At 73.2% G+C, this 57,671-nt stretch carries 34 protein-coding genes and 1 pseudogene (2 of these 35 running past the window's edge); 15 read left to right on the plus strand and 20 right to left on the minus strand.

All coding sequences use genetic code 11. The features are described 5' to 3' along the window. Positions 1-37: the 5' end (the start) of a hemerythrin domain-containing protein gene (locus OG867_RS30465; protein ID WP_406290253.1), read on the minus strand. 524 nt of this gene lie to the left of the window's left edge; only the first 37 of its 561 coding nucleotides appear in the window; the start codon lies at positions 35-37; the stop codon falls past the left edge of the window. Between the two features lie 137 nt (positions 38-174). Then, the gene (gene thpR, locus OG867_RS30470) at positions 175-804 is read right to left on the minus strand and encodes an RNA 2',3'-cyclic phosphodiesterase (RefSeq protein ID WP_406290255.1); all 630 of its coding nucleotides are present in this window, start codon (positions 802-804) and stop codon (positions 175-177) included. A 558-nt stretch (positions 805-1,362) separates the two neighbouring features. On the opposite strand from thpR, the gene OG867_RS30475 reads away from it, so the two are divergent. The 4 genes from OG867_RS30475 (at position 1,363) to OG867_RS30490 (ending at position 24,344) form a co-directional block, all read left to right on the plus strand. Further along, complete coding sequence (locus OG867_RS30475; protein ID WP_073969135.1) at positions 1,363-1,581, plus strand: MbtH family protein; 219 nt, start codon at positions 1,363-1,365, stop codon at positions 1,579-1,581. 400 nt (positions 1,582-1,981) lie between these two features. Continuing rightward, on the plus strand, positions 1,982-16,267 hold the full coding sequence (locus tag OG867_RS30480; protein ID WP_406290257.1) for an amino acid adenylation domain-containing protein: 14,286 nt from the start codon (positions 1,982-1,984) through the stop codon (positions 16,265-16,267). Further along, positions 16,264-23,787 carry an amino acid adenylation domain-containing protein gene (locus OG867_RS30485; RefSeq protein WP_406290260.1) on the plus strand — a complete coding sequence of 2,508 codons (7,524 nt, stop codon included), beginning with the start codon at positions 16,264-16,266 and terminating at the stop codon, positions 23,785-23,787. Before OG867_RS30480 ends, OG867_RS30485 begins: the two co-directional genes overlap by 4 nt. A gap of 107 nt (positions 23,788-23,894) precedes the next feature. Next, positions 23,895-24,344, plus strand: a complete 450-nt coding sequence (locus OG867_RS30490; protein ID WP_406290262.1) for a spore-associated protein — start codon at positions 23,895-23,897, stop codon at positions 24,342-24,344. A 52-nt stretch (positions 24,345-24,396) separates the two neighbouring features. Here the strand turns inward: OG867_RS30490 and OG867_RS30495 are convergent, their stop codons facing one another. Together OG867_RS30495 and OG867_RS30500 are read right to left on the minus strand one after the other, a co-directional pair. Then, entirely contained in the window at positions 24,397-27,594 is a 3,198-nt protein-coding gene (locus OG867_RS30495; RefSeq protein ID WP_406291227.1) for a TIM-barrel domain-containing protein, read from the minus strand. 262 nt (positions 27,595-27,856) lie between these two features. Then, positions 27,857-28,514: pseudogene (locus tag OG867_RS30500) on the minus strand (DUF1838 family protein). A 296-nt stretch (positions 28,515-28,810) separates the two neighbouring features. On the opposite strand from OG867_RS30500, the gene OG867_RS30505 reads away from it, so the two are divergent. After that, entirely contained in the window at positions 28,811-29,539 is a 729-nt protein-coding gene (locus OG867_RS30505) for an esterase/lipase family protein (protein WP_406290264.1), read from the plus strand. Between the two features lie 70 nt (positions 29,540-29,609). Here the strand turns inward: OG867_RS30505 and OG867_RS30510 are convergent, their stop codons facing one another. Beyond that, complete coding sequence (locus OG867_RS30510) at positions 29,610-30,800, minus strand: hypothetical protein (protein WP_406290266.1); 1,191 nt, start codon at positions 30,798-30,800, stop codon at positions 29,610-29,612. 155 nt (positions 30,801-30,955) lie between these two features. Beyond that, a complete protein-coding gene (locus OG867_RS30515) occupies positions 30,956-31,756 on the minus strand; it encodes a GNAT family N-acetyltransferase (protein ID WP_328898727.1) in 801 nt (266 codons plus the stop codon). Positions 31,757-31,824: 68 nt separating this feature from the next. Between OG867_RS30515 and OG867_RS30520 the strand changes: the two genes are divergently transcribed. Beyond that, positions 31,825-32,805, plus strand: coding sequence for an aldo/keto reductase (locus tag OG867_RS30520; RefSeq protein WP_406290268.1), 981 nt, complete (start codon positions 31,825-31,827; stop codon positions 32,803-32,805). On the opposite strand, the gene OG867_RS30525 is transcribed toward OG867_RS30520, so the two are convergent. Then, positions 32,802-33,662: a helix-turn-helix transcriptional regulator gene (locus OG867_RS30525; RefSeq protein ID WP_328898725.1), complete on the minus strand. Its 861-nt coding sequence runs from the start codon at positions 33,660-33,662 to the stop codon at positions 32,802-32,804. The genes OG867_RS30520 and OG867_RS30525 overlap by 4 nt on opposite strands. A gap of 143 nt (positions 33,663-33,805) precedes the next feature. Here OG867_RS30525 and OG867_RS30530 point away from each other — a divergent pair, with 143 nt between their 5' ends. From OG867_RS30530 to OG867_RS30555, 6 genes are all read left to right on the plus strand, one after another. Further along, positions 33,806-34,585, plus strand: a complete 780-nt coding sequence (locus OG867_RS30530) for an NAD(P)H-dependent oxidoreductase (RefSeq protein ID WP_406290270.1) — start codon at positions 33,806-33,808, stop codon at positions 34,583-34,585. A 145-nt stretch (positions 34,586-34,730) separates the two neighbouring features. Beyond that, a complete protein-coding gene (locus OG867_RS30535; RefSeq protein ID WP_406290272.1) occupies positions 34,731-35,555 on the plus strand; it encodes an aldo/keto reductase in 825 nt (274 codons plus the stop codon). Positions 35,556-35,600: 45 nt separating this feature from the next. Continuing rightward, positions 35,601-36,395: an SDR family oxidoreductase gene (locus OG867_RS30540; protein WP_328898722.1), complete on the plus strand. Its 795-nt coding sequence runs from the start codon at positions 35,601-35,603 to the stop codon at positions 36,393-36,395. A gap of 212 nt (positions 36,396-36,607) precedes the next feature. Then, positions 36,608-38,056, plus strand: coding sequence for a glycoside hydrolase family 76 protein (locus OG867_RS30545; protein ID WP_406290274.1), 1,449 nt, complete (start codon positions 36,608-36,610; stop codon positions 38,054-38,056). A gap of 76 nt (positions 38,057-38,132) precedes the next feature. Continuing rightward, positions 38,133-40,466, plus strand: a complete 2,334-nt coding sequence (locus OG867_RS30550) for an excinuclease ABC subunit UvrA (protein WP_406290276.1) — start codon at positions 38,133-38,135, stop codon at positions 40,464-40,466. 4 nt (positions 40,467-40,470) lie between these two features. Beyond that, positions 40,471-40,974, plus strand: coding sequence for a GNAT family N-acetyltransferase (locus tag OG867_RS30555; protein WP_406290278.1), 504 nt, complete (start codon positions 40,471-40,473; stop codon positions 40,972-40,974). A gap of 3 nt (positions 40,975-40,977) precedes the next feature. Here the strand turns inward: OG867_RS30555 and OG867_RS30560 are convergent, their stop codons facing one another. The 5 genes from OG867_RS30560 to OG867_RS30580 all read right to left on the minus strand — a co-directional run bounded on the left by OG867_RS30560 (position 40,978) and on the right by OG867_RS30580 (position 47,342). Beyond that, the gene (locus OG867_RS30560; RefSeq protein ID WP_328898718.1) at positions 40,978-41,892 is read right to left on the minus strand and encodes a class I SAM-dependent methyltransferase; all 915 of its coding nucleotides are present in this window, start codon (positions 41,890-41,892) and stop codon (positions 40,978-40,980) included. Beyond that, complete coding sequence (locus OG867_RS30565; protein ID WP_406290280.1) at positions 41,889-43,001, minus strand: NAD(P)-dependent alcohol dehydrogenase; 1,113 nt, start codon at positions 42,999-43,001, stop codon at positions 41,889-41,891. The genes OG867_RS30560 and OG867_RS30565 overlap by 4 nt, the downstream gene beginning before the upstream one ends. After that, entirely contained in the window at positions 42,998-44,383 is a 1,386-nt protein-coding gene (locus OG867_RS30570; protein ID WP_406290282.1) for an aldehyde dehydrogenase family protein, read from the minus strand. The genes OG867_RS30565 and OG867_RS30570 overlap by 4 nt, the downstream gene beginning before the upstream one ends. An 8-nt stretch (positions 44,384-44,391) precedes the next feature. Then, positions 44,392-45,147, minus strand: a complete 756-nt coding sequence (locus OG867_RS30575) for a (5-formylfuran-3-yl)methyl phosphate synthase (RefSeq protein WP_406290284.1) — start codon at positions 45,145-45,147, stop codon at positions 44,392-44,394. 293 nt (positions 45,148-45,440) lie between these two features. Next, the gene (locus OG867_RS30580) at positions 45,441-47,342 is read right to left on the minus strand and encodes an RICIN domain-containing protein (RefSeq protein ID WP_406290286.1); all 1,902 of its coding nucleotides are present in this window, start codon (positions 47,340-47,342) and stop codon (positions 45,441-45,443) included. A 228-nt stretch (positions 47,343-47,570) separates the two neighbouring features. Between OG867_RS30580 and OG867_RS30585 the strand changes: the two genes are divergently transcribed. Further along, on the plus strand, positions 47,571-48,224 hold the full coding sequence (locus tag OG867_RS30585) for a TetR/AcrR family transcriptional regulator (protein ID WP_406290288.1): 654 nt from the start codon (positions 47,571-47,573) through the stop codon (positions 48,222-48,224). Positions 48,225-48,237: 13 nt separating this feature from the next. Here OG867_RS30585 and OG867_RS30590 read toward each other — a convergent pair whose 3' ends face one another. Beyond that, positions 48,238-48,687 carry a GNAT family N-acetyltransferase gene (locus tag OG867_RS30590; RefSeq protein ID WP_328898713.1) on the minus strand — a complete coding sequence of 150 codons (450 nt, stop codon included), beginning with the start codon at positions 48,685-48,687 and terminating at the stop codon, positions 48,238-48,240. Positions 48,688-48,773: 86 nt separating this feature from the next. On the opposite strand from OG867_RS30590, the gene OG867_RS30595 reads away from it, so the two are divergent. Further along, complete coding sequence (locus tag OG867_RS30595) at positions 48,774-49,280, plus strand: hypothetical protein (RefSeq protein WP_406290290.1); 507 nt, start codon at positions 48,774-48,776, stop codon at positions 49,278-49,280. Positions 49,281-49,339: 59 nt separating this feature from the next. Here OG867_RS30595 and OG867_RS30600 read toward each other — a convergent pair whose 3' ends face one another. Genes OG867_RS30600 through OG867_RS30630 form a run of 7 tightly spaced genes read right to left on the minus strand, consistent with a single transcriptional unit; the run spans position 49,340 to position 56,825 of the window. Then, positions 49,340-50,731, minus strand: a complete 1,392-nt coding sequence (locus OG867_RS30600; RefSeq protein ID WP_406290292.1) for a phosphomannomutase/phosphoglucomutase — start codon at positions 50,729-50,731, stop codon at positions 49,340-49,342. Further along, entirely contained in the window at positions 50,712-52,319 is a 1,608-nt protein-coding gene (locus OG867_RS30605) for a glycoside hydrolase family 13 protein (protein WP_406290294.1), read from the minus strand. The genes OG867_RS30600 and OG867_RS30605 overlap by 20 nt, the downstream gene beginning before the upstream one ends. Beyond that, positions 52,316-53,536 (minus strand): Gfo/Idh/MocA family protein, encoded by a 1,221-nt coding sequence (locus OG867_RS30610; RefSeq protein ID WP_406290296.1) that lies wholly within the window; start codon positions 53,534-53,536, stop codon positions 52,316-52,318. Before OG867_RS30610 ends, OG867_RS30605 begins: the two co-directional genes overlap by 4 nt. Next, a complete protein-coding gene (locus OG867_RS30615) occupies positions 53,533-54,612 on the minus strand; it encodes a glycosidase (protein WP_328898708.1) in 1,080 nt (359 codons plus the stop codon). Before OG867_RS30615 ends, OG867_RS30610 begins: the two co-directional genes overlap by 4 nt. Positions 54,613-54,617: 5 nt before the next feature. Beyond that, entirely contained in the window at positions 54,618-55,475 is an 858-nt protein-coding gene (locus OG867_RS30620; RefSeq protein WP_328898707.1) for a carbohydrate ABC transporter permease, read from the minus strand. A 1-nt stretch (position 55,476) separates the two neighbouring features. Beyond that, on the minus strand, positions 55,477-56,415 hold the full coding sequence (locus OG867_RS30625; protein ID WP_406290299.1) for a carbohydrate ABC transporter permease: 939 nt from the start codon (positions 56,413-56,415) through the stop codon (positions 55,477-55,479). Beyond that, positions 56,412-56,825 carry a hypothetical protein gene (locus OG867_RS30630; protein ID WP_406290301.1) on the minus strand — a complete coding sequence of 138 codons (414 nt, stop codon included), beginning with the start codon at positions 56,823-56,825 and terminating at the stop codon, positions 56,412-56,414. Before OG867_RS30630 ends, OG867_RS30625 begins: the two co-directional genes overlap by 4 nt. Before the next feature lie 309 nt (positions 56,826-57,134). Here OG867_RS30630 and OG867_RS30635 point away from each other — a divergent pair, with 309 nt between their 5' ends. Next, on the plus strand, positions 57,135-57,671 hold the 5' portion of the coding sequence (locus tag OG867_RS30635) for an ISAs1 family transposase (RefSeq protein WP_406281429.1). Its footprint extends 510 nt past the window's final position; 537 of the gene's 1,047 nt are visible here — the first part of the coding sequence; it begins with the start codon at positions 57,135-57,137; the stop codon falls past the right edge of the window.

Raw genomic sequence — 57,671 nt, forward strand, 5'->3', positions numbered from 1 at the left:
TGGTGAGCTCCGCGATCACGTTCCCGCCGTGTCCCATGAGTGCAACCCTCTCCGCTTGTGTGGTGCGAGCCCAAGTCAGCTCACCGTTCCACAGCGGTACCCCCGAACCTCACCAACACACGGAGCCGCGCCCCACTCCGGTCAGGCTGGCGTAACGGCCCGGCGGGCCCGCCCTCAGGGACGTGTGGGCGGCACCGGGACCCCCGCAGCCGTGCCGAGCGGCCACGCCCCGATGTCGCGGTAGCGGATCTGCCCGGGGCCGTCCCCCGCGTTGCCGCCCACCAGATGCAGGCGCTCGGCGGGCCACGGGAGGCCCCGGAACTCCGTGAGCAGCGCGGCGATCTCCCCGGCCGACGTGTGGTCGCCCCGGCGTACCCGGGCGAGGGTCAGATGGGGGCGCAGCGGCCGGTCCTCCAGGGCGATCCCGCAGTCGCGGACCACGGCCCGTACGCCGTCGGCGAGCCGGTGCAGTCCGTCGAGGTCGCCGGCGATCCCGCTCCACGCCACCCGCTCGTCGAACGTGCCGCCGCCGTGCATCGCCAGCCGCGGAGCCGGGTGGGACGCGGCGAGAGCGGCGAGCTGCGGACGCAGCAGCGGAACGGTGTCCACCGGGAGCGCGCCCAGGAACGCCAGGGTGATGTGCCAGTCCTCCACCCGGTTCCACCGCACCTGCGGGTGCGTCGCGTAGGCGGGGCGCAGTTCCCGGGCCAGCTCGTCCTTCGCCGGGTCGGGCGGAGCGAGGGCGATGAACACGCGCACGGTCGCGGGCGGGGTCTCTTCGGTCACCCGGCATTCGTATCGCATGCGGGGCCGGCCGCCCCCGCCGGGTGGCCGCCCGCGCCACGGCCCCAGAACATTACGCAGGGTGAGGGGAATGGCCATTGATTTCGAATGGGGCGCGCACCCGGCGCACGGGAGCGCGATGTGTTCGGCGCGTGCCCGTGGATGAGGGGGTGTACGCCGGCGGTTATCCGAATGTGCGCTGGTCGTATTTAGAGAAATGCGCACAATCGGGACATTGGGTGGCTGAAAATTTCCGGGGGAGCGGGCCTGGCATATGTCTCCGGCCGGCCTTCCCGCATGTCGCTGTCGTACGGGCTGATAAGGAATGGGCCGCATTCGGCTCTTGGGCTGTCGGTGGTCCTCTATGGTGATTGGCGTGAACGGGCGAAGCCGTACGACCGGCCGGCCATCGGCGTCACTCCGGTATCCCGAGGCGTAACGTATCTCCGGTCCAGGCGACCGGACTTGCGCGGTGGGGGCGAGTGATCCGGTGGCGGGGGAGCGGTGAATCCGTGCGGCAGGCCCGCATATATCTGAAGAACATGCGGTGGCATGTGGGAAACAAGTGGGGGGACAGTCGTGACCAATCCTTTCGATGACGAGTCGGGCCGGTTCGTGACGCTGGTGAACGGCGAGGGGCAGTATTCGCTGTGGCCGGCGCACATCGAGGTTCCGGGCGGCTGGAGCGTCGGCGGTCCGGAGGGTTCGCGGCAGGAGTGTCTCGACGCCATCGAGGCCGCGTGGACGGACATGCGGCCCGCCGGCCTGGTCCGGGCGATGGAGGCCGACGCCGGGTAGCGCGGCGCGCGGGCCCGCGGGTCGCCCGGTCCGTGGTCCTCGGGTGCGCCCCAGCCGATCGGCGTCGTTCCCATCCGGGCAAAGTCGATCAGTCCCGGCTGGCAATCGATCACGCTCTGGCGGGAAATGTTCATGTCGCTGTCATGCGGCTTTATTTCCCTCATTGATGGACTGCATTGATGGACTGCGCATCGGTCTGTCCTCGATAAGCGGAAAAAACCGAGCCCGCTCCCGGTTTTCGGAACGGGAACCTGGTCCCGTGGTGCCCGATGCCAGGGGTCGGTGACGTTCTCCTCGCTATTACCCGCCCGTTGTCGGCCATGGACGCCGCACCGGCACGCCCGGCTTCGTCCTGCCCTCTTCGTCCCCCCGAAAGCTCTCCCCGAAGGTGTGTCCCGGCATGCGCGAAAACGGCTCTGTCTCCCCGGAATCCGCTCCCGAAGAGTTCTTCGGGACGACCGCAGCCCAGCAAGGTGTCTGGTATGGGCAACGTGTCGACCCCGACAGCCCGAAATACAACATCGGTGAATGCTTCGAGATCCGGGGCGACCTGGACGAGGCCCTATTCGCCGCCGCCGTCGACCGCGCCTGCGAGCTGTGCGACAGCCTCAACCTCGAGTTCGTCACGGAGGGCGACATCCTCCTCCAGCGCGTCGCCCGCGAGCCCGGCGCCCGCCGGCTCCGGATCGTGGACGTGTCCGGGGCCGCCGACCCCGCCGCCGAGGTCGAGCGCTACCTGGCGACGGACATGGCCACGCCCGACGTCCTGCACCGCCCCCGCCACCACATGGCCCTGCTCCGCGCCGGCGACGGGCTGTCCTACTGGTACGTCCGCTTCCACCACATAGCCGTCGACGGCCTCGGTGGCGCCGTCTTCACCCGCATCGTGGCCGACCTCTACGGCCGCGCGGTGCGGGGCGAAGACCTCGCGGAGGCCACGCTGCCCCCGGCGCCCCTGCGCGACCTCGTCGCCGACGAGACGGCCCACCGGGAATCCGGCCGCCACGACGCCGACCGCGCCTACTGGACCGCCAGGTTCGCGGACCCGGCCCCCGAAGCGGACCCGGCCCCCCAAGCCTCCGGGGACGACGACACGCACAGCGGCCGGACGCTCATCCGCCGCCGCACCGACCTCCCCGCACCGGCGGGAGACACACCGGCCGCCCCCCGCACATCCGGCCTGCGGCTGCACAACGGCGAGTCCCTGTCCGCCGAAGTCTTCGAGGACCTGCGCCGGCTCGCCGCCGCCCACCGCACCACGTGGAGCGCCGTCCTCGTCGCCGCCGTCGCCGCGTACACCGCCCGGGTCACCGGCACCCGCGAGGTCACCGTGGGCCTCGCCTCCAACGGCCGGCACGGCGGGCTGCGGCACATCGTCGGCATGACCGCCAACATCCTGCCGCTGCGCCTGACGCCCACCGACACCATGTCCGTCGGCGAGCTCGTCCGCGAGGCCGCGGCCGAGATGCGCGGCGCCCTGCGCCACCGCCGCTTCTCCCGCGAACAACTCGCCCGCGAACGGAACACGGGCGTCGACCCGGCCCGCCTCACCGGCATCGTCGTCAACATCATGGGCTACGACTACGACCGGGAGTTCGCCGGAATCCCCGCGCCCTCCCGGGTGCTGTCGGTCGGCCCGGTGGACGACCTGTCCCTCTTCGTCTCCGAACGGGCCGAGGGCAAGGGGCCGTTGATCGGGTTCGACGCCCGCCCCGACCTCTACCACCCCGAGGACGTCCGGCTGCACGAGCAGGCCGTCGTGTCCTTCGTCTCCGCCCTGGCGGCCGCCGACCCCGGCCTGCCCCTGCGCGACCTGCCGCTCGTGGACGAGGCCACCGCCCCCGCCCTGCGCGCCCAGGGACTCGGCACCGAACTGCCCGAGCGCGCCGTCGCGCGGACCCTGCCGGAGGCGTTCCGGGACCAGGTGCGCCGCACCCCGGACGCCCCGGCCGTCGTGGACGGGGCGCACACCCTCTCGTACCGGCGACTCGGCCGGGTGGCCGATGACCTGGCGAGCGCGCTGACCGGCTGGGGCGTCGGTGCCGAGGACGGCGTCGGGGTGCTCCTGGGGCGCTCGGCCGCCGTGCCGGCCGCCACCCTCGCGGCCGTCGCCGCGGGAGCCGCCTACGTTCCGATGGACGCGGCCTGGCCCGCCGAACGGCTCGGCCGCGTCGCCGAGTCGGCCCGCGTCCGCGCCCTGATCGCCGACGAGCGGACCGCCCGCGAACCGTGGGTCCGCGAGGCCGCCGCCCAGTTGCCGCTCCTCGTCGTGGACGCGGGCGGCCGGGTGCTCGACGGTGCGCCGGAACGGCCCGGACCGCTGCCCCGGATCAGCAGACCCGGCCGGCTCGCGTACGTCATGTTCACCTCCGGCTCCACCGGCCTGCCCAAGGGCGTCGGCGTCGCCCATGCCGACGTACTGGCCCTCGCCGCCGACAGCGCCTGGACCGCCGGGGTCTCCGACGCGGTCCTGATGCACTCCGCGTACGTCTTCGACGCCTCCACCTTCGAGCTCTGGGTGCCGCTCCTGAACGGCGGCCGGGTGGTCGTCGCCCCCGGCGGCGTCCTGGAGGCGCGCACCGTCCGCGAGACGGTGGAACGGCACGGCGTCACCGCGCTGTTCCTCACGACGGCCCTGTTCAACGTGATGGCCGAGGCGGACCCCGCCGTCTTCGCCGGGCTGCGCCTGGTCGCCGCCGGCGGTGAGGCCGCGACCCCCGACCTCATGCAACGGGTCGCCGCAGCCTCGCCCCGTACGCGCGTCCTGCACGTGTACGGCCCCACCGAGACCACCACCTTCGCCACCCGGCACCCCGTCACCGCCGACACCCCCGGCGTGCCGCCCATCGGCCGCCCGCTGGACGGGATGGGCCTCCACGTCCTCGACTCCACCCTGGACCTGGTGCCGCCCGGCGTGGTGGGGGAGCTGTACGTGAGCGGGCACGGCGTCGCCCGCGGCTACCAGGGCCGCGCCGCGCTCACCGCCGCCCGCTTCGTCGCCGACCCGTACGGTCCGCCCGGCAGCCGGATGTACCGCACCGGCGACCTCGTGCGCTGGACAGCCGCAGGGGACATCGAGTACGTCGGGCGCGCCGACGGCCAGGTCAAGCTGCGCGGCTTCCGCATCGAACCGGCCGAGACCGAGCACGTCCTGCTCACCGACCCGGACGTGCGCGGCGCCTGCGTCGTCGTCCGCGAGGACACCCCCGGCGACCCCCGGCTCGTCGCCTATGTGGTGCCCGCCCCCGGAGCCCGCGCCGACACCGCCGCGCTGGCCCGCCGCGTCGGGCGCACGCTCCCCGCGTACATGGTGCCGTCCGCCTTCGTCGTCCTCGACGCCCTCCCCCTCAACCCCAACGGCAAGGTCGACCGCCGAGCCCTGCCCGCGCCCCGGACCGCCACCGGCACCGGCCGGGCACCGCGCACCGCGTACGAGGACGTGCTCGCCGGGCTGTTCGCCGACGTGCTGGGCATGAGCGCGGTCGGGGTGGACGACAGCTTCTTCGCCCTGGGCGGCCACTCGCTGCTCGCCACCCGGCTCACCGGCCGGGTCAGGGCCGCCCTCGGCGTCGAACTCGCCCTCGCCACCCTCTTCGACCACCCCACGGTCGCCTCCCTGGCCGCCGCCCTGGACATCGCGGGCGCCGCCCGCCCCGTCCTCGTACCGCAGGCCCGGCCCGAGGTGCTGCCGCTGTCCTTCGCGCAGCAGCGCCTCTGGTTCCTCAACCGGTCCGAGGCGCCCAGCGACAGCTACAACGTCCCGCTCGTCCTGGAACTCGACGGCCCCCTGGACGCCGAGGCGCTGAGCGGCGCCCTGGCCGATGCGGCCGTCCGGCACGAGAGCCTGCGCACCGTGTTCGCCGAGCACGACGGAGTCCCCCGCCAGCGGATCACCGACGCGGACGCCGCCGCGTCGCTCGTCCCCCTCACCGTCGAACACCCCCCGGCGGACGGGGACACCGACGCCTGGGAGGCGGAAACGGTGCGCCGCCTGAGCACCGCCCCCTTCGACCTGAGCCGGGACCCCGCCGTCCGCGCCCACCTGCTCCGGCACGGGCCCGCCCGGCACGTCCTGGTCCTCGTCCTGCACCACATCGTCGCCGACGGCTGGTCCCTCGCCCCGCTCTGCCGCGACCTCTCCGCCGCCTACCTGGCCAGGACGGAGGGCACGGGGACCCCGGACTGGGCGCCGCTGCGCGTCCAGTACGCCGACCACACCCTCTGGCAGCACCGGCTGCTCGGCGACGACGGCGATCCGGACAGCCTCGCCGCGCGGCAGACCGCCTTCTGGCAGGAGGCGCTGCGCGGCGCCCCCGGCCTGCTCGACCTGCCCCTCGACCGGCCGCGCCCCGCCGTGCCGAGCCACCGGGGCGCGGCCGTCCCCTTCGAGCTGCCCGCCCCGGCGCACGCCGCGCTCGTCCGGCTCGCCCGCACCGCGGGGTGCACGCCGTTCATGGTGCTCCAGGCGGCCCTCGCCGTGACGCTCGGCGCCCACGGCGCGGGCGGCGACATCCCGCTGGGCACCGCGGTGGCCGGGCGCACCGACGAGGCCCTCGACGAGTTGGTCGGCTTCTTCGTCAACACCGTCGTCCTGCGCACCGACCTCTCCGGCGACCCGGCGTTCCGCGAACTCCTCGACCGGGTCAAGCAGTCCGACATCGCCGCCTTCGGCCACAGCGACCTGCCCTTCGAACGGGTCGTGGAGGCCGTCAACCCGGAACGGTCCGGCGACCACCACCCCCTCTTCCAGACGATGCTGGTCCTCCAGAACCAGGACCGGGCCGAACCGGAGCTGCCCGGCATCACCGTCCGCGACCGCTCCCGGCACCACGGCGGCAGCAAGTTCGACCTCACCTTCTCGCTGACCGAGACCACCGGGGGCCCGGAGTCCGCCGGGGGCATCGGCGGCTACCTGGAGTACGCCACCGACCTCTTCGACGCCGCCACCGCCCGTGCCCTCTGCGCCCGCTTCGCCCACGTCCTCACCCAGGCCGTCACCGACCCCGGCCGCCCCATCGGCGACCTGGACCCCCTGACCCCGGCCGAGCGGGACGGCCTCCTCGCCCGGGGACACGGCGCGCCCCGGCCCCTGCCGGGGCGCACCACCCCCGAAGCGGTCCGGGAACAGGCCCTGCGTATGCCGGAGGCCGTCGCCGTGCGCGACGCGCACACCCACCTCACCTACGCGGAGCTCGACGCCCGGGCCGACGCCCTCGCCCACACACTGCGTGAGCGCGGTGCGGGCCCGGAGACCAGGGTCGCCATCGCCGCGCCGCCCTCCGTGCACACCGTCGTCGCGATGCTGGCCGTGCTGCGGTCCGGCGCCGCGTACCTGCCGGTCGACCCCGCCTACCCGCACGCCCGCATCCGCCACATGCTGGACGACGCGCGCCCCGTCCTCGTCCTCGCCGCCGGGGACGTGCCCACCGGCGACATCCCCCGGCTTGCCGTCGACGCCCCGCTCCGGCCCGCCACTGCGCTCTCGTACACACCGCACCCGGCGGATCCCGCGTACGTCATCTACACCTCCGGATCCACCGGCCGCCCCAAGGGCGTGGTCGTCACCCATGGCGCGCTGGCCAACCACATGGCCTGGATGGCAGGACACCTGACGGTCACTCGGGAAGACCGGGTCCTCGCGAGGACGTCCACCAGCTTCGACGCCTCCGTGTGGGAGGTGTGGCTGCCGCTGATGTACGGCGCCGAGGTGTGCGTACTGCCGTCCGGAGCCAACACGGAGCCGGACGTGCTGGTCTCCTGGATGAGCCGATTCCGCGTCACCGTCGCCCAGTTCGTGCCCTCGCACCTGTCCCTCGTCCTGTCCGAGGCGGCCCACGCCGCGCCCCTGCCCGGCCTGCGCGCCGTCCTGTGCGGCGGGGAACCCCTGCCCCGCGCCCTCGCCGAGGAGACGGCCGCGCTGTGGCGTACGGAGGTGCACAACCTCTACGGCCCGACCGAGGCCACCATCGACGCGACCGCCCACCGCGTCCCCGTTGCACCGGACACCCCCTACGAGACGGTGCCGATCGGCCGGCCCGTCGACACCATGCGCGCCTACGTCCTGGACCACCGGCTGCGGCCCGTCCCGCCCGGGGTCACCGGTGAGCTCTACCTCTCGGGCCCCAACCTCGCCCGCGGCTACCTGAACCGGCCCGGCCTGACCGCCGCCCGGTTCGTCGCCGACCCCTTCAACGGCGCCGGCGCCCGCATGTACCGGACCGGCGACCTGGTCCGGTGGAACGCGGCCGGGCTGCTCGACTACGTGTCCCGCGCCGACGACCAGGTCAAGCTGCGCGGCTTCCGCATCGAACCCGGCGAGATCGAGGCCGCCCTCCTCGCCCACCCCGGGGTCACCGCCACCTGCGCGGTGATCCGGGAGGACACGCCGGGGGAGCGCCGGCTCGTCGCCTACGCCGTCACCACGGACGAGGGGCCGCGCCCGGCCGCCCTGCGCGACGCCCTCGCGGAGGCGCTGCCGCACTACATGGTGCCCGCCGCGGTCGTCGTCCTGGACGACCTGCCGCTCCTGCCCAACGGCAAGACGGACCGGCGCCGCCTGCCCCGCCCCGACGAGGAGGCCGTGCACCCCGCCGAGGGCACCGGCGCGCTCAGCCCCCGCGAGGACCTGCTCGCCGGGATCTTCGCCGAGGTGCTGGGGCGCCCCGGCGTCGGCCGGCACGACAGCTTCTTCGACCTGGGCGGGCACTCGCTCCTCGCGATGCGCGTCGTCAGCCGGGTCCGCACGGTCCTCGGCGCCGACCTCGCCGTACGCACCCTGTTCGAGCACCCGACCGTCGCCGGGATCGCCCGGGCCCTGGACATCCGGGGGCGGTCCCGCCCGCCGGTCCGTCCCGTGGCCGAGCGGCCCGACCCGCTGCCCCTGTCGTACGCGCAGCAGCGGCTCTGGTTCCTGAACCGGCTCGACGGGCTCAGCTCCTCGTACAACATCCCGCTGGTGCTCGACATCGACGGGCCGCTGGACACCGACGCGCTGCGCTCCGCCCTGCTGGACGTCATGGAGCGGCACGAGGCGCTGCGCACGGTCTTCCCCGAACGGGACGGCGTGCCACACCAGTTGGTGCTGCCCGCCGAGGTCGTCGCGCCCCGGCTGCCCGTGGAGAGCACGGCACCGGCCTGGCTGGAGGCGGCCGTCACGGACGCCGTGGGCGAGCCGTTCGACGTGGCCGCCGATCCGCCGCTGCGGGCCAGGCTGCTGCGCACCGCGCCCGGCCATCACGTCCTCGTGCTGGTCCTGCACCACATCGCGGGCGACGGCTGGTCCCTCGCCCCGCTCGCCCGCCACCTGGGCGACGCCTACCGGACCCGCCTCGCCGGGCGGGAGCCCGAGGCCGGCGACGGGATCCAGTACGCGGACTACACCCTGTGGCAGCACACCGTCCTGGGCGACCCGGACGCCCCCGGCAGTGTGCTGCGCGAACAGCTGGACCACTGGCACACCGCGCTCGCCGGGTTGCCCGGGCTCATCGACCTGCCGCTCGACCGCCCGCGCCCGGTCACCACCGACCCCTCGGGGGCCGTGCACGCCTTCGACGTACCGCCCGGGCTGCACGCCGAACTCCTGCGCGTGGCGCGGGAGTCGGGCACCACGCTCTTCATGGTGCTCCAGGCCGCCGTGGCCACGCTGCTGCACCGGCACGGCGCGGGCGACGACATCCCGCTCGGCACGCCCGTCGCGGGCCGCACGGACGAGGCGCTGGAGGAGCTGATCGGCTTCTTCGTCAACACCCTCGTCCTGCGCACCGATTTGTCCGGTATTCCCACCTTCGGTGAACTCCTGCTTCGCGTAAGGGAGTTCGACCTTTCCGCCTATGCACACCAGGACGTGCCGTTCGAGCGGCTGGTCGAGAGCGTCAACCCGGTCCGGGCCCGCAACCACCACCCCCTGTTCCAGACCATGCTGGTCCTTCAGAACCAGGACGCCGTACGTCCCGAGCTGCCGGGGCTCGACGTCGAGGACCGGCTCGTCCACAACGGCCTGAGCAAGTTCGACCTCACCTTCGCCTTCGGGGAGGAGCGGGGCGGGGGCGGACTCACCGCCGGGATCGAGTACGCCACCGCCCTCTTCGACCGCGTCACCGTCGAGGCCCTGGCGGTGCGCCTGCTGCGGCTGCTGGAACAGGTCGCGGCCGACCCCGCCCGGCCCCTCGCGGACTACGACCTGATGACACCGGACGAGCGGACCCGCACCGCCCGCCGGGGCACCGGCCGCGAACTGCCCGCCCCCGCACCGGACACCACCCTGCCCGCGCTCTTCGCCGCGCAGGCCGGCCGCACCCCGGACGCCGTGGCCTTGACCGGTGACGGCGCCACCCTCACGTACACCGCGCTCGACACCCTCTCGGCGGACCTGGCCGGAGCACTGGCCGCGCTCGGTGCGGGCCCGGAGAACGGCGTCGGCGTGCTGCTCTCCCGGTCACCGGCCGTCGTCTCCGCCTCCCTCGGCGCGGTGCGGGCCGCCGCCGCGTACGTGCCGATGGACGCCCGCTGGCCCCGGGAACGGCTCGACCAGGTCGCCGACGTGGCGGACGTGCGGGTCCTCGTCGTGGACGAGGCGGCCGCCGCCTCCGCCTGGGTGACCGAGACCGCCCGCCGCATCCCGGTCCTCGTCGTGGACCGCACCGGCCGCGTCCTGCGCGGCACGCCCCCGGCTCCCGGCAGGCCCGTCCCCGTACCGGGCCCGGACACCCTCGCGTACGTCATGTTCACCTCCGGCTCGACCGGGCTGCCCAAGGGTGTCGGCGTCAGCCACGCCGACGTGGCTGCGCTGGCCGAGGACTCAGCCTGGCACGGCGGCGCGGCCGACACGGTCCTCATGCACTCCGCGTACGTCTTCGACGCGTCCACCTTCGAGATGTGGGCGCCCCTCCTGCGCGGCGGCACGGTCGTCGTCGCACCGGAAGGCGTCCTGGAGGCCGGGACGCTGCGCGACGCCGTCCGCGAACAGGGCGTCACCGCGGTGTTCCTGACGACCGCTCTGCTGAACGTGATCGCGGACACCGACCCCGGCGCCTTCGCCGGACTCCGGCTCGTCTGCGCGGGCGGCGAACTCGCCTCGCCCGATGCCATGCAGCGGGTCGCGGGCGCCGCGCCCGGTGTCCGCGTCCTGCATGTGTACGGCCCCACCGAGACCACCACCTTCGCCACCCGCTACGACGTGGCAGCCGACCTGCCGGCGGGCCCGCCACCCATCGGCCGGCCCCTGGACGGCATGCGGCTGTACGTGCTCGACGGCGCGCTGGGCCAGGTCCCGGCGGGCGTCACGGGCGAGCTGTACCTCGCCGGGCGCGGCGTCGCCCGGGGCTACACCGGCCTGCCCGCCCTGACCGCCACCCGGTTCGTCGCCGACCCCTTCGACCCGGACGGCGGCCGCATGTATCGCACCGGCGACCTCGTGAAGTGGACCCCGGACGGGCAGATCGCCTACGTCTCCCGCGCCGACAGCCAGGTCAAGCTGCGCGGCTACCGCATCGAACCCGGCGAGATCGAGTCCGTCCTCGCCTGCTGCCAGGGGGTCGCCGACTCCTTCACCGTCGTACGCGAGGACGTCCCGGGGGACCGGCGGCTCGTCGCGTACGTGGTGCCCGCCGGTGCGGTCCGCCCCGACCCGGCCGACCTCGCCGAAGCCGTCGCCCGGTCCCTGCCCGCCTACCTGGTGCCCTCCGCGTTCGTCCTGGTGGACGCCCTGCCGCTGACCGTCAACGGGAAGGTGGACCGGCGCGCCCTTCCCGCGCCCGAACAGCACGCCGCGCCCCGTGGGCGCGCAGCCCGCACCGTGCGCGAGGAGATCGTCTGCGGGCTCGTCGCCGACGTCCTCGGCCTCCCGGTCGTGGGCGCCGACGACGACTTCTTCGCCCTGGGCGGCCACTCCCTGCTCGCCACCCGGCTCGTCGCCCGCATCCGGACCGCGCTCGCCGTCGAGATCCAGGTCAAGGCGGTCTTCGAGCACCCCACGCCCGCCGCGCTCGCCGCCGCCCTGGACGGCGCCGAAACCGCCGCCCCGCCGCTGGTACGCACCCCGCACCGGCCGGACCCGTTGCCGCTGTCCTCCGCGCAGCAGCGCCTCTGGTTCCTCAACCGGTTCGAGGGCCCCAGCCCCACCTACAACGTGCCCCTGGTGCTGCGCCTGGAAGGACCACTCGACGCCCCGGCGCTGGAACGCGCCCTGATGGACGTCGTGGAACGGCACGAGAGCCTGCGCACCGTCTTCCCCGAGACCGGCGGCGTGCCGCGTCAGCTCGTCCTCGCCGCCGACCACGCCGACCTGGACCTGACCCCCCGGGAGATCCGCCCGGACGACCTGGACGAGGCGCTGGCCGCCGAAGTGGCGCACACCTTCGACGTCACCGCCGACCTGCCCGTACGGGCCCGGCTGCTCGGCCTCGGCGCCGAGTCCCACGTGCTCGTTCTCCTCGTCCACCACATCGCGGGCGACGGCTGGTCGCTCGCTCCGCTGGCCCGCGACCTCGGCGACGCCTACCGCCGCCGCAGCCGGGGCGAGGCACCCGGCCGGGCGGAACTCCGCGTCCAGTACGCCGACTACACCCTCTGGCAGCGCACCCTCCTCGGCGACGAGAACGACGCGGGCAGCCGGGCCGCCCGTCAGCTGGACTTCTGGCGCACCGCGCTGGCCGGCAGCCCCGGACTGCTCGCCCTGCCCCTGGACCGGCCGCGCCCCGCCGTCCTCACCTACCGGGGCGACGCCTTCACCTTCCCCGTGGACGCGGACACCCACCGGGCGCTCGCCGACCTGGCCCGCGCCCGGGGATGCAGCCTGTTCATGGTGCTCCAGGCGGCCCTGTCCGTCCTGCTCTCCCGGCACGGGGCCGGCGAGGACATCCCCCTCGGCACCGCCGTCGCCGGACGCACCGACGAGGCCCTGGACGACCTGGTGGGCTTCTTCGTCAACACCCTCGTCCTGCGCGCCGACCTGACCGGCGACCCCACCTTCACCGAAGTGCTCGACCGGGTGCGGGCGTACGACCTGGCCGCCTACGCCCACCAGGACCTGCCGTTCGAACGGCTGGTGGACGCACTCGCCCCGGCCCGGGCGCAGGACCACCACCCGCTCTTCCAGACCATGATCGTCCTCCAGAACCAGGCGGACACCGCGCTCGGCCTGGACGGCCTCACCGTGACCGAGCAGCCCGTGCGGACCGGGATCAGCAAGTTCGACCTCACCTTCACCTTCACGGAGACCCGCGACGCCACGGGCCGGCCCACCGGGCTCGACGGCAACCTGGAGTTCTCCACCGACCTCTTCGACCCCGCCACCGCGCACGCCCTGGCCGCGCGCCTGACCCGCCTGCTCGCCTCGCTCGCCGCCGACCCCGACGGGCGCGTCCGCACCGCCGCGTTCCTGGCCGCGGCCGAACGCGCCGACCTGGACCGGGCCGCCCCCGGGCCCGTCCGCCCGATCCACGCCCGGACCGCCCCCGAGGCGTTCCGCGCCCAAGCCGCCCGGACCCCCGGACGGATCGCGGTCCGGGCCGGTTCCCAGCAGCTCACCTTCGCCGAGCTGGACGCCCGCTCCGACGACCTGGCCCACCACCTCCACCACCGGGGCGTCGGCCGCGGGGACCTCGTCGCGCTCGCCGCCGAAGGCACCGCCGACCGGGTCGTCGCGATGCTGGCCGTCGCCAAGGCCGGGGCCGCCTGCCTGCCCGTCGACCTGGACTACCCCGAGGCCCGCGTCACCCACATGCTGGACGACGCCCGCCCCGCCCTGTTCCTGGTCCACGACGCGGCGCGGGCCGCCCGGTTCACGGCCGTGCCCCGCCTCGTGCTCGGCGACCGGTCCGCCTGGCCGGCCGGACGCGGGGCGCCACCGACCGCCGCCGCGCCGGGCCCCGACGACGCCGCGTACGTCATCTACACCTCCGGCTCCACCGGCCGGCCCAAGGGCGTCGTCGTTACCCATGGGGGGCTCACCAACCACATGGCCTGGATGGCCAGCCACTTCGGCCTCACCGACGACGACCGCGTCCTCGCCCGCACCTCGCCCAGCTTCGACGCCTCGGTGTGGGAGACCTGGCTGCCGCTGCTGCACGGCGGTGCCACCTGCCCGGTGCCGGCCGCGCTCAACCACGACCCGGCCGGGCTGCTGGCCCGGATGCGCGACGAGGGAGTCACCCTCGCCCAGTTCGTGCCCTCCCACCTCGCGCTCCTGCTCACCGAGACGGGGGCCGAGACGGCGCCCCCGGCGCTGCGGGCCGTCGCCTGCGGCGGTGAGCCCCTGCCCCGCGCCCTGGCGGCCCGGGTCACCAGGGCCTGGGCGGCCGAGGCGCACAACCTCTACGGCCCGACCGAGACCACCATCGACGCCACCGCCCACCACGTCACCGCCGGGGGAGAAGAGGGCGGCGTCCCGCTCGGCCGCCCCGTCGACAACACCCGCGCCTACGTCCTGGACACCGCGCTCCAGCCCGTACCGGCCGGAGTCACCGGCGAACTCCACATCGCGGGCGACGGCCTCGCCCGCGGCTACCTCGGCCGCCCCGGGCTCACCGCCACCCGCTTCGTCGCCGACCCCTTCGGCCCGGCCGGCAGCCGCATGTACCGCACCGGCGACCTGGTCCGGCGCGACGCCGACGGACTCCTGCATTACGTCTCCCGCGCCGACGACCAGGTCAAGCTCAACGGCTTCCGCGTCGAGCTCGGCGAGATCGAGGCCGCCCTCACCGCCGTCGACGGCATCACCGCCGCCTGCGCCCTCGTCCGCGAGGACCGGCCCGGCGAACGGCGCCTGGTCGCGTACACCGTGGGCGCCTGCCCCACCGACGGCGCACTGCGCACCCGGCTCACCACGGAGCTGCCGCCGTACATGGTGCCCACCGCCTTCGTCGCCCTGGACGCGCTGCCGCTCCTGCCCAACGGCAAGACGGACCGCGCGGCCCTCCCCGCACCGGAGTGCCCGGACACCGCCCGGCCCGGCCGGGAGCCGCGCACCGCGCCCGAACGCGTCCTGTGCGAGGCGTTCGCCTCCGTACTGCGCGCGCCCGCCGTCCGTACCGACGACGACTTCTTCGCGCTCGGCGGCGACAGCATCCTCTCCATCCAGCTCGTCAGCCGCGTCCGGGAAGCCGGGCTCGCCGTCACCCCCCGGGACGTCTTCGTCCACCGCACCCCCGAGGCCATCGCGGCCGTCGCCGCATCGCTGGACGGCGCCGCCGGCGAACCGGACGGCCACGGCACCGGCACCATGGCACCGACCCCCATCGCCGCCTGGTTCCTCGAACGCCCCGGCACCAGCGACGGCTACAACCAGTCCGGAGTGCTGAGCACCCCCGCCGGGGCCCACGAGGACACCCTCGTCGCCGCGCTCCAGCTCCTCGCCGACCACCACGACATGCTCCGGCTGCGCGTCACCCGCACCGCCGGGGGCGATCCCGTACTCGAAGCGCTGCCGCCCGGCGCCGTCACGGCCCGGCGCCGCTTCACCCGCATCGACATCGCCGGGCTCGACGCCGACGCCGCCCGGGCCCTGCTCACCGAAGCGGGCGAACGGGCCCGCAGGCGCCTGCGGCCCTCCGCCGGCGCCGTCTTCGAAGCCGTCTGGGGCGACGCCGGCCCCGGTGCGCGCGGCCGGCTGCTCCTCGTCGTGCACCACCTGTCCGTCGACGCCGTCTCCTGGCGCATCCTCGCCGACGACCTCGCCCACGCCTGGCAGGCGGCCACCGGCACGGCATCCGCGCTGCCCGCCACCACCACCTCGTACCGGCGCTGGTCCCAGCTCCTCGCCGAACAGGCCCGCACACCGGCCCGCACCGGTGAACTGCCCCTGTGGGAGGAGGCGCTGAGGACACCGGACCCCCAGCTCGGATACCGGCCGCTCGACCCCTTCCTGGACACCGCCGACGGCACCCGCACCCTCACCACCCACCTGCCCGCCACCTGGACGAAGCCCCTCCTCACCACCGTCCCCGGAGCCTTCCACGCCGGCGTCGACGACATCCTGCTCACCGCGCTCGCCCTCGCCGTCAGCAGCTGGCGGGGCCGCCCGGAGACCGCCGTCCTGCTCGACCTGGAGAGCCACGGCCGGGAACAGATCGCCGACCACATCGACCTGTCCCGCACGGTCGGCTGGTTCACCAGCCTCTACCCCGTCCGGGTCGACCCCGGCCCGCTGGACGCCCGTGACCCGGCACGCTTCGGCGCCTCGCTCGTTGAACGTGCAGTGAAGCGCGTCAAGGAACAGCTGCGCGCCGTCCCCGACCACGGTGTCGGCCATGGCATGCTGCGCCACCTCAACCCCGCCACCGGTCCCCGCCTGGCCGCCCCCGCACCCCAGATCGGCTTCAACTACCTGGGACGGTACGCGGCCCCCGGCCAGGCGGCGGACGGCGACTGGGAGGTCCTGCTCGACGCCGGCGGACCGCGCAGCCAGGACCCCGACATGCCCGTGCACCACGTCCTCGACATCAACGCGCACACCGAGGACCTGCCGGAAGGCCCCCGCCTGGTGGCCCGCTGGACCTGGCCCAGCGACCTGCTGAAGGAGGAGGACGTGGGCGCACTCGCCGACGCGTTCAACCGCGCCCTGCGCGCCGTCGCGGAACACGTCGAACAGCCCGGAGCAGGCGGCTACACGCCGTCCGACCTTCCCCTGGTCTCGCTCAACCAGGCCCAGATCGACCGACTGCAGAACAAGTGGGGTGGACGCAAGTGAACGGGTTCCAACTGGAGGACGTACTCCCGCTGACGCCGTTGCAGGCCGGCATGTACTTCCACGCCCTGTACGACTCGCACGCCGTGGACGTCTACACCGCGCAGTTCGTCTTCGACCTCGAAGGGCCCGTCGACGTCCCCACCCTGCGCGCCGCCGTCGCCGGCCTGCTCCGCCGCCACGCCAACCTGCGCGTCGGCTTCCTCCACGAGGACCTGGACGAACCCGTGCAGGCGGTCGCGGCCGAGGTCCCCGTGCCCCTGGAGGAACTGGACCTGACCGGCGCCGGCGAGGTGCCCGACCGGCTCACCGCCTTCCTCGCCGCCGACCGCACCCGCCGCTTCGACCTGGCCACCCCGCCCCTGATGCGGTTCACCCTGGTGCGGACGGCGCCGGACCGGCACCGCCTGGTCATGACGAGCCATCACATCCTGTTCGACGGCTGGTCCCTGCCCCTGCTCGTACGGGAGCTCTTCGAGCTGTACGCGGCCGGCGGCGACGACAGCGCACTGCCGCGCGTCACCCCGTACCGCGCCTACCTCGTCTGGCTCTCCCAGCAGGACCGCGCCGCCGCCCTCGACACCTGGTCCGCCGCCCTCGCCGGCATCGAGGCGCCGACCCTCCTCGCGGAGCGGGACGGCCCCGAGGGCGCCGCCGAACTGCCCGAGACGCTCGTCCTCGACCTGGACGCGGCCGTGACGGACCGGCTGCGCGAGACGGCCCGCGCCCACCGCCTCACCCTCAACACCCTGGTCCAGGGCGCCTGGGGCCTGCTGCTCGGCCACCTCACCGGACGGTCCGACGTGGTGTTCGGCACCACCGTGTCCGGGCGCCCGCCGGAGCTCCCCGGCGTCGAGTCCATGGTGGGCCTGTTCATCAACACCGTGCCCGTACGCACCGGCCCCGCGCCCGCCGAGACCCTGGCCGAGTTCCTGACCCGCCTCCAGGCCGAACAGGGCCGGCTCCTCGACAGCCAGCACGTGGGTCTCAGCGACATCCGAGGCGTCACAGGACTGGACGAACTCTTCGACACCCTCGTCGTGTTCGAGAACTACCCGATGGACGCCGAGGCCCTGCGCACCGCCCAGCGCGGACTGCCCGGCCTCGCCGTCACCGGCTTCAGCGGTACCGACGCCGCCCACTACCCGCTCACCCTCACCGTCGCCCCCGGCGACACCCTGCGGATCACCTTCGGCTACCGGGCCGCCGTGCTCGACCGCCAGGAGGTGGCCGAGACCGTCTCGCGCATGCGGCAGCTGCTGACGGCCATGGCCCAGGACCTCGGCCGGCGCGCCGACACCGCGCCCTTCCTCCTCGACGGGGAACGCGAGGAGCTGATCTTCCGGGGGACAGCCGCCGCCCTCCCCGCCGGCACCACGGCCCTGAGCATCCCGGAGACCATCGCCGGCCGCGCCGCCCGCCACCCCGACGCGGTGGCCGTCTCCGGCGCCGGCGAGCAGCTGACGTACGCACAGCTCACCGGCCTCGCGGACCGGCTCGCCGCCGCCCTGACCGGGCTCGGGACCGGGGCCGAGGACGGCGTCGGGATCCTCGTCGCCCGCTCGGCCGCCACCGTCACCGCCTCGCTGGCCACCCTGCGCGCGGGCGGGGCCTATGTGCCGCTCGACCCCCGCTGGCCCACCGAACGGCTCCACCGGGTCACCGACGTCGTCCCCCTGCGCGTCCTCGTCGTGGACGAGACGACCGCCGCACTGCCCTGGGTCCGCCAACTCGGCCCGGAAACAGCCCTCCTGACCGTCGACCGGGCCGGCCGCGTCCTCACCGGCGGCCCCGCCACCCCCGGCCCGCTTCCCGCCGCACCGGGCGGCGACCGGCTCGCGTACGTCATGTTCACCTCGGGGTCCACCGGACTGCCCAAGGGCGTCGGCGTCAGCCACGGCGACATCGCCGCGCTGGCCGCCCACCACGGCTGGGGCGCCGCCGCCGACGCCGTCCTGCTGCACTCCGCGTACGTCTTCGACGCCTCGACCTTCGAGCTCTGGGCCCCGCTCCTGCGCGGCGGACGCGTCGTCGTCGCCCCGGACGGGCCGCTCCAGCCCGACATCCTGCGGGACCTGGTGACCCGGCACGGCGTCACGGCCGCCTTCCTCACGACCGCCCTCTTCAACGTACTGGCCGAGACCGACCCCGGCTCCCTCGGCCGGCTGCGCCTGGTCGCCGCCGGCGGCGAGGCCGCCGCGCCCGGGGTCATGCAGCGCGTCGCCGCCGCCCACCCCGGCACGACCGTCCTGCACGTGTACGGCCCCACCGAGACCACCACCTTCGCCACCGCCCACCACGTCGGCCCCGACCACACCCCCGGCGGCGCCCCGCCCATCGGCCACCCGCTCGACGGCATGCGCGCCTACGTCCTGGACGCCGCCCTGAGCCCCGTGCCGCCCGGCGCCGAGGGCGAGCTGTACCTCGCGGGCCCCGGCGTCGCCCGCGGCTACCTCGGCCGGGCCGCCCTCACCGCGACCCGCTTCGTCGCCGACCCCTTCGCGGGCGACGGGGCCCGCATGTACCGCACCGGCGACCTGGTGCGCCAGGACGCCGACGGCACCGTGCGCTACGTGGCCCGGGCCGACCAGCAGATCAAGCTGCGCGGCCACCGCATCGAACCCGCCGAGATCGAAACGGTTCTGCGCGACCATCCCGCGGTACGCGCCGCCTGCGTCCTCGTACGCGAGGACCTGCCCGGCGACCGCACCCTCACCGCCTACGTCGTCCTCGCGCCCGGCGAGACACCCGACCCCGGACTGCTCGCCGCCCACGTCGGCCGGCTGCTGCCCGCGTACATGGTCCCGGCCGTCATCCAGCCGCTGGACGTCCTGCCGCTGACGCCCAACGGCAAGATCGACCGCAACGCCCTGCCCGCGCCCACCGTGCCCCGCACGGCTGCCGGGCGGGCGCCGCGCAGCGCCATGGAGGAGATCCTCGCCGGGCTGTTCGCCGACGTGCTCGGCGTGGACCGGGTCGGCACCGACGACAGCTTCTTCGCGCTGGGCGGCCACTCCCTGCTCGCCACCCGCCTCGTCGGCCGCATCCGCACCGCCCTGCACACCGAGACCGACATCCGCACCCTGTTCGAGCACCCCACCGTCGCCGCGCTCGCCACCGCCCTGGAAGGCGCGGAGGGCGGCACCCGCCCCGCCCTCGTCCCGCAGCCACGCGCCGCCGAACTCCCGCTCTCGTACGCCCAGCAGCGGCTGTGGTTCCTGCACCGGCTCGACGGGCCCTCCGCCACGTACAACATCCCGCTCGCCGTCCGCATCGACGGACCGCTCGACCCCGACGCCCTGTGCACCGCCGTCGCCGACGTCATCGCACGGCACACCGCCCTGCGCACCGTCTTCCCCGAGGGCGCGGACGGGCCGTGCCAGCAGATCACCGCACCCGGCGACGTCGTCATCCCGTTCGCCATGGAGAGCGTCGAGGAGGCGAAGCTGCGCCACCGGGTCGCCGCCGCCACCGCCGAGGCCATCGACATCGAACGCGGTCTGCCCCTGCACGCGACCCTGCTCCGCCTGGCGCCCGACGCCCACGTCCTGGTGCTCGTCGTCCACCACATCGCCGCCGACGGCACCTCGCTGGCGCCCCTCGCCCACGACCTGGGCCTCGCCTACCGCGCCCGCGCCCGGGGCGAGGCGCCCAACTGGGCCCCGCTGCCCGTCGACTACGCGGACCACACCCTCTGGCAGCGCGACCTGCTCGGCGACGAGAAGGACCCCGACAGCCTCGTCCGCCGGCAGCTCTCCCACTGGCGGCACGCGCTGGACGGGCTGCCCGAGGCGATCGAACTGCCCTGGGACCGGCCGCGTCCCGCCACCTCCCGGCACACCGGCGCCACCCTCGGCTTCTCCGTGGACCGCGCCACCACCCGCCATGTCACGGAGCTGGCCCGGGCCTGCGGTTCCAGCGCCTTCATGGTCCTCCAGGCCGCCCTGGCGACCGTCCTGTCCCGGCACGGCGGCGGTGAGGACATCCCCCTGGGCACGGCCGTCGCCGGACGCACCGACGAGGCGGCGAACGGTCTCGTCGGCTTCTTCGTCAACACCCTCGTCCTGCGCACCGATCTCTCCGGAGACCCCACGTTCCGCGAACTCCTCGGCCGGGTCCGCGCATTCGACCTCGCCGCCTACGCCCACCAGGACGTGCCCTTCGAGCGGCTGGTCGAACTCCTCAACCCCGCACGCGCCCAGAGCCACCACCCGCTCTTCCAGACCATGCTGATCCTCCAGAACCAGGCGTCCGCCGTCATCGACCTGCCCGGCCTCACCGTCACCGGGGTGCCCGCCGAGGCGGAAGTCAGCAAGTTCGACCTGTCGTTCGCGCTCACCGAGACCTACGACGACACCGGTGCCCTCGACGGGATGCGGGGCACCGTCGACTACGCCACCGAACTCTTCGACGCGCCCACCGTCCAGGGCCTCACCGACCGGCTCGTCCGGCTCCTGGCCGCCGTCACCGCGGACCCGGACCGCCCCCTGCACACGTACGACCTGCTCACCCCCGCCGAGCACAGCCGCCTCACCGCCCTCGGCACCGGGCCCGCCGACGACCTGCCCGCCACGACGGTCCCCGCGCTCTTCGAGGAGTGGGCCCGGCGCGCCCCCACCGCCCCGGCCGTCCGCGACGCGCACACCACCCTCACCTACGGCGAACTCGACGCCCGCGCCGACGCGTTGGCCGGCCACCTCGCCGCGCTCGGGGTGGGCCCCGAGGACCGGGTGGCCGTCGCGCTGCCCCGGACGTCCGAGCTCGTCGTGGCCCTGCTCGCCGTCCTCAAGGCGGGCGCCGCCTATCTGCCGCTGGACCCGGACTACCCGGCCCAGCGCCTGGCGTACATGCTGGACGACGCGCGCCCCCGCCTGCTCCTCACCACCCCGGAACTCCACCGCCGCCTGCCCGAGCACCCGGTGCCGCACCTGTACACCGACGACCTCGGCGCGAGCGGTACGGCCCCCGGGCCCGACCGCATCGACCCGGCCAACCCGGCGTACGTCATCTACACCTCGGGCTCCACGGGCCGCCCCAAGGGCGTCGTCGTCACGCACCGGGGTGTGCGCGCCATGGCCGGGACCCAGAGCGAGCGGCTGCGCGTCGGACCGGGCAGCCGGGTGCTGCACATGGCGTCGGTCAGCTTCGACGCCGCGTTCTGGGAGCTGTGCATGGGGCTGCTCACCGGCGCCTGCCTGGAGATCGACACGCGCGACGCCCTGCTGCCGGGACCGGCCCTCGCCGGCCTGGTCCGCGACCGGGGCGTCACCCACCTCACCATCCCGCCCGCCGCCCTCGCCGTGATGCCCCCGGACTCCCTGCCCACCGGCCTCACCATGGTCCTCGCCGGAGAGGCGTGCCCGCCCGCTCTCGTCCACGCCTGGGCCAAGGACCGCTTCCTCGTCAACGCCTACGGCCCGACGGAGACCACCGTCTGCGCCACCATGAGCACCTTCCAGCACGCGGAAGGACCCCTCGCCCCCGACCGCACCGTCTCCATCGGCGCCCCCGTCGACGGCACCCGCGTCCACGTCCTGGACGACCGGCTGGCCCCCGTGCCGCCCGGTGTCACCGGCGAGCTGTACGTCGCCGGGGAGGGCGTCGCACGCGGCTACCACGGCCGGGCCGGCCTCACCGCCACCCGCTTCGTCGCCGACCCCTTCGACAGCGAGGGCGGCCGGATGTACCGCACCGGGGACCTGGTGCGGTGGACGCCGGACGGCCGCCTGCTCTACGTCTCCCGGGTGGACGACCAGGTCAAGCTGCGCGGCTTCCGCATCGAACTCGGCGAGATCGATGCGGCGCTCAGCTCGCACCCCGGGGTCGCCGCCGCCTGCGTCACCGTCCGCGAGGACCGCCCCGGCGACCGGCGCCTCGTCGCCTACACCGTGCCCGCCAACGGCGCCGACGCCCCCGGCTGGGCCGAACTGCGCGCTCACGTCGCCGCCACCCTGCCCGAACACATGGTGCCCGCCGCCCACGTCCGGCTCGACGCCTTCCCCGTGACGCCCAACGGCAAGACCGACCGGCGCGCGCTGCCCGCCCCCGAGAGCCCCGTGGCGGCCGGCGGGCGGGCCCCGCGCACCGCCCGTGAACGGGCCCTGTGCGAGGTGTTCGCGCAGACCCTCGGAGTACCCGAGGTCGGCGTCACCGACGACTTCTTCGCGCTCGGCGGCCACTCGCTGCTCGCCGTCACCCTCGCCCGCCGGATCGGGGAACGCTGCGGGGTGCGGCCCTCCCTGCGCGCGCTGTTCGCGACGCCCACCGTCGAGGGTGTCGACCGGCTGCTCGGCCGGGCGCCGGGCGAGGAGGAGCAGGAGGAAGCGGCCGCGCCGGACTTCGCCGCCGAGGTTCGGCTCGCGTCCGACATCGCCGCCGAGCGCCGGGGCCCCGGGGAGCGCCGCCCCGCCCGCCCCTCCGCGCGGCCGCTGCTCACAGGCGCCTCCGGCTTCCTCGGCGCGTTCCTGCTGCGCGACCTCATCGAGGCCACGGACGGCCCGGTCGACTGCCTCGTACGGGCCGCGAGCCCCGACAGCGCGGCCCAGCGGATCCGGGTCAACCTGGAGCACTACGGCCTGTGGCAGTCCCGGTACGCCGACCTGATCCACCCCGTCCCCGGTGACCTCGCCACCCCCGGCCTCGGCCTCGATCCCAGTGAACGGACCGCCCTCGCCCGGCGCCTGGGACCCGTGCTGCACAACGGGGCACGCGTCAACTTCGCCGCCCCGTACGGAGATCTGCGCGCGCCCAACGTGGGCGGCACCGAGGAACTGCTGCGGCTCCTCGCGGACTCCGGGTCGCCCGGCCTGCACTACGTCTCCACCACCGGTGTGTACGCCCCGTCGCGCGGGACGGACCCCGCACCGCTCACCGAGTCGTCCCCGACCGGTCCGGCGGACGGCCTGCCCGACGGGTACGCGCAGAGCAAGTGGGTCGCGGAGCAACTGGTGGGCCTCGCCCGCGAGCGCGGCCTCCCGGTGACCGTCCACCGCCCGGGCCGCATCAGCGGTGACACCGCCACCGGTGCCTGCCAGGACCGCGACCTGCTCTGGCAGCTCATCAAGGGCTGCCTCCAGGCCGGCGCGGTGCCCGATCTGGCGCACGGCACGACGGACTGGGTGCCGGTGGACTACGTCAGCGCCGCCGTGGCGGCCCTCAGCACCGCCGAAGGGCCCGGGGCACCGGCGTACCACTACACCAACCCGGACGCGCCGGGCCTGGACCGCGTCTTCGAGGCGGCGTCCCGCCTCGGGTACGAGCTGCGCCCCGTGACCCCCGGGGAGTGGCGGGCCTGCGTGGCCGAACACCCGGACAACGCGGCGCAGTTGTTTCTCGGTGACGACGGCGGGACCGGCGAGGACGAGGCGGACCACCGCCGCTTCGACTCCGGCCGCACGGCCCGGGCGGCGGCGGCGGCGGGCGTGCGCCAACCGCCCCTCACCGAGGAGGTTCTGACGCGTTATCTGACGTACTTCCAGGTCACGGGCTTCCTGCCGGCCCCGGGGGCGCTTCCCGGGGCTTAAAAGATCATCAACCGTCAGGTCCCCGGCGATTCGCATACAACCATCCGTGTCCCTCGGAGGTCCCAACAAGTGGGAGCAAAACACTCCTGGAGCTACAAGGGGGAAATATGCGAAACATCCGTACTCTCGCCACCGCCGGGGCCCTGACCACCCTGATGGTGGGTGCGACGGCCGCCTTCGGCCCGACCGCTTCCGCCGCGCCCAACACCACCCCGCAGAAGGTCTGCGGCAGCGCGTACAAGACCGTCAACTCCGCCGCCGTGGGCTCCCTCGGCACGGTCTACCTGACGTACAACGCGTCGAACGGCAAGAACTGCGTCGTGACGATCCGGTCCACGCCCGGCACCGCGAAGGACATGTCGGCGTACATCTACGTCCCCGACACCGACGCGTCGGCGAGCGACTACGGCAACTACACGTCGTACGCCGGTCCGGCCTACGCCTACGGCAAGGGCCACTGCGTCAGCTGGGGCGGCCACATCGCCAACGTGTCCGTGTCCGTGGAGAACTCCAACTGCGCCTCCTTCAAGGAGCAGCGGACCCTCGAAGTCCGCTGACCCGCGCCGCTCACCGGCCCGCCCCCGGCTCCCACCGGGGGCGGGCCCGCTTCTACCAGTACGTGACGGTCACCGGCGCGTGCGCATTGCGCTTCGGCAGGGTGATGGTCAGGGTCTTGGACCCCGCGTCCCACGTGTACGCCTGAGCGGACAGGTGAGCCCCGCTCGCTGTGACCTGCCGGGGCGCGTGGTCCGCCTTGACCGACAGGGTCCACACGCGGTGCTTCGCCTGGCCCCGGAAGGAGCCCTTCGCCGCTCCGATCGACACCGTGTGACGTCCGCCCGACTCCTGGTAGGAGACCTTCGTCGTGGCGCTCCGGGCCTTGCCCGCGGCGCCCCCGTCGTCCTCGTACAGGCTGAACGAACCGGAACGGCCCGGGGCGATCGTGAGCGTCAGGTCGTCCGCTCCGGCCGCGCCGTCGTGGGCGACGTCCTGCGTGCGGCCCGGGACGATCGCGCCCGCCCTGACGAACACCGGCATGGTGTCCAGCGTCGTCGTGACGTCCTGGGTCGTGCCGCCCTCGTACGTCTTGCCGGTGAAGTAGTCCGTCCACTGCCCCGGCGGGAACCACACCGACGTCTTCGCGGAGGCGCCGGGCGTGGTGACCGGGGCGACCAGCATGTCGGAACCGTAGAAGTACTCGCTGCCGGCCGTCTCGTACGCCTGCCGCTCCTCCGGGTACTCCAGATACATGGGCCGGACGATCGGCACACCGGTCCGGTTGGCCTCCTCCGCGAGTGTGTACGTGTACGGCAGCAGCTTCTCCCGGAGGTTGAGGAACTTCTTCGCGGACGCCGACGCCTCGGGGCCGTACTGCCAGGGCAGCCGGTCGCTGTGGTTGCTGTGCAGCCGGTCGACGGGCTGGAAGGTGCCGAACTGCACCCAGCGCGCGTACAGGTCGTCGGGCAGCTTCGTCGTGGTGTGCGTGCCGCCGCCGTCGGTGTACGTCTCCGAGCCCTTCAGGCCCGTCGTGTCGTTGTGGCCGCCGATGTCATGCGTGACGTTGGCCATCCCGGTCGCCGCCGATTCGGCGGGGGTGTACCCCACCTCGAACTTCAGCGTGCCCCAGGTGGAGGACGTGTCGCCGGAGAAGTGGACCGTGGTGCGCTTGTCCGCCCAGGGGCCGGTCGGCACCGACTGCTGGCCGCTGTATCCGGCGGCCTGGAGCGAACCGAAGGCGCGCGAGAGGACGAACGGCCGGTCGAGGTGTTTGCCGGTGGTGTCCGCGTACCGCTGGTTGATCCACGCGTCCGGAGTCACCCCGGGCAGCGACGACTGCGACGAGTCGCAGCACCAGTCGAGCCACCAGAAGTCGTTGCCCTGCTCGTCCATGGTCCGGTGCAGATCCATGTACGCCTGCAACTGGTCGGGGTCGCCGAAGTCGAAGACGTAGCAGTCAGGCCCCGCACCGCCGCCGCAACTCCCCTTCTTCAGCTTGCCCTTGGCGGTCCTCTGCGCCTGGGCGAACTGCGGGTCGGCGGCGAGGATGCTGGGGTGCACATTGAGCGTGTTGTGCAGGCCCTGGGACTCGGACCAGTCGAAGAACCCCTTCGGATCGGGGAACTTGGCCGTGTCGATCTCCCAGCCGCTCCAGGCGTTGACGGCCTTGTAGTCGGTGTCCGTCACCAGCACGTCCAGCGGCACGCCCTCCGAGCGGAACTTCGGCAGGATCGTGTTCCGGTAGTCGGCGTCCGTACGGTCGATGTACTCCGAGTACCAGACCCCGTACGCCCAGGAGGGCAGCAGCGCGGGCGGTCCGGTGAGCGTCGCCAGGTCGCCGAGGCCCTGCTTGTAGTCGTGCCCGTAGCCGAAGAGGTAGCCGTCCTGGTACGGGGCGCCGCCGCGGCCGGAGCGCTGGGTCACCTTGCGGGTGGCGGAGTCGTAGAGCGCGGACGGGGTGTCGTCCAGGAGATACCAGCCGTCCTGGTTGAGCAGGCCGGGCGTGGTGGCGGGCGCCGCGCCGTCGCCGGTGACGCCGTCGAGGCCGCGCCGGTAGCCGCCGAGGGCCAGATGCGGCTGCGGAGCCGGGTCCCCGGTGGCGGCGACGGACACGGTGTCCACGTTCACATGGCAGTTCCCCGCGTCCGGGCAGGCGAGCGTGACGTCGTTGGCGCCCGCCTCCAGGTGGACGGGCAGGCTGGCCGTGGACCACGTGTCCCAGTCGTCCGTCGCGGGGAACGACAGGGTGCCGGTGGCGCCACCCGCCGAGACGGTGGCGGTGCGCGCCTCGTGCCCGCCGTCGCCGCCGGGGCCGTTGGCGTACCGGACGCGCAGGCTGTACGTGCCGGCCGAGGGGACCGCCACCACATGCGTGGTCAGCGAGGAACCCTGGTTGAGCTCCGCGACGAAGCCGTTCCCGGCGAAGCCCCGGTGATCGGTGGCGGCGGCCGCCGAACCGACGACGCGCCCGGCCTCCGCCTCGCAGCTCACCCCGAACCGGCAGTCGGCGATCGCCGTGCTCGACGCGGGCGGGTACGCCTCGCCCTCGCCCAGCAGCGCGACGCTGTCCACGTTCACACTGCCGGAGTCCGCGGCGCCCCGGGCCAGGCCGACCGAGTGGTGCCCGGCGTCCAGCCGGACCCCGGCGGAGACGGTGCCCCAGGTGTCCCAGTCCGCCGTCGGCGGCAGCGTCACCCGCTGCTCGTCACCGCCGTCCACCGACAGGGTGAGGGTGCGCGGCTCGCTCTTGCCGTCGCCGCCGCGCGCATTGGCGTACCGCACGGCGAACCGGTAGGCGCCCGCCGTTTTGACATCGATGTCAGAGGACAGGGAGGCGCCGGTGCTCTCGAAGCCGGCGGCGAACCCGGCCCCGGTGTAACCGTCGTGGTCGGACCCCACGGAGACCCCGGCTGCCCGCAGGTTCTCCGCCTCGCACAGCGCGCCGGTCGGGCAGCTGACGCGGTGCCAGGGGGTGGCGGTCACGGGGGAGTCGCCCGCGTTGAGCCGGACCGACAGGTTGCCCGCGTCGAACGGGCCGGAGCCGACCTTGTACCGCAGCGTCACCGCGCTCGTCCTGAGGGTGAGCCAGCCGTTCGTCGTCTTCGCGGTGTACGCCGCCGGGGTGAAGGAGCCGCGGCCGATGGCGTTGAACGTCGCCTCGTCGGTGAACGCCCCGTCGCCCGCGTACTCGGTCCGGATCAGCGTCGGCGACAGGACCTGGAACCGGGCGTCGCCCGAGGTCACCGTCGGGACGTGGCGGCTGTGCGGACCGCCGGCCGAGGCCGGACCCGCCGTGCCCGTCACCGTCATGGCCGCGGCGGTCCCGAGGACGGCGGCTCCACCGATCCACCGCCGCAGCCCTCTGCGCCGCCTCGCGGATGGAGGTTTCATGTGCGACTCCGTTCTCACCCCGACCGGCAGGCCCGTCCGCACCGCGCCGCCCGTTGTGCATCGTTGGAAAAGTGCAAGTGGCATGAGAGCACGCCCCTCGCGCGGTGTCCATAAGCCGGGCGCCGGCCCGTGGGAATCGTCACGGGACGCCCGGAAATCGGCTGTGGGCCTGCGCGCCCTGCTAAGCCGGGGGGTTGAGCTTGCGGAAGTACGTCCAGCTGGTCGCGTTCGGCTCGCTCCACCGCTCCGGCGCGTGCGCGAACTCCGGGTGCCGGTCGGCGATATAGGCGCGGGTGCGCTCGGGCACCTCCGCGTACGAACCGAGCTTCCGGCCCCGGCAGTGGAACGTGAGCCCGCCCGGAGCCTGGCCCCGGGCCATCCACGGCAGCCACGGGGACATCCGCGTCCACGACATCGTGGCGGGCACACCGGGCGCCGGACCGGCCAGGTCCGCCCGGTCGGCGAAGAACTGGAAGAGCTCCAGCGCCCGGTAGGTGTCCCCGGACGAGTGCACGGGGTACTCCGCGACGGGCAGCGGCGACGGATAGGCCAGCGGGATCTCCAGGCTGAAGCACACCTGGGCGCCCAGCTCCGTCATGGGCACCGGGAAGGGCCGCCACTTCTGGTGGGCCGGGTCGTTCCAGACGTGCACCACCGGCAGGCCCTGCCAGGTCCTCCAGGATCTCCCGGGTCTGCGGGTCGAGGTAGAAGGCGGCCTCGCGGGTGAGCAGTTGGAAGGCGTCCGGCCCGGATTCGGCGTCCCGGACGAGGCGGGCGACGTTGACCCCCTCGAAGCCGAAGAGGCGCTGGTAGGGCTGGTCGGGAGCCCAGGCGTACACATCGCCCGACCACCAGTACGTGACCTCCTCGCCGTCGAGGGAGGCCCGGGTGCGGGCGAGGAGGCGGAGCAGCTCAGCGGGAGTGGTCATACGCAGCACTCTGCGCGAGCGCCGCGCCGGCCGGGGGCGGAACACCGCGTCCTGGGACCGAACGGCCGAAAGTGGCCGGTCACCTGCCCCGGCCGTGTCCCCGCCTTCCGAAGACCGGTGAATTAGCCGATGGCGTGGGCACCCCGTGCCCGGCACCTTGTGCGGGCAGGCAACCCCAAACCCGCATCCCCCTCAGGAGTGCCCCCATGCGTCGTCGTTCACCGCGCCGCCTCCTCGGCGTCCTCGCGGCCCTCACGGTCGCGTTCACCCTCTTCGCCCCGGCGTCCGCGGCCGGTGCCGCCGAGACACCCGCCCCGGCCCGCGCTGCCGCGGTGCAGCCGCTGTCGACCTCCACCCCGGTCGTCTTCGTCCACGGCTACACCGGCAGCGCCTCCAACTGGACCACCGCCATGAGCGTCTTCCGTCTCAACGGCTGGTCCAGCTCGAACCTGTTCGCGTACGAGTACGACTCCTACGGCGACAACATCACCAACGCCCAGGGCCTCGCCGCCTTCGTCAACAACGTGAAGTCCCGGACCGGGGCGAGCAAGGTCGCGATCGTCAACCACTCCATGGGCGGCCTGGTCAGCCAGTACTACCTGAAGGTGCTCGGCGGCAACACCAGCGTCAGTCACCTCGCGTCCATCGCCGGCGCCAACCACGGCACGACGGCCGCCGGCGCCTGCCTGATCTACACCACCTGCCGGCAGATGTACCCGGGCTCCTCGTTCATCTCGCAGATCTCCTCCGGTGACGAGACCCCCGGCGACACCACGTACGCCACCTGGTACTCGGCGTGCGACGGTGTCATCCTCCCGTACACCAGCACCCGGCTGAGCGGCGCGACGAACAACAACGTGCTCTGCCAGACCCACATCGGGTACCTGGCCGACACGGTCGTCCTCGGCCAGGTCGCGCGGTTCATCGCCTCCTGACCCCGCGCGGCCCGGACGGGTCCGGTCCCCGACGCCCGCGCGCCGGGGACCGGACCCGTCCGCCGCCCGCTCAGGCCCGGCCGCGCCGACGGCGCACCGCGGTGAAGCCCAGGGCGCCCGCCCCGGCCGCGACGAGGCCCGCCGCGCCCACTGCCGTCGCCGAGAGCCCGCCGCTCCCGGTCTCGGCCAGCTGCGCGGTCACGCGGGACGGCGTCGAGGTGGAGCCGGTGCCCGTCGCGGCGGGGGAGGACGACGCGCTCGCGGTGACGGAGGGCGACGGGGACGCGGTGCCGGAGGCCGCCGCCTTCTTCACGGTGACCGTGGCCCCCTTGCCGCAGCTGGTCGTGCCCCGGAACGGGATCGAACCCTCATTGACAATCACGCACGGGGACACCTCGGTCTTCCCCAGCGGCGCGTCCTTGCGGTAGGTCACGCGGACATCGACGGACGCGCCGGCGTGCGCCGCGAGGGAGGCGTCCTTGCCGATCACGTCGTACCCGTAGACGTCCGGTTCGGCGTTCGAGGTGATCGGCTTGAGCGTCGTCCACGTGCCCGAGCGCCGCACCTGGACGGTGGTGTACCGGTTGGTGAACAGCACGTCCGTGACGTTCTCGTACGCCGACGGCGTCGGGTTGTCGACCGTGGCCTTGAAGGCGATCGCCGGACCACCGGCCGTCGCGGTCACGGGCACACCGGACAGGTGGGTGCTCAGCCCGTCGACCACCACGTCGTCCACATCGGTGTCGTTCGCCGCACCCGAAGCACCGTACGAGATCATCGTCGTCAGCTTCAGGTGGTCGGTGCCGCCGTTGCTGTCGCCGTTGTGCGGGGTGCCCATCGGCAGCCCGAGCCGCAGCTGCACGCTCCGCGACTTCCCGGCGGCCAGCGGGAACTGCTCGGGCAGCTCACCGCCGTACACGGTGCCTTCGACGATCTCCAGCGGCACGGACTTCCAGGTCGTTCCGTCGAGCCGGTACTCCAGGCTCAGGGCGTTCTCCGGCAGGCCGCTGCCGCCGTCGACGCGGTAGATCAGGCGCGCCGACGAGGTGTCGTTCTGGCCGGTGTTGGACGCCGTGGTGGTGAAGGCGACCGGCAGACCGCCGAGGCCGACCATCGCGGGCGCCTCGGTCGCCACGGTCAGTTGGGGCAGGCCGGTGTCGGCCAGGGCGGCCGGGGCCAGGGCGGCTCCGGTGAGGGTCAGCAGCAGGCCGGCGGCCGAGGCGACGGCGGACGAACGCAGGCTGCGCGTAACGGTTTTCATGGTTTCCCCCGTGGTGTGTGGGCGGCGCGGACGGTGGCCGCGTCCCGTCGGCGACGGGTGGATCAGCCCGTCGTCTCACCCAGTTGGACAGGCCACCCGGGCCCCGGGTTGTGACCCCGCGTGTCATGGTTCTGTGACAGCGCCGACGGGCACCTTCACTCCTGCAGCCCGTAGAAGCGCATGGCCGAATTCGGGGTGAAGCCGATCCGCGGGTACACCGGGGCGCCCGCCGCCGTCGCGTGCAGGGTGGCGCGGGTCAGCCCGGTGGCGCGGGCCCCCTCGTACAGCGCCTTGCGCGTCACCGCCTCCCCGTACCCCCGGCGCTCCCACGCCGGATCGGTGGCGACCAGCACGACGAAGAGCCGCCCCGCCGCCTCCACCGTCGCGGCACACGTCACCGGTACACCCTCCCGCAGCCCCAGATAGGCGTGCACCCCGCTCTTCCACAGCGCGGACCCCACCAGCCCGTCGCGGCCCGCGTCCAGGGGGAAGCCGTACGCGCGCGAGTTCAGATCCGCGTACGCCAACAGGTGGGCGTCCTCGCTCACGCGTACGAACTCCAGCTCGGGGTGGGCCGGTTCGGGGAGCGGGAACAGGTCGCCCGCCATGCCCGTGCCGGGGAAGGCGTACGCAAGACCGGCGCGCTCGGCCGCCGTGTCCAGCGAGGCACGCGCCTCCGCGTCGAGGAGCCCCTCGAAGACCCAGAGGAAGCCGGGCCGCCGCTTCGCCCGCATGATGTCCGCCGCCTCGCTCAAGCGCCGGGCGGCGAGCGCCGCGTCCGCGCCTACGTCGGTCAGGGTGACGCAGTTCCAGAACGCGAAGCCGCAGTCGGCCCAGCGCACCGCGATCCCGGGCAGGTCCCGTACGTCCGCGCCGGCGTCCCGGTCGAGCACCATGGTCCGCCAGCCGACGGCGAGTTGTTCCATCGACTCGACCGATTCCGCGAGATACGCCACCACAACTCCTGAAGGTTTCGAAGAACGGGCTTGACCTGGAGCGCGCTTCAACGCCGAGCATGACGGACATGAACGCGAACACGAACCGCACCGACGCGCACGCCACCGACATCAACGAGGCGAACCCCCGGATCGTTCTGGGCACCATGGGCTTCGGCACACAGGTCGACCCCGACACGTCCTTCGCCATCCTGGACGCCTTCGTCGCCGGTGGCGGTGACTGGCTCGACACCGCCAACTGCTACTCCTTCTGGGCCGATCCCAGCGGCGTCGGGGGCGCCAGTGAGCGCGTCATAGGCGCGTGGCTGGCGGCCCGCCCCGGCGCCCGCGACGCCATACGCATCGCGACCAAGGTCCGGCAGAACCCGCTCGTCCCGCACTCCTGGCCCGAGAGCGCGGAAGGTCTCTCCGCCCGCGCCGTCCACGCGGGCATGGCGCAGAGCCTGGAACGCCTCGGCGTCGACCACGTCGACCTGCTGTGGGCGCACGCCGAGGACCGCACCGTTCCCCTGGAGGAGACCGTCGGGGCCTTCGGTGAACTGGTGACCAAGGGCGTGGCGTTGCGGGTCGGCGCGGCGAACCACACCGCCTGGCGCGTCGAGCGCGCCCGGTCCCTCGCCCGCGAGCGGGGCGCGGAGCCGTGGACCGCCCTGCAACTGCGCCACTCCCTCGTCCAGCCCCGCCCGCTGACCCCCGTCGCGGAGGGCGGCCACCGTCACCTCACGCCCGAGGACCTGGACCTCGCCGCGGCGGAAGGACTCGACGTGTGGGCGTACAGCTCCCTGCTCTGGGGCTCCTACACCCGCCCGGAGAAGCCGTTCCCGGACACGTACGACCACCCCGGCACCGCCAGGGTGCTCGCGGTCCTGGACGAGGTCGCCGGTGAGGTCTCCGCGACGAAGAACCAGGTCGTCCTGGCGTGGCTGCTGCACCAGGGCATCTCGCCGATCGTCGGCGTGAGCCGCGTACGGCATGTCGAGGAAGCGCTCGCCGCCCGGGACGTCCGGCTCGGCGACGACCACCTGGCACGCTTCGAGGCGGCGCGCTAGCGGGGGCGCTCCTCGCGGACCCGGGGCCGGTCGGGTGCCTCGTCGCTCTCCGCGTCCGCCCCCAGCCCGGCCAGCAGCCGCAGCCCGTCCTCCGCCGGGCTGCCGGGCGCCGCCGACAGCACGATCATCTCGCGGCCCGGCGCGTCCGCCAGCGAGAAGTTCTCCTGGTGCAGCTCCAACAGGCCGACGAGCGGGTGCCGGTAGACCTTGCGTCCATGCGTACGGGCGCGCACGTCCGCGCGGGCCCACAGCCGGCGGAAGCGGTCGCTGCCCATCGACAGCTCCCCGATGAGCGAGGCCAGCCGCGCGTCGTCCGGATACTCGCCGGCGGCCAGCCGCAGGTGGCCGACCGCGTCCAGGGTGCACTGCTCCCACTCCGCGTACAGACCCCGCTCGGTCTCCTCCAGGAAGAGGTGCCGGGCGGTGTTCATCCCCGGCAGCGGCCGGCCGTACAGCAGCCGGGCCAGGCGGTTGCCCGCGAGGACGTCCATGCGGTGGTCCATGAGCACCGCGGGGGCGTCCACGACCAGGTCGAGGACCCGCAGCACCTCCGGCCGGACCCGCCCGCCCGGCGCCTTCGCCCGCCGGCGCCGCTGCCGGGCGAGCCGGTCGAGGTGCTCGCGCTCGGTCTCGTCCAGGCCGAGGACGCGGGCGAGCGCGTCGAGGACCTGCTCCGACGGCTGCGTCGCGCGGCCCTGTTCCAGGCGCACGTAGTAGTCGACGCTCACCCCGGACAGGTGCGCGACCTCTTCGCGGCGCAGCCCCTCGACCCGGCGGCGGCTGTCGGCGGAGATGCCGGCCGAGGCCGGGTCGACCCGGGCGCGCCGGGTCCGCAGGAATCCCGCGAGATCGTCCATGCCCCCAGTATGGCCACGCCCGGCCCACGCGAGGGTGGCCCTGCCGGTACCAGGAAGTCCCGTCCGACGGAAGCGGCGCCCCTGAACAACGGGCGTCCCGGCCTCCAGGATCGAACCATCCGATCCGAAGGAGTGCGATTCCCATGAAGACGCTCATCATCCACGCCCACCCCGAGCCGAAGTCCCTCAACGGCTCGCTCAAGGACCTCGCGGTCTCGACCCTGGAGGCGGCCGGGCACGAGGTGCGGGTGAGCGACCTGTACGCGATGAAGTGGAAGACCACCGTCGACGCGGCGGACTACGGGTCCGACGCCTCGGACCCGCTCCGGCCGGCCCGCGACTCCGGCCGCGCCTTCGACGCCGGCACGCTCACCCCGGACGTGCGCGCCGAGCAGGAGAAGCTGCTGTGGGCGGAGACCGTCATCTTCCAGTTCCCCCTGTGGTGGTACACGATGCCGGCGATCCTCAAGGGCTGGGTGGACCGCGTGTTCACGTTCCACTTCGCGTACGGCGTCGGCGAGCACAGCGACATCAAGTACGGCGAGCGCTACGGAGAAGGCACCCTCGCGGGCCGCCGGGCGATGCTCTCGGTGACCGTCGGCGGCCTCGAATCCCACTACGCGCCCCGGGGCATCAACGGCCCCATCGACGACCTGCTGTTCCCGATCCAGCACGGCATCCTCCACTACCCCGGCCTGGAGGTGCTGCCGCCGTTCGTCCTGTACGGCACCGACCGGATGACCGACGCGGACTATCCGGAAGCGGCCAAGGCATGGCAGGAGCGCCTGCTCACGCTGGAAACGACCGCCTCGGTCCCGTATCGCCGCCAGAACTTCGGCGACTACGAGATCCCCTCCCTGCATCTCAGGGAGGGCCTGGAACCGGCGGGGCGCACGGGCTTCGGGCTGCACGTGGGGGAGTGACCGACGCGGGAAGCCGTCGATTGCATTAGTGTGCGTGTGCAAGTATTGTCAATGCATGTAAGACGCGCTTGCATGAATGTGTGGCGAGCCGGCCCGGCTCGGCTCGCCGCACGGCGTACGACGAACACGTAAAGGACCACCCCCCATGACCTCCGTGCCCCACATCGCGCTCAACAACGGCGTCCACATGCCCCAGCTCGGCTTCGGCGTCTTCCAGGTGCCCGACGACGAGACCGCCACCGCGGTCGGGCACGCGCTGGACGCCGGCTACCGCAGCATCGACACCGCCGCGGTCTACGGCAACGAACGCGGTGTCGGCCGGGCCCTCGCCGACTCCGGCCTGCCGCGCGAGGAGCTCTTCGTCACCACCAAGCTGTGGAACGCCGACCAGGGCTACGACCAGGCGCTCACCGCCTTCGACGCCTCCCTGCACAAGCTCGGCCTGGACCATGTGGACCTCTACCTCATCCACTGGCCCACCCCTGCCCGGGACCTGTACGCGGAGACGTACAAGGCGCTGGAGAAGATCCTCGCCGACGGCCGTGCCCGAGCGATCGGCGTCTCCAACTTCCAGGTCCCCCACCTGCGGCGGCTCATGGACCACACCGGCACCGTCCCCGCCGTCAACCAGGTCGAGCTGCACCCCGGCCTCCAGCAGACGGAGCTGCGCGCCTTCCACGCCGAGCACGGCATCGCGACCGAGGCGTGGAGCCCGCTGGCCCAGGGTGCGGTGCTGGAGGACGAGGCGGTCGTGCGCATCGCTCAGGCCAACGGCGTAACCCCGGCCCAGGTCGTGCTGCGCTGGCACCTGGCGACGGGCAACATCGTGATCCCCAAGTCCGTCACCCCCGCCCGCATCCGGCAGAACCTCGACGTCTTCGGCTTCGGGCTCACCGACGCCGACCTGGCCGACCTCGCCGCCCTCGACCGGGGACTGCGCACCGGTCCGGACCCCGACACCCTCAACTGACCCGCGCGGGCCGTGTCGCCGGCCCCGGCGCGAGGAGGACCCGCCATGCACATCGATCTCTCCGGCCGCACCGCCCTGGTCACCGGCTCCACCCAGGGCATCGGCGAGGCCATCGCCGTCGGGCTGGCCCGGGCCGGCGCCCATGTCGTCGTGAACGGCCGCGGCCAGGAGCGGGTCGCCGAGGCCGTCCACTCCGTACGGACCGCCTCGGGGAGTGACGAGGTCACCGGTGCGGCGGGCGACCTCGCGACCGAGGACGGGGCCGCGGCCGTCCTGGAGGCCGCACCGGCGGTGGACATCCTGGTCAACAGCCTCGGTGTCTTCGGGTCCGCCGCGCCGCTGGAGATCGAGGACGCGGAGTGGCGCCGCTACTTCGAGGTCAACGTCCTTTCCGCCGTCCGCCTCATCCGCGCCTACCTGCCGCGTATGAAGGACAACGGCTGGGGGCGCGTCCTCAACATCGCCAGCGACTCGGCCGTGGCCATCCCCGCCGAGATGATCCACTACGGCATGACCAAGACCTCGCTGCTCGCCGTCTCCCGGGGCTTCGCCAAGGACGCCGCCGGCACCGGAGTCACGGTCAACTCCGTCATCGCGGGACCCACCCGCACCGGCGGCGTCGAGGACTTCGTCCGCGAACTCGTCGGCGACGACCTCCCCTGGGACGAGGCCCAGCACGCGTTCATGGTCAGGCACCGCCCCCAGTCCCTGCTGCAACGCCTGATCGAGCCCGAGGAGATCGCGCACATGGTCGTCTACCTCGCCTCGCCGTACGCCTCCGCCACCACGGGCGGCGCCCTCCGCGTCGACGGCGGGTATGTGGACTCGATCCTTCCCTGAGCGAACCCGTGGCCGGGCGGAGCAATCACGCGGCCGGGGCGGGGAGGCGGCCGGGGGCGTGGTCCGGGGGCACGAACCGGGCGCCGTCCGCCGTGCGGCCGATGCGCGTGCCGTTGACGTGCCCATGGCGCTTCGCTAGCGTCGGAGAGCGTTCTCCTGCGCGTCGGCGGAGCGCCCTCCGTCGCCCCCACACACGTTCCGGGAGCCCCTCCATGAAGCCTGCGCGTCCCCGGGCGGCCCTCATCGGCGCCGTACTGACAACGTTGTCCGCGCTCCTCGTGGGCGCCGTCCCCGCCGTCGCCGCCCCGGAGGCGGCGGTGTGCAACACGTACTGCGACGCGCGGGACCCGGCGCTCAGTCCGCAGGACCGGATTCCGGTCACGGCCACCGTCGACTCCCGCACGATCGCCCTCCACATCGACGACACCGACGCGATGGGCTGGGGCTCCCTCGACAACGGCGGGGAGGGCGACCAGGTCTGGCTGGACCGGTCCATGGACGGCGGCAGGACCTGGGCCTCGGGCAGCAAGCTGGGCGACACCGCCGTGCCGTCCGGGGGCCGGGGGTGGCGCACCCAGATGTACAACGTGGACGACTGGAACACCCAGGGCGTCGGAGCCCTGCGCGCCTGCGGGCAGCCCGCGGGCGGCGGCGGCATCGCGTGCACCCCCTGGGCGCGCACCACATGGAACGCGGGCAACAGGAGCACCGCCGCCGCGACCGCCCTGATGATGTCGTACGACCGGGGCACCAAACTCTTCGGCGGCAACGGCTGGTGGACGGCGGCCAACGCGCTGACCGCCGTCATCGACAACATCCGGATCACCGGCATGGGCAGCTACCGGTACGCCATCGCGGACACGTACGAGAAGAACATCAACGCCCAGGGCGGCCGGTTCCGCAACGAATACCTGGACGACACCGGCTGGTGGGGCCTCGCCTGGATCGCCGCGTACGACCTCACGGGGGAGAGCCGCTACCTCGACACCGCCCGGGCCGACGCGGACCACATGTTCGCCAACTGGAACGGCACCTGCGGCGGCGGGGTCCGGTGGAACACCGACGGCAACTACAAGAACGCCATCACCAACGAACTCTTCCTCGGCCTCACGGCCGCCCTGCACAACCGCATCCCCGGCGACACCGTGTACCTGGACCGGGCCAAGAACGAGTGGGACTGGTTCCAGCGCAGCGGCATGATCAACGGTGACCGCATGATCAACGACGGGCTCGACGGCAACTGCGCCAACAACGGCCAGCCCACCTGGACGTACAACCAGGGCGTCATCCTGGGCGCGCTCACCGAACTGCACCGGGCCACCGGCGACCAGTCCCTCCTGACGACCGCGCGCGGCCTCGCCGACGCGTCCACCGTCCGGCTCCAGACCGACGGCGTCCTGCGCGAGCCCGGCGAGGGCGACAGCTGCACCGGGGACGGCCCCAGCTTCAAGGGCGCCTACGTGCGCGGCCTCGGCGCTCTCGACCGCGCGCTCTCCGACCACCCGTACGCCGCACCCCTCACCCGCTGGGCCGACAGCGCCCACAACCGCGACCGCAACGCCCTCGACCAGTACGGCCCGCACTGGAACGGCGGTGGCGGGACCACCGACTACGGCTGCCAGCAGAGCGCGCTCGACCTGCTCAACGCCGCCACCGGCTGACTTCGGGGGCGCCCGGCACGCGAAATGCCGGGCGCCCTCACCCGTGAAGGAACACGCGGCTGAGTACGATCCCCTGATGAGCGATGCGCATGCGGCCGGGGTGATCCGCGTGGTCGGCGCGGCGACGAACAACCTCAAGGACGTCAGCGTCGACGTGCCCAAGAAGGCGCTCACCGTCGTCACGGGGGTGTCCGGCTCGGGCAAGTCCTCGCTGGTGCTGGACACGATCGCGGCCGAGGCCCAGCGGCTGGTCAACGACGCCTACCCGACGTTCGTACGCAACCGGCTGCCGCAGCTGCCCGCGCCCGAGGTCCAGTCGATGGACGGGCTCACGTTCACGGCGCTGATCGACCAGCGCCGCTTCACCGGCAACGCCCGCTCGGTCGTGGCGACCGCCTGCGACGTCGCACCGCTGATGCGGCTCGTGTTCTCCCGGATCGGCGAACCCTCCGCCGGCTACACGCCCGCGTACTCCTTCAACGACCCGACCGGGATGTGCCCGCGGTGCGAGGGCATCGGCACTGTGGTCGACATCGACCCCGGCGAACTCATCGACCCGGAGAAGTCCATCAACGAGGGGCCCGTCCGGTTCAGCCTGTTCCGGTGCGGCGGATACCGGTGGAAGCGGTTCGCGTACAGCGGTCTGTTCGACCGGGACAAGCCGCTGAAGGACTACACGGACGAGGAGATGGGCCTCTTCCTCCACGCCGAGCAGCTGAAACCGCCCCACCCGGACCCGGAGTTCCCGAAGACCGCCCGCTTCGACGGTGTCATCACCCGTATGCGCGACACCTTCGTCAAGAACCACCCGACGAAGGTCTCCGCCCAGGTCCGCGAGGAGCTGGACCGCATCACCACCCGCCACACCTGCCCGGAGTGCCACGGCGCCCGGCTCAACGAGGCGGCCAGAGCCAGCCTGATCGACGGCCGCTCCCTCGCGGACTGGTCGGCCCTGTCGGTCACCCGGTTACGGGAACTGCTGGCGGACACCCACGACCCGCGCGTCGAACCCGCGCTCGACGGCATCCGCGCCACGCTCGACGCCCTCCGCTCCGTCGGTCTGGGCTACCTCTCCCTGGACCGGACCTCCTCCAGCCTCTCCGGAGGCGAGGCCCAGCGCGTGAAGATCGTCCGGCACCTGGGCAGCGCCCTCACCGACGTCACCTATGTGTTCGACGAGCCCTCGGTCGGCCTGCACCCCGTGGACGTCCACCTCCTCACCCATCTGCTGCTCCGGCTGCGGGACTCGGGCAACACCGTGCTGGTGGTCGAGCACCACCGGCAGATGATCGACATCGCGGACCACGTCATCGACGTCGGCCCGGGCGCCGGGGCGGACGGCGGCCGGATCGAGTTCGAGGGCACGCCCGACGCCCTGCGCGCGAGCGGGACGGTGACGGGGCGACTGCTCGGCACACCGCTGGAGGTCGCGACCACCGCCCGCCCCCGACAGGGCTGCGTTGTCGTCCGGAAGGCCCGGGCCAACAATCTGACCGGCTTCGACGCCGAGATCCCGCTCGGCGTCCTCACCGCCGTCACCGGCGTCGCCGGCTCCGGCAAGAGCTCGCTCGCCACCCAGGAACTCCCCGCCCAACACCCCGAGTTCACCGTCGTGGGCCAGGACCCGCTGCGCGGCGGGGTGCGGTCCACCTCGCTGTCCATCCTCGGCGTCGCCGACCACGTCCGGGGCGCGTTCGCCCGGGCATCGGACCTGGACCCGTCCTGGTTCAGCTTCAACTCCAAGGGCGCCTGCCCCGCCTGCCGGGGCAAGGGCCACCTCACCACCGAGCTGGCGTTCCTGGACGACGTCTCCACCCCGTGCGACGTCTGCGGGGGCCTGCGTTTCAACGACACGGCGCTCGCCGTCACGGTCCGGGGCAGCACCATCGCCGACGTGCTCTCCATGGCCGCACACGAACTCGCGGACCTGCTCCCCGACGACCCCGAGATCGTCGGGGCGATGTCCTGGCAGCAACGCGTCGGCCTCGGCTACATCGCCGTCGGCCAGTCCCTCGACACCCTCTCCGGCGGCGAGAAACAGCGCCTCCTCCTGGCGCGCCACCTCAGCGGCGTGGACGACCTGGCCGGCGAGCGGATCGTCCTGGACGAGCCGACCACCGGGCTGCACCCCAGCGACGTGGACCGGATCAACGTGCTCTTCGACGACCTGCTGGACGGCGGGGCCACGCTCGTCGTGGTCGAGCACAACCTCCGCGTCGTCGCCCGCGCCGACCACGTCATCGACATCGGGCCCGGGGCCGGCAGCGACGGCGGCCGGGTCGTCTTCACCGGCACCCCCGCCGCCCTGCTCGGCGACGACACCTCGCTGACCGGCCGCGCGCTCCGGCTCGCCTCCGCACCGGAGACCCGGCCTCGCCGGAAGAAGGCCCGTGGCCGTGCGGCAGAGTAGGGGCATGCCGACCTACGCGACCATGCCGTACCACCTGGAGACCGAGCGGCTGATCCTGCGCCCCTGGGCCGAATCCGACGCCGCCGAGTTCGGCGAACTCCTCTCCGAGCGCGGCGAGGAGAACTACACCGTGGAACGCGCCCGCAAGGGCATCGCCGGTCTCCTCGCCGGCACGGAGGACACCGGCATCGCCCTCCTCCCCATCCAGCGCCGCGACGAGGGCGACTTCATCGGATACTGCGGGCTGATCATCGGCCGCTCCACCCTGGAGGAGCCCGAGATCGCCTACGAGCTCTTCCGGCGCGCGCACAACAAGGGGTACGCCACCGAGGCCGCCCGCGCCGTGCTCGGTGCCGCCGCCGCGACCGGGCGGCGGCGGCTCTGGTCGACCGTCGCCACCTGGAACGAGCCCTCGCTCCGCGTCCTGGAGAAGCTGGACTTCGTACGGGACCACCTCTCCATGGAGGAGAACGGCGAAATCGTGTGGCTCACCCGCGCGTTGCCGTAGGCACTACATTCGGCGCCGGTACGCGAACACCCACCGGTTCCCCTCCAGCGCGTCGTTCGGCTCCGGCAGCGGGCCGCGCCCGTGGCGGCGGGTGAACTCGAAGGGGGTGTGCGTCGACGCGGACCAGCCCCGCGTGGCGAGCCGGCCCGCCGAGTCGGGGCGCGGGCCCAGGTCGAAGAGGCCGAGCAGGTCGATACCGATCTGTTCACGCGTCGCCGTGTAGATCGCGCTGTCCCGGTACGCCAGGAGGTCCGCCTCCAGCTTCGCCTCGAAGGCCAGGGCGCTGCCCTCGGTGGCCAGCAGGTCCACGGTGTCCACGAGATACGTCTCCGCGGGGCCCGGCAGATAGAACAGCAGCCCCTCCGCCAGCCAGATGCTCGGCGCCGCCGGGTCGAAGCCCGACGCGGTCAGCGCGGTGACCCAGTCATCGCGCAAGTCGACCGGGATCAGCACGCGTTTCACCTTCGGCGCGGCCGACAGGTCCGCCAGTACCTGGTGCTTGAAGGCCAGCACGCCCGCCCGGTCGACCTCGAAGAACACACAGTCCGACGGCCAGTCCAGCCGGAACGCCCGCGTGTCCAGTCCGGCGCCCAGGAGCACCACTTGGCGGGCGCCCGTGAGCACCGACCGGACGACGAAGTCGTCCAGGACCCGGGTCCGCAGCCCGAAGTAGCGGGCGAACCGGCCCCACAACGCGTTTCCGTCCCCGTCGGGCACCTCCTCGATGCGCACGGGCCACTCGGCGCAGGCCGGCGCGGCCCGCACGAAGTGCTCGGCGTAGATGTCGCGGGCCAGGCTGTCACCACGGTGGGTCTCGATCGCGCGGGCGGCGGCGACCAGCAGAGCGGTCAGCCCCACACCCCCGTCCACGCCTTCCGCCGCCAGGTCCTGGGGCGTCGTACCGCATGCCTCGTTCATCGGCTTCTTCCCTCCGGGATCAGGACGGGTTTGACCACCCGGCCCGCTTCGCAGTCGCGTTCGGCCTCGTTGACGTCGGCCAGGGGATAGGTACGGATCAGCTGCTCGAAGGGGAACCGCCCGGCCCGCCACAGCTCCGTCAGTACGGGGATCAGCAGCCCCGGCACCGCGTCCCCCTCGCAGATGTGGCGGACGCTCCGGCCCCGGTCCAGGGTGCCCGGCTCCAGCGGCAGGGCGCTGTGCAGCCGCGCCACCAGGCCCAGCGTCCCGGTCGGGCGCAGCGCCCGGAGCGCGTCGTTGATCAGCGCGGGCGACGCCGTCGTGTCCAGCGCGTACCGGGCGCCGCCGTCCGTCAGCCGGCGGACGCGCTCCGGCAGCCCGGCCGCGCCGGCGGACAGCGGGACGGCCCCGAACCGCTCGGCGAGCTCCAGCCGCTGCGGCAGCCGGTCCACCGCCACGACCGGCACACCGGCCGCCCCCGCCGCCATGACCGCGGCCAGACCCACCGCCCCGGCACCGAGGACCACCAGCGGGTCGCCCGGTCCGGCGCGGAAGGTGTTCAGCACCGCCCCGGCCCCGGTGAGGAAGCCGCAGCCGAGCGGCCCGAGCAGTTCGACGGGGAGCGCGGGGTCGACGCGGACGGCGTTGCGGGCGGACACGAGCGCGTACTCGGCGAACGAGGACTGGCCGAACCACCGGGGAGCCAGCGCCTTCCCGTCCGCGTCGCCGAGCCGGGGCGGCTCCTGCGCCCGCCCGCCGAAGAGGTTGAGGGCGGCGAAGGAGTCGCAGTACGCGGGGGCCGCGCCCCGGCAGTTCCGGCAGTGCCCGCAGGAGTCGAAGCTCAGCACCACATGGTCGCCGACGCCCGTCTCCGCGCCGGGCCCGCCGCCCGACGCCACGACGACCCCGGCCCCCTCGTGTCCGAGGACCGCCGGCAGCGGGCTGCGGCCGGCGGACCGGCGCACCGCGAGGTCGGTCCGGCACATCCCGGCACCCGCGATCTCCACCAGCAGCTCGCCGGCGGCGGGTTCCGTGTGCAGGACGACGTCCTCGACCGCGAACGGCTCCTCGTACGCGCGCAGCACCGCCGCCCGGAATCTCCTGGTCATGGCTCCTCCGGGCGGTGGACGACGAACGGCCGCAGATTTCCGTACAGCCCCCAGGGGCCGCCCGCGACGCCGACCCCGCTGTCCTTGATCCCGGCGAACGGCTGGGCGAGCGACAGCTCGGCGTGATGGTTGATCCAGGCCGTCCCGCATTCCAGCCGGTCCGCCACGGCCTCCGCCCGGTCGAGATCGGTGCCCCAGACGGAGCCGCCAAGACCGAAGCCCGTGCCGTTCGCCGCGTCGACCGCCTCATCGACGCTCCCGTACGGCAGCACCGGCAGGACCGGACCGAACTGCTCCTCCGTCACCACCGCACTGCCCGGCGGCACATCGGTGAGGATCGTCGGGGCGAAGAAGTGGCCGGGCCCGTCCAGCCGGTGACCGCCGGCCGCGGCCCGGGCACCGTCGGCCAGGGCCCGTCCGGTGAGCTCCACGATCCGGGCCAGCTGCGGGGCGTTGTTGACCGGGCCGATCCGGGTGTCCGGGTCGAGGCCGCTGCCCACCGCGACGGACTTCGCCCGCAGGGCCAGCGCCTCGACGACCCCCGCGTGCAGCCGGGCGGGGGCGTACACCCGCTTGACGGCCATGCAGACCTGCCCGCAGTTGCGGAACGCGGCCCAGAACAGCCGGTCCGCGACCCCCTCCACATCGACGTCGTCCAGCAGGACGGCCGCGTCGTTCCCGCCCAGTTCCAGGGTGACCCGGGCGAGGGAGGCCGCCGCCCCCTCGGCGACCGCCCGCCCGGTGGGCACCGAACCGGTGAACGTGACGTGCCGGATGCCCGGATGCGACGCCAGCCGGGCCCCGAGGGGTTCGCGCCCGGTGACGACGGTCAGCACGTCCTCGGGCAGGGCGGTCGCGAGAACGGACCCCAGCAGCCGGGTGGCGAGCGGGGTGTACGGGGACGGTTTGAGGACCATGGTGTTGCCCGCCGCGAGCGCGGGCGCGAACTTCGCCGCCGCCAGTTGCAGCGGGAAGTTCCACGGCACGATCGCCGCGACCGGCCCGACGGGACGCCAGCGGACCTCGCTGCGCACGGGCCGCCCGTCGCTGATCCGCCGCGTCCTGGGGGCCAGGTCCGCGAAGTACCGCAGCCGGGCCGCCGTGCGGGCGACCTCGGCGTACGACTCGGCCAGCGGCTTGCCCTGCTCCCGGGTGAGCAGCCGCGCCAGCTCGTCACCGGCCGCCTCCACGGCCTCGGCCGCGCCCCGCAGCGCGTGCGTCCGGGCGGCGGGGTCGGCCCGCCACCCGGACCAGGCCCGGTGGGCCCGGCCGATCACCGCGTCCAGCTCGTCCGGCCGCATGTCGGGGGCCTCGCCGCAGGTCTCCCCGGTGGCCGGGTCGGTTACGGAGATCCCGGGCCCCGCCTCTTCGAAGGTCGGCATTCCGGCGGTCAGCCCGCGAGGGTGACGCCGGCCGCGAACTCCCGGGCGTGCCGGTCCATCTCCGCCCGGAACGCGGCCACCAGATGCGGCTGAATCCTTCCGGCGTTGCGGTCACCGCCCTCGCAGACCGCCCCGCGCACCCCCACGATGTCCGTGCCGATACGGGTCAGCGTGGCGAGGTCCGTCTGCTTCACGCTGCCCGCGAGGGCCGCGAGGAGCCCGGAGGCGTGGGCGAGACCGACGAACTCGGCGCAGACGTCCGGCGGTACGTGGTCGAACAGCCGCGAGCCGTCCTTGATCGCCGTGTCGAGCATGGCCGCGTCGGCGCCGGACCGGGCCGCGATATCGGGCAGGGCGAGCGGATTGACGCAGCCGACGCGGTGGGCGTCGGCATAGCCCGAGGCGACGACCAGCGCCTCGGGACGGTAGTCCTTCACCGCCCGCACGACCGCCCGCATCACCTCGATCCCCTGGTCGGGCGTCGTGCACCCGTAGAGCCCGACCTTGATGTACGTGGCACCCGAGACGACGGCCCCCAACGCCGCCTGGGCCACCGTGCCGGGCTTGTACGGGACGTCGCCCACGGTCGCGGACACCGGCTTGCCGGCCGGGACCGCCTCCCGGATCTCCCTGATCACCCAGGGGAAGTTGGCGCCGAGCGACCCCTCGTCGGGCTTCTTCACATCGACGATGTCCAGATACTCCGCCGCCTTCGCGCAGTCGACGGCTTCCTCGACGCTGTCCGGAGAGATGAGAAGCAACACCTTGGGCTCCTTCCGCCGCAGGGGTGCGGATCACCAGGTTGACCTGCGGTGTGCTCATCATTTCCGCCGCCCACGGGCCCCGGTAGAGCGTGCGGAGACCCCCGGGAGCACAGCCACCCACGCGCATTGCGCCGCATGCCCCGGCGCGCGGAGGCACATGGGATCATGCGGGGATGAGCGGAGACCTGGAAGTGAGCGCGCCGGCGTTCAACATCCGGCTCGGCTGAGCCCTGCGGCGTACGCACGGTGCCCCCGCGAGCGGACCGCTCGCGGGGGCACCCGGCCGAGGGTGCTCAGCTCTCCAGGGAGAACGTCTGCGCCGCTGATCCGTCGCACGGCTGCTGCGAGAGGTGCGCCCCGTTGGCGGTGGACCCGCCGTCCACGGCCAGGCACTTGCCGCTGTTGCGGGCGACGAAGCGGTAGCGGCCGGCCGCGCCGGAGGGCTCCGCCCGCCACTGCTGGTTGGTGCCGCCCACGTACGACCACAGGTGCACCCGGGTGCCGGACGCGGTCGCGCCGGGGCCGCCGTCGACGTCCCACACCTTGCTGTTGTGCCGGTTGACGACCTGGTAGGTGCCGTCACCGGCGGACCGGAACTGCCAGCCCTGGTTGGCGCCGGTGGTGCAGCTCCACTGCTGGAGCGCGGTCCCGTCGGCGGTGCCCCAGTCGGCGGCGTCCAGGCAGGCACCGCTGCCGGCGTTCTTCACCCGGTACCAGGCGGACTGGTCGATGGAACCCGTGGGGGGCTCCGTGGTGCCGCCGTCGGTGCCGCTCCACACGAAGGTGGCGACCGCGCCGGCGGGCAGCGTGTAGACCAGCGACCTGCCGTTGTCGGTCAGCGAGAACTTCTGCGCGCTCGTGGCCGAGTTGACGACGTACGCGGCACGGGTGCCGTCCGCGTTCTGGAAGGCGACGTTCTCCACCCCGCCGTTGCCCTGGCTGGTCGAGCCGATGCGGGTGGCACCGGGCTTGACGAACTTGGAGAGCTGCCCCAGCACGTAGTACTCGGCGTTACGCGTCACGTCGCCGTTCGCGATCTCCACGACGCCGTTGCAGCGGTCCGAGCAACCGCCCTGGTGCGGGCCGCCGTTCTGGTCCAGGGCCAGGTTCCAGTCGATGACCGTCTCGCCGCCGTTGCGCATGTTCTGCACCACGAGGTTCTCTGCGTGCCACTTGAGGGTGTCGGCGAACGTGGCGGACCGGTCGGCGCTCTCCGTACCGGAGCACTCGGTGAAGAACACCCGCTTCCCGGCGTTGACGACCTGCTGCTGGGCGGAGGGATCGCCGCCGTAGCAGTGGAACGCGGCGCCGATCACCCGGTTCATGCCCGGGGTCCCGTTGAACACTTCCAACGGGTAGTTGGGGTGGTCCCAGTTGTGGTCGAAGGCCAGCAGGTTCGTCGGCAGGTTCGCCGCCGTCAGCGTACGGTCGAGCACCTTGAAGAAGTCCGCCTGCTGGGACGCCGTCATGGTCATCGAGGGGTAACTCGCGGCGAACTCGGGCTCGTTCTGCACGGTGAGGTCGGTCAGCGTGATGCCCTGCTGCCCGTACGCCTGGATCGCCTTGACCAGGTAGTCGGCGTACGCCTGGTAGCTGTCCGTCCTGAGGCTGCCGCCGTTCAGCGCGTTGTTGGTCTTCATCCAGGCGGGCGGCGACCAGGGGGTGCCCATGAATCGGATGGCCGGGTTGACCGAGGTGGCCTGCTTCAGGACCGGGATGATCTCGGCCTTGTCCCGGTCGATGGAGAAGGAGCCGCGGGTGTCCTCGTACGTGTAGAGGCTGCTGTCGGCGTTGAAGTCGCTGCTGCCGAGCGGCTGGCGCAGATAGCTGAGCCCGATGCCGTCGCCGGAGGACGAGAACAGCGAGGCCATCAACGCGTTCCGCTTGTCCTGCGGCAGGCCCTGGATGAGATGGGCCGAGGCCCCGGTGACCGAGGCGCCCGCCCCGGTGAACTTCTGGCCCTTGCTGTTGGCGTCGACGCGGATGTCGACGCTCTGCGGCGAGCCCGTGAAGGCGACGCCGCCCTCGGCGGACAGCCTCTTCGCGCCGTCGGGGGTGGTGACCCATACCTGAGCCGTGGGGTCGGCGGCCTGCGCGGCCGTACCGCCGCCGGCCAGGCCGACGGCCGCGACGGCCATCGCCAGGGCCGCGCCTGCGGCGCGCGCCCGTGGGCGTGGGGGAGTGTCGTGGGACATGTGCGGCTCTCCTTCGGTCATGCCTGGGGGAGGACATGGCGCGTCCCGCGGAGACCGTTTGCAGGGCGCGGTTCCGTGGACGACGGCGATATGAAAGCACACCCACTAAGTGGTTAGTAAGTAGTCGTACGCGCATTGGTGCGGAAGGCCCCGGCGCCCGCGCCGCCCCCAGGTCAGCGGGCCGGACGCCCCCGTTGACCCCCGTTCCCGCCGGTCTAAGCTGTGCCGGTGAGCAACCAGTCAGCAGGCAGATCCGGCCGGTCGGCCAAGCCCCGCACGCCCAGGAGCCCGGAAGCCCAGCAGCGGCAGCGGGACATCCTGCGCATCGCGATGGACACCTTCGCCGCCCGTGGCTACAACAACGCCTCGCTCGCCGAGATCGCCGACCGGGTCGGCCTCACCCAGGCCGGTGTCCTGCACTACTTCCGGTCCAAGGCGCTCCTGCTCACCAGCGTCCTCGAACTGCGCGACGAGTCGGACATCCAGCAGCTCGGCCCGGACCGCCCGCAGGGTCTGGCGTTCCTGCGCCACCTGGTCGACACGGCGATCCGCAACGCCGAACGCGAGGGCATCGTCCGCCTGTACGCCGTCCTGTCGGCGGAGTCCGTCACGGACGACCACCCGGCACAGGACTACTTCCGGGACCGCTACGACGGACTGCGGGGCTTCGTCGCCGACGCCCTCCGCGAGGCGTGCGGCCTCCCCGAGGAGGGGACGGACGAGGTCGAGCACGCGGCCAACGCCGTCATCGCCGTGATGGACGGCCTCCAGGTCCAGTGGCTGCTGGCCCCCGGCGCCGTGGACATGGCCGCCTCGACGGACCTGGTGGTCAACGCCCTGCTCAGGACGCTGGCCCCGGAACGCTTCGGCGCGGACGGCTGAACGGCGTCACGGGTCACGCCTCGCGCGCGAGGTAGCGCCGGAACCCCTGGGCCCGCGGCTCGAAGCCGCACGACGCGTAGAACGTGTGGACGTACGCGTCATCGGCGGCGAGGAGCTGCACCTTGTAGCAGCCGGCCTCCTCCGCGAGGCCCACGACCGCGTCCAGCAGCCGCCGCCCGACGCCCCGGCGGCGGCCGGCCCCGGCGACCACCATGTTCTCCACGAAGAGGATGCCCCGGCCGCCCCGGGTCAGGTTCGGCATGACGATGCTGTCGGCCGTCCCGACGACGGCCCCGCCGGCCTCGGCGACGAGAACGGTGCGCCCCTGCTGCGCCGCGATGCGCTCCCACCCGGCCATGGCCTCCTCGGGCGACAGCTCCGGGTCGTCGGGGTTCAGCTCGCGGTAGAGGGCGAGCAGCGCGGGAAGGTCCTGCTCGGTGGCGGTGCGTACGGTGATCTCCACACCCGTAAGACTAAAGCGGCTCCTGCGTTCCGGTGGTCTTCCGGCGAAGGACGATCCGTTTCGGGCCCGGGAGCCGTTACCCGTGCATGAACCGCAGAAGCATGATGCGACTGACCTCGGCGGCGACGATCACCGGGGGACTGGTGGCCGGAGCGGCCGGAACCGCCCACGCGACACGGAGGGCCGACCGGCAGCTCACCCTGCACGGCAGGCGCACCGGCGCGAACATTCCGGACGTCCTGACCGTCGGCGTCCCGTACTACGTGCGCTACGACCTGACGGACGCCGAGGGCCGCGCCGTGGGCACCGAGAACGCGCACTGCCTGCCCGTCACCGTGGGGCCCGACGGCTCCTTCGTCATGGCGACTCTGGTCCTGGCCCTCACCGACGGCATGATCACGGCCTCCACCGCCTTCCAGCGCCCGCTCCCCGCCGTGACCGAACTGCCCGTCGAATCACGCCGCTGGACGCACGAGTTCGCCGTCACCGGGGGCACCGGCAGCTACAACGGCGCGGAGGGCTCGGTCAGCATCGAACACCTCACCCGCGACGAGGACACCCTCACCATCACCCTGACGGACGGGGCCGGGTAAGGGCGCCCACGGTCCTCGGGCTCTCAGCGTCATGGCCGCATGGTGCCCGGCGGTGCCCGTCAGGCTTCGCGCACCGTCGCCAGCACCTCGTCCCGGACCCGGGCCATCAACTCCCCGCTGCTCGCCTCCACGTTGAGCCGCAGCAGCGGTTCCGTGTTGGACGGGCGGAGGTTGAACCACCAGTCCGCGCCGCTGACGGTGAGCCCGTCCAGGGTGTCGGCCGTGACGCCGGGGCGGGACTCCCAGCCCGCGCGGACCGCAGCCGTACGGGCGGCCTGGTCGGAGACCGTGGAGTTGATCTCGCCCGACGCGGCGTACCGCTCGAAGCGGCTGGTCAGCGCGGACAGCGGGCCGTCCTGGCCGCCGAGCGCGGCGAGGACGTGGAGTGCGGCCAGCATGCCCGTATCCGCGTTCCAGAAGTCGCGGAAGTAGTAGTGCGCGGAGTGCTCGCCGCCGAACACGGCCCCGGTGCGGGCCATTTCGGCCTTGATGAACGAGTGGCCGACCCGGGTACGGACCGGGGTGCCGCCCGCCGCACGGATCACCTCGGGCACCGCGCGCGAGGTGATGAGGTTGTGGATGACGGTCGCGCCCGGGTGCCGCGCCAGCTCGCGCGAGGCGACCAGGGCCGTGATCGCCGACGGGGAGACCGGGTCGCCGTTCTCGTCCACGACGAAGCAGCGATCCGCGTCGCCGTCGAAGGCGAGCCCGAGATCGGCGCCCTCGGCGAGCACCCGCGCCTGGAGGTCCACGATGTTGGCCGGTTCCAGCGGATTGGCCTCGTGGTTCGGGAACGTGCCGTCCAGCTCGAAGTACATCGGCACCACCGTCAGCGGCAGCCCCGCGAGCACCGTCGGGACCGTGTGGCCGCCCATGCCGTTGCCCGCGTCCACCACCACCTTCAGCGGGCGGATCGCGGACAGGTCCACCAGGGAGCGCAGATACGCGGCGTACCCGGCCAGGGTGTCCCGCCCGGTGACGACACCCGCGCGGGCGGCCGGGGCCGGCGCCCCGTGGTCCGTCCACCGCTCGACCAGGGCACGGATCTCCGCGAGACCGGTGTCCTGGCCCACCGGCTCCGCACCGGCCCGGCACAGCTTGATGCCGTTGTACCGGGCCGGGTTGTGCGAGGCGGTGAACATCGCACCGGCGAGGCCCAGCGAGCCCGACGCGTAGTACAGCTGGTCCGTCGAGCACAGCCCGATCTCCGTGACGTCGGCACCCTGCGCCGTGGCGCCCCGCGCGAACGCCCGGGCAAGACCCGGGGAGGAGGGCCGCATGTCATGCCCCGTCACGATCGCGTCCGCACCGGTGACCCGGACGAACGCGGCACCGAACAGCTCCGCCGTCGTCTCGTCCCACTGGTCCGGCACCACACCGCGGACGTCGTACGCCTTGACGAGCCCCGACAGGTCGGGCCGGGGCGTCGGGTCAGTCACGGGCGTCGTCATCGGTGTCTCCATGGGCGGTACGGGAAGAGGGCGGGGCGAGGAACCACACGGCGGTGTCGGGCGGCAGCGCGTCCCCGTCCAGCGGTCCACTGCTGAGCAGCGGGCGGCCGGGCGTACGCACGGGCTCGGCGCCCAGATTGACGACGCACGCCAGCTCCCCGCGCCGGAAGGCCAGGACCGGCGCGCCCGGCTCCGAGAGCCAGACGGGCGCCGCCGCCGGGTCCGGGGCCGGATGGGCGCGGCGCAGCCGGAGCGCCGCCCGGTACAGCGCGAGCGTCGAGCCGGGGTCCGTCTCCTGCGCGGCGACGGTGAGACCGGCCCAGCCCTCGGGCTGCGGCAGCCAGGTGGCCCCGGCCTCCGCCGTGGTGAAGCCGTACGGAGCCCGCGCGCCGGACCACGGCAACGGCACCCGCGCCCCGTCGCGCCCGCGCTCGGTGCGGCCGGAACGCTCCCACAGCGGGTCGAGGATGCGGTCGACAGGCACCTCGGCCTGGGGGAGGCCCAGCTCCTCACCCTGGTAGAGGTACGCGGAGCCCGGCAGCGCCAGCATCAGCAGCGCGGCGGCGCGGGCCCGCGCCGTGGAACCGTACCGGGTGACCGGACGCACCGCGTCATGACTGGAGAGCAGCCAGGTGACGGCCGCTCCCGGCACACCGAAGGAGTCGTCGATGACGCGGCGCAGCTCCGCCGGGTCCCACGCCGCCTCCAGGAAGGCGAAGTTGAACGCCTGGTGCATCTCGTCGGGCCGGATGTAGCGGCCCAGCCGCGCCGGGTCGAAGACGGCGGACTCCGCGACCATCACCCGGTCGTGCGGCGCCACCGCCCCGGGCGGCGCGGGATGGGTGTCGAGGAGCGCCCGCCACTCGCGGTACAGCGGGTGCAGCTCCTCCTGGTCGTAGTACGGCATCAGGTGGTTGCGCAGCGGGTCGGTGTGCTGCCCGGGCCCCGCGTCCGGCAGGCCCTCCGCCTTGAACAGGGCGTGCGCCACGTCCACCCGGAAGCCGTCCACACCCCGGTCGAGCCAGTAACGCAGGACGTTCATGAAGGCGTCGCGCACCTTCGGGGCGCGCCAGTTCAGGTCGGGCTGCTCGGGGGCGTGCAGATGGCAGTACCACTCACCGTCCGCCACTCGCGTCCAGGCGGGTCCGCCGAACGCCGACTGCCAGTCGTTCGGCGGCAGTTCGCCCGCCGCGCCCCGGCCCGCCCGGAACAGGTACATCTCCCGCTCCGCCGATCCCGGGCCCGCCGCGAGCGCGTCCAGGAACCACGGGTGGCGGTCCGACGTGTGGTTCGGGACGAGGTCCACGATGAGCTTGAGGCCCAGCTCGTGGGCGCGGCCGGTCAGCCGTCCGGCGTCCGCGTCCGTCCCCAGGTCCGGGGCGACACCCGTGTAGTCGGAGATGTCGTAGCCGCCGTCGGCCAGCGGGGACGGGTAGAACGGGGTGCACCACACGGCATCCGCGCCCAGGTCCCGGATGTGTTCCAGGCGCGCGGTCAGGCCCGCCAGGTCGCCCGTCCCGTCCCCGTCCGAGTCGGCGAAGGCCCGGGGGTACACCTCGTAGCAGACCATGTCCTGCCACCAGCTCATGCGGGGACTCCTTCGGAGAGGGCCGGGCCGGGGGACAGCACGTGCTGCTCGGCGCCGGTCGCGGCGGCGACCGTGGCCGCCTCGGCGACCGCGACCGCCGCGAAACCGCTGACCGGGCCGGCCACCGGGGGCGCACCCGTACGGGCCGCCCGCACCAGGTCGGCCATCGCCGCGCGCACGCTCTGCGCGTACACGTACGGCTTGCGCGGCTCGCCGCCGAGGTCGAGGACCGCGGTCACCCGGTGCGGCACGGTCCGCTCCTCGCCCCGGCCCCGGGCCTGCGCGGCGGACCCGGCGTTCCGCTCCACGCGCACGGTGATCCGCTCACCGCCGCCGGGCCGGAACCCCTCGACGGCCAGCAGGTCGTCCCGCAGCCCCGGCAGCTCCTCCCAGGCGCGGGCGCCGTCCTCGTCCACCCAGGCCGTGATCTCCGCGTGTACGGGGATCCAGCCGCTGATCCGCGTCTCCGCGAACCCGTGGTCCAGGCGCATCAGCTGCCGCTCGGCGCGATGGGCGTGCGTGAAGGAGTGCAGGTGCGAGGCGAGCACGCCCCCGGGGTGCACCACATCGGCGCTGACCATGTCGACCGGGCCGCCTGGGCGGCGGACGGCGGTGGCCCGCACGCTCAGCGGATCGGTGCCGAGGAGGGCCCGGGCGGCGTCGAAGAAGTGGACGCCGTGCTCGATGAAGATGCCGCCGCTGTGCGCCGGGTCCCAGAACCAGTGGCCGGGGCCCAGGTCCTCGTCGGACGCGTCGTTCTCGAACAGGAACCGGCGCGGCGGCGCGAGCAGCCCCCGCCCGGTCAGCCGCTCCAGGGCCCGCAGCAGCGGGTTGTAGCGCAGCACATGGTCCACGACCAGGGCGCGCCCGGCGAGCCGCGCCTCCTGGACGACCGCCGAGGCGTCCTCGGTCGTGGTGGCGAGGGGCTTCTCGCAGAAGACGTGGCGCCCCGCGCGCAGCGCGGCCGTGGCCATCGCGGCATGGGTGGCGGGCGGGGTGGCGATCAGTACCGCCGCCACGTCGTCCCGCTCAAGGAGCTCGTCCAGCGAACCCAGTGCCGGAACACCGTGCCGCTCGCCGAGCAGCCGGGCCCGCTCGTGCGAGGGGTCGGCGACCGCCGCGAGCCGCAGGCCGGGCAGCCCGGCGATCGCGTCCAGGACGAATTCCGCGAACCCGCCGCAGCCGGCCAGGCCGATACCCAGGGCGCCGTCCGTCATGCCGTGCGCTCCAGGGTGGCCACGCCGATGTGCGCGTCGGCCATGCCGTAGAACACGTACAGCTCGCCGTCGATCTCCTCGATCGCCGTCGGGAAGACCACGTTCGGGACGGTGCCCGAGCGCTCCTCCTCGGTCTCCGGCGCCATCAGCGGCTGGTCGGAGCGGGCGAGGACGCGGGACGGGTCGGCCGGGTCGAGGATCATCGCGCCGGCCGCGTACGACACGTCCTGGTTCTGCGCCCACGGGTCCTCGATGGTGCCCGACACGCCGTGGTGGATGAGCAGCCAGCCCTCGGGCACCCGGATCGGGGCGGGGCCGCCGCCGATCTTCAGGGACTCCCACGGGAACTCGGACAGCGCCAGCAGGCGGTGGTCGCGCGGCCGGGTCAGCGCGGTGATGTCGGCCTCCACCTCGGCGGCCGGGACGTAGCTGATCCAGATGCCGGGCCGCTCGTCGGTGACACCGGCGGGCAGGTGGACGCCCTCGCCCGGGCGGAACCAGCCCAGGTCCCACATCGGGCGGTGCAGCATCGCGTACGCCATCTCGCCGTCCGGGCCCGGGACCGGCTCGGGGAAGTGGACGACGTCCTTGTTCGGGAAGAGGTTGAGGTCGGTGTCCAGGTCCGGCTGGTAGGCGAACTGGATCGGACCGAGACGGGTCCAGTCGGTGAGGTTCTCCGACACGGCGAGCGCCGGCTTCGGGCCGAGCGGGCCGTAGGCCACGTAGCTCATGACGTGCTTGCCGAGCGACGGGACCCAGGTGATGCGCGGGTCCTCGACCCCGGCGTTGTTCTTGCCGCGCTCCCAGCCCTCGTCGGGGGAGAGGACGGTGCCGCGGCGCTCGACGCCGTTCGGCACGCCCGCCCCGTCGAAGGTCACCTCGGCGAGGCCGACGCGGGAGACGTTGCCCTCGGAGACCAGGCGCGGCAGCAGGTGGAGGGTGCCGTCCGGGGTGCGGCCGGAGGCGGGGTTCAGGACACCCTCGACCTCGTTCGCCTCACCGGCCAGCGGGGACATGACCACACCCTTGCGCACCATGCGGTAGGGGATGCGGGTGGCGGTGGTGGTGTTGCTCATGGCGATTAGCCCTTTACTCCGGAATCGATGTCGGTAGAGGTGAAGTGGCGCTGGAACAGGAGGAACAGGACCACCGCGGGGAGGGCCAGCACACAGGCACCGGCCAGCAGCGCACCGGCGGGGTTGGCCACCGAGCCCTGAAGGTTGGAGAGGAAGCTCGCGAGCGAGACGGCGAGTGGCTGCATGTCGGCGTTCTTGGTGACGAGGAAGGGCCACAGGAACTCGTTCCACGGACCGATGAACGTCAGCAGCAGCGCGCTCAGCACGGCCGGCCGGGCCATCGGCAGCGCGATCCTCCACAGGATGCGCAGCTCGCTCGCGCCGTCGATGCGGGCCGCCTCGAAGAGGGACTGCGGCATCTGCGCGAAGAACTGCCGGAACAGGAACACGGCCGTCGAGTTGATCGCGAACGGCAGGATCATGCCCAGGTAGTTGTCGCCGAGCCCGTAGTCGCGGACGACGAGCACGTACAGCGGCAGCGTCAGCAGCTGGAACGGGACCATCTGCACGAGCAGGAGGGCCGCGAAGACCGCCCCCTTGCCCCGGAAGCGCAGCTGCGCCAGCGCGTACCCGGCGAGCACCCCGAACACCAGCGTGCAGATCAGCACCCCGATGGTCATGATCCCCGAGTTGAGCAGGGACCGGCCGAGCGAGATCGCGCTGTTGACCGCCGCGTAGTTGTCACCGGTCAGCCCGGACGGGACCGCCGCGGACAGGTCACCGACCGTCCGCCCGCGCAGCGAGCCGACGATCATGTAGTAGAAGGGGAACAGGAAGGCGACGGCGCCGAGCGACAGCAGCACGTAGCGGAGGGCGCTGCCCTTGGCGAAGCGGCGGGCGGGCCCGGGGGTGGTGGCGCTCATGTCAGTCGCCCCTCTCGGTGAGCTTGCGGGCGGCGATCGACACGACCATCACGAAGGCGACGAGAACGACGCCCAGAGCGGCCGCGAAGTCGGGGTGCCCCTGCTCGATGCCCTTCTGGTACATCAGCAGGACGGGCGAGGTCGACGCGTGGTCGGGGCCACCGCCGCCGGTCAGCAGATACGGCTCGCTGAACAGGTTGGCGCCGGTGATGATCGCGTAGATCACGACGAGCGTCGTCGCGGGCCGTACGCCCGGCACGGTCACCGAGAAGAACTGCCGCACCTTGCCCGCGCCGTCCATGGCGGACGCCTCGTACAGCTCCTTGCCGACGTTCTGCAGCGACGCCAGGTACAGCATCACGAAGAAGCCGAGCTGCTTCCAGGTCACGAACACGGCGATCATCGGCATCGCGAGATGCGAGTTGACCAGCCACGACGGATCCGGGGCGTGCGAGCCGAGCAGGTGGTTGACGAACCCGTCCGAGCCGAAGAGGAACTGCCATACGGCGACCAGCGCCACGCTCGCCGTCACATACGGCACGTAGAACGCGGCGCGGAAGAACCCGCGCCCCCGGATCTTCGAGTTCAGCGCCGCCGCCAGCACCAGCGCGAGGCCCACCGTCAGTGGCACGTTGATGACGAGGAAGATCAGGATGTTGAGGAACGCCTGCCCGACGACCGGGTCCGTGAACACGTCCCGGTAGTTCGACAGACCCACCCACGGCGAGTCGATGTCCGTGCCCGGCGCGGTGAAGTAGAAGCGGTGGAAGGAGATCCACACCGTGTAGACCAGCGGGACCGCGAAGACCACCACGATGAACAGCACGTACGGCGACACGAACAGCGCGCCGGCCCGCGACGGACCACGCCGTGTCCTGCCGCTCGGGGCGGCTCCACTCGTGCGTACGGCGGCGGGCGCCGCGTCCAGGTTCACGCTCATGACGGGTCCCCGTACTCGTTCAGCAGGTCGGTGATCTTGGAAGACGCGTTGCGCAGACCCGCGTCCGTGGACTCGCGGCCGAACACGACCGACTTCGTCCACTCGTCGCGGAACGCCTGCCAGATATCGATGGAACCCGGCACATTCGGCACCTCGACCACGCGCTCCGCCTGGTCGGCGAACGCCTTGTACGTCGGGTTCTTCGCGAAATATCCGGGATACTTCGCGGTCAGGTCCTCGCGCATCGGCATCTGGCCGGTGGCCTCAAGGAACTTCCCGTCCTGCGCGGCGGAGCTCGCGAACTTCAGCACGTCCCAGGCGGTGGCCCGGTTCTTGCAGGCGCTGAACATCGCCGCGGACTTCTCGTCGCTGAACGAGTGCTTGCCGCTCCCGCCGTCGGCGGTCGGCACCCAGGGTCATTGCACGAAGAGGATCAGTCCGGTTCGCCGGTCTCGGGTGTGACGTGACGTCATGGACCGTTGTGGGGCGGGATGTCCCCGGAAAGCAGTGCAGGCACGGTGGTCGGTGATCATGTGGTTGTCGAAGACCCATGAGAACCGAGCGAGACCGTGCCTGCCCGAACATCATCGCCCATGCCCGCCGGGCTGGGTAATCTGGCCCTACCGAACCCTCACGTCACCCTGCAGGATGCCGCTGACCTGCGGCGCTTCCTGATATGGATACCGGATCCGCGCGGCCTGCGAGGACGGAGGTATCCGATGCTCCCGCTGCTGTGCGCGGCGGCCGGCGCGGTTCTGGCCGGCGCGCGTTCCCTGATCGCGATCGGCGAGTGGATCGATGACGCCCCGCAGTCCGTCCTGGGCCTGCTCGGCTTTCCGGCGGATCCGCTCACCGGGGTGCGGCCCACGCCGCATGCGGCCACCGTCCGGCGTCTGCTCCAGCGCCTCGACGGTGACGCGCTGGACGCCGCGATCGGCGCATTCCTCCAGGCCCGAGGGCAAGCATCGCCACCGGACGAGCCGCCGAAACTGCGGGCGGTCGCGGTCGACGGCAAGACCGTCCGCGGATCCCGCACCGCCACAGCCACGGCGATCCAGTTGCTGGCCGCGATGGACCACCACGGCGTGGTCCTGGCCCAGCGGCAGATCGCTTCCAAGAGCAACGAGATACCGGCCTTCGCTCCGCTGTTGGACTCCATCGAGCTGATCGGCACCGTGATCACCGGCGACGCGCTGCACACGCAGCATGCCCACGGCCGCTACCTCCGGACACGCGGCGCCCACTACCTGGCCATC

The organism is Streptomyces sp. NBC_00209 (genome assembly GCF_045206345.1).
In the GTDB taxonomy this organism is placed as follows: domain Bacteria; phylum Actinomycetota; class Actinomycetes; order Streptomycetales; family Streptomycetaceae; genus Streptomyces.

Excerpts from the sequence above, each read along its gene's own strand:
- OG867_RS30525 (WP_328898725.1), bottom strand. The coding sequence starts at position 33,662 with ATGGACGATCTCGCGGGATTCCTGCGGACCCGGCGCGCCCGGGTCGAC.
- OG867_RS30480 (WP_406290257.1), top strand. The coding sequence starts at position 1,982 with ATGCGCGAAAACGGCTCTGTCTCCCCGGAATCCGCTCCCGAAGAGTTC.
- OG867_RS30540 (WP_328898722.1), top strand. The coding sequence starts at position 35,601 with ATGCACATCGATCTCTCCGGCCGCACCGCCCTGGTCACCGGCTCCACC.
- OG867_RS30555 (WP_406290278.1), top strand. The coding sequence starts at position 40,471 with ATGCCGACCTACGCGACCATGCCGTACCACCTGGAGACCGAGCGGCTG.
- OG867_RS30570 (WP_406290282.1), bottom strand. The coding sequence starts at position 44,383 with ATGCCGACCTTCGAAGAGGCGGGGCCCGGGATCTCCGTAACCGACCCG.
- thpR (WP_406290255.1), bottom strand. The coding sequence starts at position 804 with ATGCGATACGAATGCCGGGTGACCGAAGAGACCCCGCCCGCGACCGTG.
- OG867_RS30535 (WP_406290272.1), top strand. The coding sequence starts at position 34,731 with ATGACCTCCGTGCCCCACATCGCGCTCAACAACGGCGTCCACATGCCC.
- OG867_RS30565 (WP_406290280.1), bottom strand. The coding sequence starts at position 43,001 with ATGACCAGGAGATTCCGGGCGGCGGTGCTGCGCGCGTACGAGGAGCCG.
- OG867_RS30605 (WP_406290294.1), bottom strand. The coding sequence starts at position 52,319 with ATGAGCTGGTGGCAGGACATGGTCTGCTACGAGGTGTACCCCCGGGCC.
- OG867_RS30550 (WP_406290276.1), top strand. The coding sequence starts at position 38,133 with ATGAGCGATGCGCATGCGGCCGGGGTGATCCGCGTGGTCGGCGCGGCG.
- OG867_RS30595 (WP_406290290.1), top strand. The coding sequence starts at position 48,774 with ATGAACCGCAGAAGCATGATGCGACTGACCTCGGCGGCGACGATCACC.
- OG867_RS30560 (WP_328898718.1), bottom strand. The coding sequence starts at position 41,892 with ATGAACGAGGCATGCGGTACGACGCCCCAGGACCTGGCGGCGGAAGGC.
- OG867_RS30580 (WP_406290286.1), bottom strand. The coding sequence starts at position 47,342 with ATGTCCCACGACACTCCCCCACGCCCACGGGCGCGCGCCGCAGGCGCG.
- OG867_RS30615 (WP_328898708.1), bottom strand. The coding sequence starts at position 54,612 with ATGAGCAACACCACCACCGCCACCCGCATCCCCTACCGCATGGTGCGC.
- OG867_RS30530 (WP_406290270.1), top strand. The coding sequence starts at position 33,806 with ATGAAGACGCTCATCATCCACGCCCACCCCGAGCCGAAGTCCCTCAAC.
- OG867_RS30490 (WP_406290262.1), top strand. The coding sequence starts at position 23,895 with ATGCGAAACATCCGTACTCTCGCCACCGCCGGGGCCCTGACCACCCTG.
- OG867_RS30600 (WP_406290292.1), bottom strand. The coding sequence starts at position 50,731 with ATGACGACGCCCGTGACTGACCCGACGCCCCGGCCCGACCTGTCGGGG.
- OG867_RS30505 (WP_406290264.1), top strand. The coding sequence starts at position 28,811 with ATGCGTCGTCGTTCACCGCGCCGCCTCCTCGGCGTCCTCGCGGCCCTC.
- OG867_RS30620 (WP_328898707.1), bottom strand. The coding sequence starts at position 55,475 with ATGAGCGCCACCACCCCCGGGCCCGCCCGCCGCTTCGCCAAGGGCAGC.
- OG867_RS30545 (WP_406290274.1), top strand. The coding sequence starts at position 36,608 with ATGAAGCCTGCGCGTCCCCGGGCGGCCCTCATCGGCGCCGTACTGACA.
- OG867_RS30610 (WP_406290296.1), bottom strand. The coding sequence starts at position 53,536 with ATGACGGACGGCGCCCTGGGTATCGGCCTGGCCGGCTGCGGCGGGTTC.
- OG867_RS30495 (WP_406291227.1), bottom strand. The coding sequence starts at position 27,594 with ATGACGGTGACGGGCACGGCGGGTCCGGCCTCGGCCGGCGGTCCGCAC.
- OG867_RS30520 (WP_406290268.1), top strand. The coding sequence starts at position 31,825 with ATGAACGCGAACACGAACCGCACCGACGCGCACGCCACCGACATCAAC.
- OG867_RS30625 (WP_406290299.1), bottom strand. The coding sequence starts at position 56,415 with ATGAGCGTGAACCTGGACGCGGCGCCCGCCGCCGTACGCACGAGTGGA.
- OG867_RS30510 (WP_406290266.1), bottom strand. The coding sequence starts at position 30,800 with ATGAAAACCGTTACGCGCAGCCTGCGTTCGTCCGCCGTCGCCTCGGCC.